Source organism: Clostridium ragsdalei P11, assembly GCF_001675165.1.
Taxonomy (GTDB): domain Bacteria; phylum Bacillota; class Clostridia; order Clostridiales; family Clostridiaceae; genus Clostridium_B; species Clostridium_B ragsdalei.
Window position 1 is genome coordinate 1 of record NZ_LROS01000024.1, and the last position, 46,304, is coordinate 46,304.

The following is a 46,304-nucleotide window of genomic DNA, read 5'->3' on the forward strand; positions in this document are numbered from 1 at the left end:
CAATTAAAATAGTCTAGCTATAGGTGCGAAAACTAATCCACAGCGTCTTATGATAATTATAGTAAAAAATCTTTAAGAAAGGAAAAGTATAATGAATTTTTTACTACATGTTCATTATACAAGGTGCAAATTATGGACAACACAACTACTGAATTAGAACTGCTTTATACTGATGCTAAAAAAGATCCTTCCCTAAGAAAGAAGCTGCTGGAAACTCGTCTTGCAGATGATCCTATGGATACATTTTGTAAAATAGCCTGTGATGCAGGACATCCTATAACTATTGGGGGGCTCCTTGCAGTTGGACAAGAATACAGTGATAACCAATGCAAAAGCACAAACGGCGGAAATCCAGATCCCTATGATTCATTTGAAGACGCATACGAAATGTTTTTATCTTCTTTATAATCTCACTTAATACATAATTAAGGGATTGCCTAATTTTAAGGCAATCCCATTTTTATGATCTATATCTTTAGTAAATTCGTACATTTGCCGGACACTTGGCAATTCAAACACGCTGCCTATATTTAACTTTTCTAATAGTTTCTATCCCACATACCCTACCATTTCTGTAACACACATTTTTCAATTTAGATTTTTATTTTGCAGAACTAAAATTAAAAGTTACAGATTATTAATAATAATTTCCAATTATTGATATTGAAACTAATATAATAATGTGTATAATAGTTAGTATGATTAACCATTAGTCATGCTAACTATTATTTATATTAACTATTATCTATACTAACTATTATTTATATGACTATCAGTATATTAGGTTAATAGTGTTAGCAGCATAATATGAAAAAGCATTTTAGGAGTGTTGTTTATGAATAAAAAAGATACCGATTTAATTAAGATTGATCCAATGGAGTTAACTTTTGAGGTAACTGACGAGATTATTAAAATATCAGATTTAATAAATAAAATTGGTGAAGAAGGATATAAAAAGTTTGAATTAACACAGGTACAATTCAAAGTTCTGTATTACCTATATTTATGTGGTGATGAAGGAAGTACTTCATCTACTCTTAGTAAGAAATTAGGAGTAAAGAAACCTAGTGTAACAACTTTAATTGATAGAATGACATTAAAAGGAATTGTTATACGACAGGAAGATAAAAATGATAGGAGATATACAAAGATTACTATAACAGAAGAGGGTAAGAAAATTTTAGCTGAGATATTACCAGATAAAGAAAATCTTATAGCGTCTTTATTAGGTGTTTTACCAGAAGAACAGATGCAAATTTTACATGAATCACTTGTAAAAATTAGACAACGTCTAACTAACAGATTCCTATAAGTAAACATATTAGTTAATTTAGGAGGCTTCCCATGAAAAGAAAAAAAATCGCATTATTATTAGCTCTAACAATTACAACAGGTTTGTTTTCAGGTTGTAGTAAGAATGTTGTTTTGACGGGAGATAAAATAGTAAAACAGCAAAGCGACCACTTAATTGTTCAAGGAGACATAGAAACTAAAGAAATAAATATAAATTCTAAAGCTGCTGGAAAAATAACGGCTATAAAAGTAGCTGAGGGTGACACCATAAAAAATGGACAAGTTTTAATAACTATAGACAATAGTTCGCTAGTTGCAAAAGAAGCTCAATCAAAAGCTCAAATCGATGCAGCTACTGAACAAATGAAAGCAGCCCAAGCAGCAAAATCATCAGCACAAGCACAACTTCAGAAGGCTCAAAATGGAGCAAGACCGGAGGAAATTGATGAAGCTAAGTCTCAATATGATTTAGCAAAATCTACATACGATAGGATAAATGCATTGTATAGTAAAGGTTATGCAGCTAAAGAAGATTTAGATAAGGCTCAAACATCTATGGATGTGGCTCAAAATCAATATAATGTTGTCAAAGATGGATCAAGATCTGAAGATATAGCAGCATTACAAGCACAAGTAAATCAAGCAGATGCAACAATACAGGGATATCAAGCTCAAATTAAACAAGCTGAAGGTGGACAAGATGAAGTACAAAGTTACATAGCTGATACAACAATAGCGGCACCAGCAGATGGAATTGTAAATCAGTTAAATGTAGAGGTTGGTGAACTTGTATCTACAGGAATGCCTCTTCTTGTAATGACAAATACAACTGCACCTTGGGTTGAATGTAATGTAAAAGAAACAGATCTTTCAAAAGTAAAGTTAAATGGAGAAGTCCCTGTGAAACTTTCTGCTTATCCTAATCAAAAATTTAAAGGTAAAATAGTTAGAATTAATAAGGATGCTGATTTTGCAGTTAAAAGGACAACAAATGATAATGGAGAATTTGATATATTATCCTATGGGGTTAAAGTTGAATTAACTGATATGAATAAACCACTTCATGCGGGAATGACAGCCTTTGTTGACTTTGGAAAGAAGTGATGATTATCATGAAAGAAAAAATATTAAGATTTAAGTATATGATAACTCCTATTTTAATGTTTCTAATACTTGGAATTGGTGGTTCTATTGTTTTAGCACTTGAATTTAGTGCCCATTCGCTTAGCAAAATTCCAACTATTATTGTAAATCATGATAACTCCTCATCAACTCAAACTTTCATTAGGGAAATAAGGACAAATTCAAAATTTAATGTAGTTGCATATAGTCAGACTGATAATGATGTTAAAGATTTAATAGACAAAGGAGACGTAGCTATAGGATTTATTATTCCTAAACACTTTTCAAAGGATCTAACTGATGGGAAGAATCCCAAAATTATGGTTGTTTATGACGGAGCACAAATGGCCATGACTTCTTCTAGTAGAACAAGAGTTGCACAAATTCTAGGTACCATTAAATCAGCATATTTAATAAATGTAGCAGAGGAAAAACTTGGATTAATGCCAGAAGTAGCTGCAAATTATATCAATCCAATACGTTATAATTCCAGAATTATAGGAAATCCTATTGAAAATATGTTTAATTTTTTTATTCCGGGATTTTCAATTAATATTATTCAGGTTGGGATGATTATAGTTGTAATTTTATTAATAAACAAAGGTAATAGCTATAAAAAGATGTGGATTAAAGGTATTATGGTTGGACTTTTGGCATCAATCTCAGTTTTTATTATTCTAGCAATTTATTGTAAATATTTTGGATTGCCTTATAGGGGTTTTGTTGAAGCAGGAATTATGCTAACTATTCTCTTTTGTATCGGAATGACATTTGTGGGAGTACTTTTAAGTATCTTGTTTAATGGAAACCAGATAGATGCACTAGGTTTAGCAGGTCCAATAGCTATAACTCTATTTTTGGTTGGATACACATTTCCAACTGTAGCTATGCCTGATATTATTCCTATAGTAGCTAAATATATTCCATTTTACTACTATGCTGTACCTCTAAGAGATTTATCACTTATAGGCGGAAGTTTTCAAGATAACTTATCTAATATACTCTGGCTTACTAAATTTATGATTTTTATGTGGGTGGTTACATTCCTTTTATATAAAATGAAAGAGGCTAAAAGACTTAGAAATATTAGAATAAATGAGAAAAATAGTATCATTAATAGTCAAGATGAAGAGGTGATAACATAATGAAGAGTCTTTTTAAAATATTAAAAGAAGAAAGAAGCTCCCTACTTAAGACTATTATACTTACTATTGTAGCAACACTTATTTTTGGCTATGCTATGTCGAATCCTTATATAGAGCATATTCCATTTGGAGTAGTTGATCAAGATAATTCACAATTGTCAAGAACTGTTGTACGACAACTTAAAATTAGTCCAGGTTTAAATGTTAATTATTACACAGATTCATATACTGAACTTGAAAAAGCAATAAAAGATCGTAGAGTAAATGGAGGTATAATAATACCTAAACATTTTGAAAAAGATGTGAGTTTGGCAAAATCACCTAGTGCCTTATTGCTAATAGATGGAACTAGTCTTCCTAGGGAAGCCAATATTTTAGGATATGCTAGTCAGGTTTTAGGTACGATCAATGCTGGTGCTCAAATAAACGTTTTGCAAGGAAATGGTATGGTTCCATACCTATCTAAGCAAACTGTTTTAAACTTTTCCTATGTTGAACGTGTACTATATGAGCCACAAAGTAGTTATCTTAGATATTTAATTTATACTTTAATACCTTTAGTTAATCAAGGTTTTTTTGTACCACTACTTTTAGTACCTGCTTTAATGAAGAAGAAAGAGCAATTTGCACATATTAAGATGTGTTCAAAAGAAGGTGTAAAAGCTGTAATTGGTCTTATAGGAAGAATACTACTATATTCTACTATATGTAGTACAGTAATTTTCACTTGCTTATGTATTGTTGATAAATTATTCTGTGTACCACTTCGTGGTGATATATTAATATATATTGTTTTAATGAGTTTATTTTTTATTAACCTTACAGCTATGGGATTAGTTTTTACATCAGTTATGGATAACCTTGGCCATTTTATACTATTTTTTAATCTGATAAATATACCTATATTTCTAACCTGCGGTGTTATATTCCCAGATTATCTGCTTCCAAATGGAATGGCAGATACTCTCAATATTATATGGCCATTCAGACATATGACTGTAGCATTAAAGATGTTAAACTTAAAAGGATTAAGCTGGGGTCTTATGCTTCCTTATCTGCAAAATGAGCTTAACTTTGGTGCATTTTGGTTACCAGTAGGACTTGCGATGTATGCAGCTAAAATTGCCTTTATGAAATATAAAAATAGTAAACTACTACAGAAAGCTTAGAACTTTACATTTTTCATCGAAAGTTATTTCATATTGGCATTAAAATTTGTTGTTTCTGTGTTTCTTATATAGATCATAAAGTTTAAAGTTAAATCTATCATTACCTAAAATTGCTTATATAAGTCTCGGTTGGATTTATAACTTTAGCATTTAAATCAAGTTAGCAATTTGGAGCAGCTTAATTGTAGAGTTAACTATCTACACGGGGTTTCTAATTGAAATTTAAACTTATACATAAAATATAATGACAAAATTGAAATCACATTTAAAAACTTTTCCATAAGTCTTAGAGAGGTATTTTAGAAAATCTTAGGAGCTTAGATATGTCTGAGGTACGAGTTTAGCTGAGCTTCTTAGATTTTCAAAATACCGAGCTTTAGACTTGTCAAAAGTTTTTATAGTGATGAAATTTGTCATTATATGATATTGTATATGTTAACTTTCAATTTAGAAACTCTATATTATTTTACAAATTTAATAACTCCATCTTTTCTTTCATGTGCTTTAGATATGCTTTCAGGATATCCAACAGATGCCATCCCCCAAACAATATGATTTTCAGGTATACCAAAGCTACTTAGTACTTCCCTTACTTCTTTTTCATCACAAATAGTTCTCAATTGATTGATCCAGCAGGAACCTATTTCCAGTGAATTTGCCATTAGAAATATATTTTCAAGAGCACAAGCACAATCAGCAAGCCCATTTACATTTTCCTTCTCATTGGACAGCATAATTAAAGTTGGAGGTGCATAAAAATTATATGCAGCATCTATACCTAATGCTTTTTTAACTACTTTTGCAAGCAGCTCCATCTTCTCTTTACTTTGAACAACTGTAAACTGCCAAGTTTGTTTGTTCATACCACTTGGTGCATACACTCCAGCTTTTAAAATCAATTCTAATTCTTCGTCTTTTATTTGTTCTTCTTTGAACTTTCTTACACTTCTTCTTGTTAAAATATTTTGTAAAACTTCGTTCATAATGATATCTTCCTTTCATATATATTATAAGTTAGTTACCTATAAGAAAATCTAAAATATTCCATCCAGATGAAGACTGCGCCTTGTACAATTCTGTGTACCCACACTTTTTACAGCTAATAGTAATAAATTTCTTATTCTGTACATCAAATATCTTTGAGAAATTTCCTCCTGTTGCCTGGAATTGATCTGATTCATATTCTGTGCTGCCACATTTTGGGCAAACGTATTGTTTCTTTTCCATTTTAAACCTCCTCTTAACTTATACATGATTGTAAAGTAATTATACTCTTTTTAATAAACAAATTTCCACTTGCTTGAAAAAACTTTTTTCATATATTATACTGGTTATAATTTTAAAAAGCATTATTAGAGCTTGGCCCTTCTTTTCCCTAAAGAAGAAAGGAGTTTAATATATATGAGGAGAAAATATATAAATTATCCTTTAGATATACCTGTTTCAATAAATTTAGCAAATATAATTAATTATCCTCTCCACTGGCATAGTTCAATAGAAATACTTTATGTTCTAAAGGGCACTCTTTACATCACCATAGAATCTGACAAATATGAACTCATAGAAAAAGACATAGAAATAGTAAACATAGATGAAACGCACAGTATTGTAAGCAGTGATGCAGATAATAGAGTTTTAGTGTTTCATATAGATCCTTATTTTTTTGAAAAATACTACAGCGATATTGAAAATATGTTTTTCTTTACCAATACCACAGATGACAGAGCTCAAGAAAGTGAAGAATATGATATTTTAAGAACCTTTTTAGCTAAAATAGCCTGTGAGTTAATTCAAAAGCAGGATAACTACGATGAAGAAATCGAAACCATTCTTATAGATCTTCTCTACCACCTCATAAACAATTTTCATTATTTAATGTATGAAAATGAAGATTTAAAGGAAAAAGAAGAACAGCTTGAAAGATACCATAGAATTTCTAAATATATATTTAATAATTATAACGATAATATAACACTGCAGGACATTGCAAAAAAAGAATTTTTAAGTACTGACTACTTGTCCCACGGCATAAAGGATGTAACAGGATACAGTTTTACAGATTTATTAAATTCAAATAGAGTTGAAGAGGCCCTAAAACTTCTTTTAGATACAGATAAAACTATATCTGAAATTTCAGAAGAAGTAGGATTTTCACATACCAGGTACTTTAACAAACATTTTAAAATTCAATATAACTACACTCCCCTTCAATATAGAAAAAAATTCAAAATGAATGATGAGACTTTTGAGAAGCAAAAAATCATTGAATTTTTTAATCTAGGGGAAAGCCTTCAATACATAACACATTATTTGGAGGACTATGACAGGTTCAATTATGAGGATAAAATAACAAAGATAAATATAAATATGGGAGATGACCTTGGAAATTTCAACAAAAATTTTAAAGATATATTAAATGTAGGAGATGCCTTTGAACTTCTCCTGGAAGATAACAAAGATATATTAGAAGTTCTTCAGGAAGAAATAGGCTTTACCTATGCCAGACTTTTAAATATTTTCAGCGAAGATATGTGTATATTTCCAGAGTCTAAGTTCTATAATTGGAATAGAGCTCGAGATGTACTTGAATTTTTAGATACACTTAATATAAAGCCTATTATAGTTTTAAATGATACGGGTTTCTCTACTTCAAGCTTTCTATTAGCTATAAAATCTTTCTTAAACTACTTTAATGACCTAGATAGTTTAAACTTAGATTCTTTTAAGTTTCAATTTGACTCTACTATAGAGCATGCTGTTATAAATAAAGTAACAGAACTTTTATCTACAGAATACAAACTAGAAATAATTAAAGATATATTTTATGCAAAAGATAATATAGATTTTATCTACGATACCACATATATGCTTCCCTATATTATACATAGTGTAATAAACAATACAAATTCTCTAAACTTTTTAAGAGCCTTTGATGTGTTAGATAAACAAATAAACTTAACTAATGAAGTGTTTTTTGGATACCCAGGACTTATAAATGACAAGGGAATAAAAAAACCTTCTTATTATGCCTATTACTTGCTAAATAAACTTGGAGACACTTTAGTTGCTAAAGACAAAGGATATATAGTTACAAAATCTAATAATGAGTATCAAATCTTGCTCTACAACCATCATGACAATATAAATAAACTGATTCCTTTTGAGAATTTTTCAAAACTTAGGGCTATTAAAAACGCTGCTGCACAAAAGCTTTCAATAAATATAGTAAACATACCTTCATCTATAAAAATAATCACTTATGAAATAAACGAAAAATCTGGTTCCTCATATAACTACTGGCTTGATATGGGGAAACCTAAAAGACTAAGCAAAGAAGAAAAACAGATTCTTCACAAAGCCTCTTTTCCAAGTATACATTTTAAAAGCTTTAAAAAAAGCACTGTATTTAATATACAAACTAAACTCAAGGGTTATGGTGCTCTATTAATTCTAATAAAAGAGGTTTAATAATACCTCAAAACAGGTGTTATTATGCTATTTCAATAATGTGACTATTTTCACGCTATAACGACATAGTACCTTTTTATGAACCTTTAAGTGAATGCAAATTTTGCCAAAAAGCATTATAATTTAACTATAGAAAAAGTTAAGCCTATTTTTTAACAGCTTAACTTATTGAGGTGAAATTTGTGGAAATTGAAAATAATACTCTTAAACAAGGTAAAATAAGAAAATTGCTTTTAAAATTTGCTATACCTTCTGTGTTCGCACTGTTGGTATCTGAGCTTTACAATATTGTAGACACGGTGTATGTGGGACACTACATAGGAGTTACTACACTAGCAGCTATTACTATAGCATTCCCAATTCAAAAATTATTAGTAGCCCTTGGGCTTTTGATAGCTGTAGGAGCTTCCACTTATGCCGCTAGAAGTTTAGGTGAAAAGAATTATTCAGAATTTAAAAAAATAGTATTTACTTCTTTTAGTTTGGTTCTAATATCACTTACAATAGTTTCATTAATTATTTTTATATTTAGAAGGCCAATTTTTTATGTATTAGGTGCAGACAATCTAACTTATCCTCTAGTTAACAAATATGTATCTATACTACTTTTAGGAGGCATTTTTCAGTCATTATCAGTAGTTGCCTGTTATATTATGATTTCTCTAAAAAAGACAAAAGCTCTTCTATATACTAATTTAATAGGTGTTACTTTAAATATTTTAATCAACTATATATTAATAGTTAAATTACACTTTGGAATAGAAGGCGCTGCTATAGCTACTGTATTATCTCAAATAACTGCCTTTACTTTTGCATTTTACAAGTTTAAAAACATCATAAAGGAATTTCATATAGAGTTTTCAATGCGTTCCATTCACAATTCAGTTACAAAAGAAATTATATGGGGCATAATGACTGTTGGATTCTCCACCTTTATAATAGAAATTGAGGATGCTTTAGTTACTGTAGTTCTAAACAACCTCCTTTATACTGGGGGCGGAGAATCTGCCATTGTCATGGTAGGAGTAATAACTAAAATTTCTATGTTTCTATTTGTAACCATAATAGGCATAAGTTCTGCAATGCAGCCTATAGTTGCTTATAATTTTGGTGCTGAAAACTATGATAAAGTTAAAAAGGTTTTAAATACTTCAATTAAAGTCGTTCTAATAACCTCTTTTGCACTTTGGTCAATCTTTATGTTATTTCCAAATTATATCATAGGCTTTTTCTTAAACGATGCTGCCCTTTTAAATAAAACAGTTAAAGCATTCAGATTATGCATATCTCTAATTCCCTTAACAGGAATATATTATGTAGTAATAAACTATTATCAGGCAATTGGTGAAGCTAAAAAAAGTTTCTTACTTTCAATATATAGAGAGATCATAGTGTTTATCCCTTTAGCCATACTACTTGTTCAGCTTTTTGGTATAAAAGGTGCCTGGGCTGCCTATCCTATAACTGATGCCTCCGCTGTTTTAACCTCTTTTTACTTTTTAAATAAAGCATTAAAGGAAGATTTTGATCAAGTTGGAGTGAGTGAAAAATTTTAATGGCTCACTTTACAGCCACATATATATCCACTTCGGAATTTTCACTCCCATCATATCTCTCATCATAAATCTCAAAATCTCCTGTATATGTTCTTTCAATATCAGCATTCCATATATATCCCCAGGCTTCTCCAATGCTTTCCGGCATTTTTCCCTTTACTGTTACCACATAATATTTAGATGTCGGAATTACTTTATATGTCATACCATCAGGTATGTTACCTATATCTTTTACTTGAAGTCCAACCATATAAGAATAATGTCCAAATTCTTTATTTTCATAATCACTATATAATCCTAAAACTTCACCGTTCTTCAACTTATTGGGTATTTTATCCTCAAGCTTTTGCTCACTGAATTCTTTCCAGAGTTTTTCAATTGCAGCCTTGCATTTGCCACCTTCATTAGTAGTCCCTATTTCTTTTCCCACCAATATAATTTGATCTTTTTTAACTGTTTTACAGGTTATTTTGCTCTTTCTCCACCTTTTCAAATTTGGAAGACAGTTTGCCATAAGACCCCTTGCTTCACTTTCCTTCATTCCCTTTTTAACCATAAAAGGTACAGAAGTCTCAATCATCTGTTCCATAGTTAAATCCGGCTGTTTAAAATCTCCATTTTCATAACAGTAAATACAATATTCCTGATTTTTTTTATTATTCTTTTCAGTACCATAAAGTTCCTCACTCATTGGCATTCCGCAGCTTTGACAATATTTTTGTTTCATATAATATTCTCCTCCCTATGGGTTAATTTATATTTTTATTATACAGGGAAGCTTTGACAGCATTATGTCAGGTTTAATTTTGTTTTTCGTAAATAGCATTCATTTTTTTACATCTATTTTTTATAATCTCTCTTACATGAAGAGGTTTTATTACTTCTACATATTCCCCATAGCCAAGTATCATGGAATAGATCCATTCATCCTCCAAAAATTTAGTACTCACTATGATACTTCCGTCTTCTTGAAAGGTCATTTCATCCTTATCAAAAGAATCTTCTACCCTATACCTAACTTTTTCTGAAAATTTAAGAGTAAGTTCTGTAGGCAGTTTTTCAACTTTATTCATGCTTAAATATTTTTCATAGGAAATTCTACCTTTATGAATATCTTCATTTAAAATACTCAAAGTATCCATTCTAGAAAGTTTAAATATCCTGTAGTCCTGTCTTAAATTGCAAAAAGAAAATAAATACCACCCAAAACCTTTAAAAACAAGGGTTATGGGTTCTACCTTCCTCGAAATATACTCACTTTTTGCATTTCTATAGTTAAAAGACATGCATTTCTCATTCTCTAAAGCCTCATTTATTATGTTATATTTTTCATTTTCTTCACTGGATTTTTTAAAGCCCCAGGGCAAAGTATCTATAAATATTTGTTTAAAATGCAAATTGAAATCACTCTTCTTTTCATCCGGCACTATGTTTTTTACTTTTTCAATAGCTAAATCCACGTTTTTATCATTTAAAACTTCATTTATGTTTCTCAAAGCTTCTACTATAGAAATCATGTCATCCAATGTTAAAAACTGATGGTTGATCTTATAATTATCAACAATGTAAAAGCCTCCATTATTTCCGGACTGAGATGCTATGGGAATCCCTGACATGTTAATTGCTTCAATATCCCTGTAGATGGTTCTTACAGATACCTCAAATTTTTCAGCCAATTCTGCTGCAGATATTTTCTTTCTATTTAAAAGCATGACAACAATTGCAATAAGCCTATTTATTTTCAAAACTAAAATCCTCCATATATTTTAATTACAGTTCTTCTCCCACATCAATATTCATAATTATCTTTTCTATGTCTCTTATTCTTTCTCCTTTTAGTTCTAGTAAAAAATCAATGTAATAGTTCTGCCATTCATATTCCAAAGTATCCTTATATAGAAGAAGCCTTTCTGTAGAGATACTAAAAGAATTACACCTCAAATCATCATAAAATACATTTTTACCAAGTACAGCAAGGGACATATCATCAAGTGATTGAAATACCTTTTTATATTCATCACCAAATAAACATTCCAAATTCAAAATGTCCATGTAATCTTCAAGAGAATGTACATTTTCACTTATAATTTCAAGCTTGTCTTTAACGTTTTCGCATTTTGTAACCTCATCCACAACACAACTAAATTCATAGTTATCCATTTTCCTGCCTTTTTTAAAGGCAACATAATTTTCTTCATTACCTTCTTTATCTATAACAACCATATTATAAAGATTGCCGCTGCTGCAGGCAATCAAAAACCTAGTTTTAAATGAATTCTCATACTTTTTTATATAACCTATAAGCTTCAAACTTTTAATATTAAACTTAGAAATAATTTTACTAAAAGCTCTGTTTACAATTAAAGATATCTCCTCCTTGCTTTTTCCTAAAAACCTTTCACTTATTCTCTTAAACTCATCCATTGATATTGTAAGTTTCTCTTCACTGCTTTCTGATAAAACTAGAAAAAGAGATTGGTCAATAAGTATCTCAAACACATTTATTGGAGCTTTTATAATATTTATTTTATACTTTTTACCATAATCTCTAAGTAATTTTCTTATAGCTGCCTGTGTAAAAAAGTTACAAAATTCAGTTTCAATCTTCAATTTCTCAAGGTATTGTTTTATATAATAAATGCCTTTTATATTCATATTATCAAATACAAGGGGATAATCCATAGTACATGTTACATCCTGTGCTGCAAAAACTATGTCATAGCTTTCAAAAAAGCAAGTCAGCGCGGTATCTATCGTATAGTTATATATTTCATTTGGAATATGAAGCTTGTTTTCTTTTACTTCTCCATAAAGTTCTTTGCACTCTAACACAGATTTTTTAAGGATTTCAATGCCACTTTCATACATTTTAACTATATCATCTTGAACCATCAAAGAAAATCCTTTACTGGAATTTGTGGAACCTTTAATGTAAGCATTTATTGCATAGTAAATTGAATTCAAAATACGAACTGCTGTATCCTCTTTTATGGAACTGCTTTTACCTTTTGTGTATCTTACTATTAGATTTTGAAGAACATATAATGCATCTGTGTTTCTATTTTTAATAAATTCTTTCACTATTCATTCTCCTCCTCTTTCTTTATGTTATCAATATTCTCAGCTTTCTCACATGTAAAATTTTAACTTAATTTAAAAATTACGACACAACTTTTTTAGTTAATAGTTAAGAGTGAAGAATTAATAGTTAATGTGGATTTTTTTCCGTTACACTATAAAAAATCTTTAATTAAATTTTTGAAAGTTCGTTTTGCTAAAGCAAAACATTACTAAGCACTGACTTATATAAATTAAAAGATTTTTTGCGATAGCTAAAAATCATCCTTTACTATTAATTTTTCATTATTAATTCTTAACTTGTGAAGCTTTGCTTCACAAAGTTTTTAAACTACGAAAGTTGAGTTAATATCTTTACCATTTCTAAAATTATCTACAATTTTAGAAATACCTTTGCCTTTTATAAGTTCCATCGAACCACCATAAACTGTATTGTAAAAAAACATTATAGTTTTTAATATTTCATCATCACATAAAAAATCTGACGTAGAATTTTTCACATAATGAAATACTTCATACATATCACTAATTGTTTCAACTAAATTGTCCTGATTTACATAAGAAGATTTTCCAAGCTCCTTTATAATAGATTTCATCACATCTAAATTTAGCTCAATCCTGCCTTGAGCTTTTAATGCACTGTTTCTGGTCTTTATTATATCTTTTGCATCTTTGACACTAAGAGCAAGATTATGGGTTCTAAGGTCATCATTTAATTTAGAAATTTCATTTATACTGTTTGATTCCTGTAACTTGCTGAGTGAATTAAATATTTCAGGTAAATTCATCGTTTTCCCTCCTAAAAATGAAAATAAAGCACTTGACACAAAATTCATTTTGTGATATAGTAATATTGGATATTTATATACATGTGCAATGGTTATTATAACACATCTCCTATTATAATTAAATAGATAATGTGTAATTTACTATTTTTTATAATGTCAAATCGATAAAATTCATTATAGTCTATATATTTCTACTTATTAAAATAAAATCCAGTTAAATATTTTGGATTTGGTTTAACAAAATACCTAGCTGGACTTTTACTTTTAACTCTATACAGTTGAAAATTTATTTGTACTAAATAATATAATGACAAGTTTCAAGTAGAATCACTATGTAGATATTCTAACTAAAAAATAAACTTATGCGTAGGAGTATTTTTACAATAAGCAAGCACATTTAAATATTTTGTATATAAGTCTTGGTGGAAAATTTGTAAAAAAGCTTAGGACTTTTGAATTGTCTGAGGTACGAGTTTTCAAAAGTCCTTAGATTTTTATAAATTTTTTGCCTAGACTTATCAAAATATTTAATCGTGCTTGTGGTTGTAAAAATATCCGGAGCATAAGTTTATTTTTCGTTTTGAAACCCTACAGAGATTATAATTGACTTTACGACAGTTCAAAGGCCCCTGTATACAACTGATAATATTTTCCTCTTTGCTCAATCAAATCATCGTGACTTCCTCTTTCAATGATTCTGCCTTCTTCCAGCACCATAATTACATCTGAGTTTTTAACCGTTGAAAGTCTGTGGGCAATTACAAATACTGTCCTTCCTTTCATAAGCTTATCCATTCCCTCTTGAACAATAGCTTCTGTTCTTGTATCAATGCTGGATGTAGCCTCATCAAGTATTAAAACCGGTGGATCTGCAATAGCAGCTCTAGCAATAGTTAAAAGCTGTCTTTGTCCTTGTGACAGGTTTCCACCATCTCCAGTAATAACCGTATCATATCCCTTTGGTAAATGTTTTATAAATCCATCTGCATTTGCAAGCTTTGCTGCTGCAATTACTTCTTCCTCTGATGCATCCAATTTTCCATACCTAATGTTATCTGCAACTGTTCCCGTAAACAGATGTGGATCCTGTAGTACAATTCCAAGAGATCTTCTTAAATCATCCTTCTTGATTTTGTTAACATTAATGCCATCATATCTAATTTTTCCATCCTGAATATCATAGAAACGGTTAATTAAATTAGTAATAGTAGTCTTTCCTGCACCTGTAGCTCCTACAAAGGCTACTTTTTGTCCTGGTTTTGCATAAAGCTTTATATTATGCAGTATAACTTTCTCATCAGTATATCCAAAATCTACATCATCAAATACTACCTCTCCGAGAAGTTTTGTATAAGTGAGCGTTCCGTCATGATGGGGATGTTTCCACGCCCAAATTCCCGTATGTTTTTCAGTTTCTACTAATTCCCCATTTTCATTTTCTTTTGCATTAACTAAGGATACATAGCCTGCATCTTCTTCTGGCTTTTCATCAAGAAGTCTGAATATACGTTCAGCTCCTGCCAGTGCCATTATAACAAAATTAAACTGCTGGGACATTTGATTAATTGTAGTACTAAACGTTCTTGTCAATTGCAAAAATGCTGCAATTCCTCCAAGAGTAAATCCGCCAAATCCGCTAATAGCTAAAATAGAACCAAAAATAGCAACAAATACATAATTGATATAACCAATATTGCCCATAATAGGCATTAAAATATTGGCGTACTTATTTGCATTATTTGCACTATGATAAAGCTCGTTGTTTAACTTATCAAAATTGATTTTTGCCTCTTCTTCATGACAAAATACTTTAACAACCTTCTGGCCATTTATCATTTCCTCTATATATCCATTTACCATACCTAAATCTTTTTGTTGAAGTCCGAAATACTTTCCACTTTTTCCCCCAATATTTTTGATAACATAAATCATTAAAATTACAATCAAAATTTCAAATATAGCCAGTGGGAAGCTCAAATATACCATTGAGATAAAAGTACTGACAACAGTAATAATCGCTGCTAATATTTGTGGAATACTTTGACTAATCATCTGCCTTAAGGTATCCGTATCATTTGTATAAAGACTCATCAAGTTTCCATGGGAATGCGTATCAAAGAAACTAATAGATAGACTTTCCATATGAGAAAATATGTCATCTCTTATTCTTTTAAGAGATCCTTGAGAAATTATAATCATCACACGGCTGTATACATATGTTGACACAACTCCAACATAATAAATTACCGCCATAGTAGTTATCATTTTTAAAAGCGGTCCAAAATTAGGATTTGATTTTTGCAAAAGAGGTGTTATATAATCGTCAATTAAGTTTTTTAAAAATAATGTACCAATAACATTAGCAAGAGAACTTATAATAATACCTACTAATACAATAAGAAATAAAAACTTATATTCCTTGATAACATAAGCTAATAATCTTTTTAATGTTTTTAAAGAATTTTTACTAGGCTTTACATATCCACGATGCCTGCCCATTTGCCTAGGTTTACTATTATTATTTTGACCCATTGTCATCATCGTCTCCTTTCACTTGAGATTCATAAACTTCATGGTATATCTCATTTGTCTTTAGTAACTCCTCATGGGTTCCAAAGCCATCTATTTTTCCATCGTTTAATACAATAATTCTATCTGCATCCTGAACTGAAGAGATACGCTGTGCAATAATAATTTTTGTAGTATCTGGTATTTCTTCTCCAAATGCTTTTCTAATAAGAGCATCAGTTTTAGTATCCACTGCACTAGTAGAATCATCTAAAATTAATATTTTGGGCTTTTTTAGCAAAGCCCTTGCAATACATAATCTTTGTTTTTGCCCGCCTGATACATTTGAACCACCCTCTTCAATAAAAGTATCATACTTATCAGGAAACTTTTCTATAAATTCATCAGCTTGAGCCTCTCTACATGCAGCAACTATTTCTTTATCAGAAGCATTTTTATTTCCCCATCTTAAATTTTGCTTTATTGTCCCAGAAAACAATACGTTCTTTTGCAGCACCATTGAAACTTCATCCCTAAGAGTCTCTATATCATATTTTCTAACATCAACTCCACCAACTTCAACAGTTCCACATGTAGTATCATATAGTCTTGGAATAAGTTGGACTAAAGTAGACTTTCCACTTCCTGTTCCTCCTATAATACCTATTGTTTCACCAGAATTAATTTTCAAGTTTACATTTTCTAAAACTAGATTGTCCATACTCTTGTTATAGCTAAAACCAACCTTATTAAAGGATATAGATCCATCTTTTACTTCACAAATTGCCTTCTCTTCTGGATCTGTTAAATCACTTTTTTCGTCCAAAACCTCCACAATTCTTTCAGCAGATGACTTGGCCATAATTACCATTACAAATACCATTGAAATAATCATAAGACTCATTAATATATTAACGGTATACGTAAATAAACTCATAAGTTCTCCCGTTGTCATTGATTTTGAAACAATCATTTTTGCCCCAAGCCACGACAAAAGTAAAATACATGTATACACTGCAAATTGCATTGCAGGAGCATTAATTATTATTAATTTTTCAGCTCTTATAAAGTATTTATATAAAGTTTCAGAAGCTTTATAAAACTTGCTTTTTTCATGCTCTTCTCTTACATAAGCTTTCACAGTCCTTATGGCAGTTAGATTTTCTTGTACACTAGCATTCAAATCATCATACTTTTTAAAAACTTCCATGAAATATGGATGTACTCTTGTCATAATAATATACAATATAATTCCCAAAAAAATTATGGCACCTAAGAATACAAGAGCTAACTTTGCATTTATATAAAAACTCATTGCCATAGCAAAGATTAGCATAAACGGTGCTCTAACAAGCATTCTTATTATCATTTGAAATGCATTTTGAACGTTTGTTATGTCTGTAGTCAGTCTAGTTATAAGACCAGCTGTAGAATATTTATCTATATTAGAAAAAGAAAAGTTTTGAATATTATAGTACATTGCTCTTCGCAGGTTTCTGGCAAAACCAGTAGATGCTTTAGCTGCATATTTTCCTGATAATGCGCCGCAGGTAAGGGATACAAATGACACCATAAGCATTATAGTTCCAACAATGCACACATATTTTATATTTCCTTTTCCCACGCCATTATCAATTATCAATGCCATCAACAGTGGAATAATCGTCTCCATTATGGCCTCTAAAGCAACAAATACAGGTGTTATAATAGAATCTCTTTTAAATTCGCCTATATAACTTGATATCTTTCTTATCATAACCTTGTTCCTCCCCTTGTTAGATTCCTAACTAATATTAGGAATCTATATTCCATCGCCAATTTTTTCAGACAATCTGTCAAGTAAATCGACTAATATGTCTGTCTCCTCATCACTTAATTCATCCTTTAAAGATTCTTCCATTCCAAGAATAAAATCATATACCTTTTTTTGAATTTGCAAACCTTTTTCTGTTATTATTATCTTCTTAAGTCTTGCATCTTCAGAAACACTTACTCTTTTTATATATCCGTTTTTTTCCATTAGCTGAAGTACGCTAGTTACTGAAGAACGTCTAATATCAAGTTCTTCTTCTATATCCCTTTGAAATATATCTTTTTTATTGGACTTACAATATATAAAACCAAGTATTCTAGCTTGAACAGCAGTTATACCATACTGTGATGCCTCTTTATCTATTCTTCTATGAATTCTCCTAGAAAGTATACTAATTTTTCTTCCAATGTACATTTCTGTTTTATTGTTCATTTTCATGCCTCCACCATTTGTTAGATTTCTAATTGTAAGGTTTCTAACTATTATAATTTTAATTATACATTATGTCAATAATTTTTCGCAAAATAAAAGAACTATGAAGTTTAGATTAAAAATCTTTCTTCATAGTCTTTATCCGATTGCTACCATTGCTAACACCCCCAATCTTCTTCAAAGTGGTGGGATAAGCACTGCTACGCACCTGGATAAGTTCTTCTAAGGTTCAGATGGAGATGAGTATTCCTTATAAGCAAACTCCACCTGAACCTTAGAATCACTTGATATTACTCTATAAGTTCTCTTATCCATTTTTTTATCCTATAAGGTTCATTAGACCAATATTCGGCAATCTGAGGTAAAATTTCATATTGAATAATATTTTTATACTCCTCTTTGCTTAATGTATGCTTTGGCATACAAAAATAGCTGTGCCCTATGCGAAAATCTCCTCCTAATGAAGGATCATTTTCAATATCTTCGTTAAGTTTTACAAACTTTTCAATAATACTCTCTGCCAAATCTTCGTTCTTATTTTTCATATATCTTTTAAAATTCAAATTATTAAATGCAGGTTCAATTTCAATAAAAGCAAAACGTCTTCTAAGAGTACAATCAAATACTCTGGTGCTACCTTTACGTGCACTCATAGTGCCTATAATATAAACATTTCTCGGTATATAAAATAAGTTTTCAATATAAGGTAGAGATATTGCATACTCTTCTCCGCGCTTATCAGCCTCAACAAGCATAATAGCTTCTCCAAAAATCTTACTCAGATTTCCCCTGTCTATTTCATCAATTATAAAGTAATAGGGCCTTCTGGAATCATTTTGAGCTTGCTTGCAAAAGCGATAAAATATGCCATATTTAAGACTAAACCCATTCTTTTCCGGTCTATAACCTATGATAAAATCTTCGTAAGAATAGCCCTCATGAAACTGAATCATCTTAATCCTTGCATCATCTCTTTGCTCCATTATAGAGTAAACAAACTTTCGGGCTATAAAAGTTTTACCAACACCAGATGGACCTTTTAGAATTATGTTCTTTTTATACCTTAAAAGATTATATATAACATCATACTGACCTTCTTCCATAAATATTTCATTTAAGAAATCCTCTTTAGAATACGTAGATTTTGAACAAGCAGGTATTTCTAAATCTTCTTCGTTAATAACATCCCTGTTTGGCATAATTTCATTATATTTGGACTTATCTATTTTCATTCTCTCTATGCTTAATAATTTCATATCCAATACCTTATAATTTCTAAACAGACATTCTTCATCCCTAAACTTTTTAATTTTTCTAGTATTTTCAACATAATTTATAAGCTCTTTTGGATCTGTAAAAATTACACCTTTTTCTTCAAACAAAACGTAATCTTCAATTGTATCCGTGTTAATTATAGGGAAAATATAAGGTTTCAAACAATGAAGAATAACTGAAGCTTCCATCGCTTGCATACCTTTTATGCTAGTTTTAAAAGTTTCCTCAGCCATATGAAGAATTTCATTTTCATCATGCGATTTATGTATTCTTATACACAAAGATATAAATCTTCGTGCACTATCTTCATCTGATTTTGAGGTAAATGTGTAAAATCCAATACTAAACATTCCTACAGACCATTCGCCTACAATATTTTCATATTCATGCTTTCTAGCTCTCTCCATTACAAAATTAAATATTTTTGTTAGTCTTTTCTTTTCTTCTATAGGCAAATGACTATTTTGTATTTTTTGGATCTTATATTTTACCTTAACTTTCCATGTCCCCACAGTCATAAAATATAGCATATCCAAATCACTTACATCTATAACATCTATTGGTGTTCTTGAAAAGGACTCTACTGTTTCTCGGACAAGTTCATAGGACCCATCATATTTATTCGGATCTACATCAGGCATATCCTTTATTTCCTGAACAAGTTTGTTTTCTTTAAACTCCTCATACAACTTCAAGGAATTAAAAAGATTTTTCACTTTTATATTTTCATCATCCTCTTTTTCAGTATAAGAAAGTTTAGGAAAAATAGACTCACACTTATCCCTTGCATAAGAATCATCTAGATCTCCATAAGATTCTTCTATTATAAGGCAATTTGAAATTTGAGCATTACAAGTCATATCATCTAACTTTTTAATTATTTTTAGCCATTTATAAAATACGCTTTTATTCATAGGAATTCCCCTTTTTAGTTTATAATAAAAAGCAGCTTCATAGTTTATCCTTCCATTTTAATCGATATTATATTACATTAAATTAAATTTATATAATTTAACCTTCTAATATCATGGAATATTTTGCATTATACTTTAATGTGAAATGTGTTATAATCTTATTTGTGACTTTAACCATACATAAGTAATAACTCGTATACATTCGGTAATATGGTCCGAAAGTTTCTACCTGCTAACCTTAAATAAGCAGACTACGAGGTAATATTTGAAACTTCATATACTTTTCAAATGTACCTCGTTTTTTATGGGGTATTTTTTATGTACTTAACTTTCGCAGTTTAAAACTATTGCGTCGCAATAGTTTTAATTAATAGTTAAGAATGAAGAATTAATAGTTAATGTGGATTTTTTTCCGTTACACTACAAAAAATCTTTGATTAAGCTTTTCATCACTCGTTTTGCTAAAGCGAAACATTGCTGATTTATATAAATTTAAAGATTTTTTGCGACAGCTAAAAATCATCCTTCACTATTAATTTTTCATTATTAATTCTTAACTTGCGAAGCTTTGCTTCGCATTATTTTTAATGTGTGAAAGTTGAGTTATGTACTTAAAATTTTATATTTCTAAAAAGGAGTCTATCATGGAAGCTAAAAGACAAGAAGAACAAACATCTGAAATGGAATTAATTTATGGAGTTTACGATAAGCCTAAATTATTATCTCAAATTTTATTAGGATTTCAGCATATTTTTGCTGCTTTTGGTGGAATTATTGTAGTCCCAATAATTATTTCATCTTCACTAAAGCTTGACTCCCATACATCTACAGCACTAATAAGTGCTGCAATTCTAGTAGCTGGAATAGCTACCTTCATACAATCTAGAGGCATTGGCCCAGTTGGAGCAAGAGTAGCTTGTATTATGGGAACGGACATCACTTTTGTAGCCCCGGCTGTAGCAGTTGGAAAAAGATTTGGACTTTCCGGCATATTCGGAGCCACTATATTAGGAGCACTTATTGTAATTATTTTAAGCTTTTCTATTAAATACATAATGAAGCTTTTTCCACCAATCGTAACTGGAATAGTCGTATGCCTAATAGGACTTACACTACTGCCAGTTTCAATAGATTGGGCAGCAGGAGGTTCTGGAGTACAAAATTATGGGAGTTTAAAAAATATAGGTATTGCGTTAACTGTAACCCTAATTACTTTACTTTTAAATCATTATGGCAAAGGTCTTTTAAGCAGTGCCTCAATTTTAATTGGAATGGCAGCAGGTTACATAATTTGTATTGCTCTTGGTATGGTAGATTTTTCATCTATTTCAAAAGCAAGTATAGTAACACTTCCAAAAATATTTGAACATGGTATCACCTTTAATTCAAGTGTTCTACTTCCGTTTATTCCAGCATATTTAGTTTCTGTCATAAGTACTGTAGGAAATTTAAGAGCAATAAACGAAATATCAGGTATTAAAGAGGATGATATTAGGATTTCACATGGTGTACTTTCTGATGGGCTTGGAAGTGTAATTGCTGGAATATTTGGGGCTATGCCAAACACTTCTTTTAGTCAAAACGTCGGATTGATCCCCCTTACTAAAGTTGCAAGTAAATTTGTCACAATGACCGCAGGAATAATACTTATTATACTAGGATTATTTCCTAAATTTGCTGCAATAATAAACGCGATGCCTCAAGTTGTACTCGGTGGCGTTGGAATAGTAATGTTTGGAACAGTTGCTGCTGCTGGAATTCAAACTTTAAGTAAGGTAAAATTAAATAATAGAAACATTCTCATAATAGCAACTTCTATAGGTTTAGGTCTTGGAGTTACTTTCAGACCTGAAATTTTATCAAATCTTCCAGAAAGCTTAAAGATGATTTTTTCATCTGGTATCTCTACAGGAACTATTGCAGCACTTATATTGAATCTTATTTTAAAAGAAGAAAAATAAAAAATCGCGAGGTGTTAATTTATGAAGGAATTACAAAAAAAAATCTTAGAAGAAGGACATGCCTTAAGTGAATCAATATTAAAAGTAGATTCATTTTTAAATCATAAAGTTGATCCAAGCCTTATGTATTCCATAGGAAAAAGTTTCGCAGAACATTTTAAAGATATGGGAATCACAAAGATATTTACTATTGAAAGTTCAGGAATAGCCCCAGCTGTTATGACTGCACTTCAGATGGATTTACCTATGGTAATATTAAAAAAGAAAGAATCCAAAATATTAAGTGAAGATGTATATCAAACTACAGTTCACTCATTTACCAAGGATTCTGATTATGAACTTACTTTATCAAAAAAATACATATGCCCTGAAGATAATATTCTCATAATTGATGATTTTTTAGCTAATGGAGAAGCTTCAAAAGGTACTATACGCCTGGTTGAACAATGTGGTGCAAAGGTAACAGGAATTGAAATTGTTATTGAAAAATCTTTTCAACCCGGACGTAAACTCCTTGACAAACAAGGATATCATGTATATTCTCTTGCAAGAATAAAAAGACTTGCAAAAGACACTATTGAATTTATGGATTAATTAAATTTGTTTGAGTTTCTATTGTGACCTGGATGGAAAATAGATGAAAACCTTCATTTATTTTTCATCTTTCTTTTATACCCAGATAAAAATCAACTTATTCCTAGATTCCTTCCAAATTTAATTTCCATAAATATAAAAAGAACATACAATTTCCATAACCAGTTTTATAAATATTTATATCAGCTAATGTACTATAAAATTTTGATATGCGTATTTTATCTGACAGGAATTAAAGTTATCTATAACTCAGAAAACATCTTAATGTATTCTTCAGAAAAAGGTGGTATGTTACTAAGTAAACTATCCACTATTTCATCAACATTGTCATCTGTAATTTTTATTCCTTCCATACCATCTTCATCTTTTTTAATAAAATTTTCATCTTTAAATTTTGTTATTTCTTCTTCATTATCTTTATCTTCTAATTGTTTTACAAGTTTATTATATTGGTTTTCATAAACAGCCCTATAAGTATCATGTTCTAATGCTTCTGAATTACTTATACATTTATTTGATAAATAAATATTATCTTCCGTAAACATAAGGTTTCCATATACATAAGCTCTCATACAAGGAGCTCCACCACTTGTAGGTAAATTTAACTTTTTGTTTTCTTTTTGATGTATATTAAACCTATAATCAGATTCATGCCTTTGTAAATAACACTTAGAGTCCAGTTTTTCCAACTCTTTCATAACAAATTCAGATACATCTGGTTTTAACTTTTTTATTGCATTTTTAACTGTAATGCCCATACTATCTCTCCTTATTCATATCTTTTTTGGTGGTTAGTCATTAAGTACTTTTAGAATATTTAATGTATTTTTAATACTCCTATCTTCTATTATACTATTTATATTGATAATCTCAAAATTTGTAGTTATTTACAAGAAAAATTTTACACTTCTATATTTCATTTTACTTCAAATTTGCATCATTATTCAGTTCATCGTAAACTTTCTTAGACAACTGGGCAATAAATTCATCGCTTTCTCCTTTAGTCATAATTGATATTATATAAGGATCCTTTGCATAAACAATTGCCACATCATGATTATAACTTCCATTTATTCCGATTTTATGTGCTGCTTTCACCGGTAGATATTTAGGTATTTTAATATTATCCCAGCTTGTATTTTTTAAATTATCTGTAGCTTGTCCGCCTTGGAAATATATCGACTTCATAAATAAAGCTATATCCTTAGCCGAGAAGTCCTTAGAAAAAGTAGTTATATTCTTAGATAATATACTGCTAATGTAATTCTTAAAAATACCATCATTTTTATCACAGACATAATACCCCAGCATATTGGAAGCTAGGTTATCAGAATAACTGCAGGCATATTTTAATAAAGTGCCAACACTAACCACTTGGCCATCATGTATATTGTTTTTTAACACACCCGTACCACCCCTAATCATGGCTCCAGGTATGTCATTTACATAATCATGATACTGAAATTGAGTATTTACACTTATATCTCCTTCATTAATTCTTTTTTGAGTATATAAAATCTCTGGTAATTTTCCTGTACTGGCAGCATAATAAATTTTATCCTGATTTACTCCAAAACTCTTTCCACTATTTAACTCAATACAATATACTCCAACATCTTTTGAACCTATATATGCTTCAGCGATTTGCCGTGCCTTTTCAGTTTCATCAACCTTCATTTCAGATGCAGCTGTTGAGGTCTTCTTGGACTTATTATCAACTTTTTGGGGACTTTTATAAGATTTTGTTTTCTTATCTACATTTGCAACAGATACTTTCTTCTGATTCATATTTGTCTTGTAAATATTAAATTCAATCACAAATAATGCTATCAAAAGTACAGATATAATACTTAACGCCAATAGTGACCTCTTTCTTTTTTTCATTAAGTTTCCTCTCTCCTGTTAATCAAAACAAAATAAAATTATTTTTCTACAGCACTTGTCCTTTCCGCCAATTGATATGATTGTGTAGTATCATTGTATTTAAACTTATATATATTCTCAAAAGTTCTCGTCTTTGTTTGAGAATCAACTCCATCATAGTTTTCATTAATATCATACACCTCTGTTGCGTCTACCGTACCTGACTTACCGCTTGCATCCATCTTATACGAATTAACAACAGCAGAATCATACTTTTCATAAAAACTGCCATTACCTTTATAATAAGAATTTATATTGTCCATCTGTTGCTTATCTAATTTACTTCCCGGATACATATAAGATTCAAGCCGTCCTGCATTTCCAGAAGTCAATGCATCAGCAAGAGAAGAGGCATATCCAACTATCATATCGTTGATATCATTTTTCCGCTGTTCAGGTGTTTCTCCTCCTTTAGAATAATCAAAACTAATTAGATTATCATCATCTGTAAGATTAGCAGAAGAACTTTTAATCTGTTCTCCATTGTAATTTATAACTGCATAAATACTTGCTCCTGCTGCAACAGGTCCAATGGTATCCCCAGAATTTATAGATTTTTTAGTATCTTTGCCATTAACATATATTTCATTATTATCATAATTAGAATTTACTTTCAAATAGAGCCCTTTTAATGCCTCTGCAGTTTCATCCTGCTTTTTATCACTTATAAAATCTACCTTAGTCTTATTATCCATCTCACAAAAATCGCCGTGAGCCTTTCCCTCCACATTATAGAATCCTGGTATATACGGTCCAAATTGTTTTGAAAAATTTTGACCGTCAACCTTAGCCACTTTCTCACCATTTACTAAAATATCTGCTCCTTTAACATTTGAAGTGAGTGTTAAGAAAACGGATTTAAATGTAATTTTATATTTTGGGAAAAAAATCAAAGTTCTACCCACTTTCGTAATATACAAACTAGAATTTTGATTTTCTACGCCACCATTTTTTAAGTTTACAGCCTGACTATTTAAATCATTAATAGTACTTGAAAGCTCTGAAGGAGTGTTCTTAAAAGATTTTAAAAGTGGATCTATAGTATCTGATTTTAAATTTAACCTTCCATCAGTTGTATACAATATCTTAGATAATGCCGTAGTATCACTTTTGTTTACAGCACTTTGAAATGAAGCAACAGTTCTTTGAGGACTGCTAATTGTCTTTCCAATAAAAATAAATAATATTGTAAATGCACAGGCTGTAATTATACCAATTAACATTTTACTATTCAAAACCGATTTAATATTCTCTATTTTATTCTCAAACTGTTCCGTTTTTTCCTCTGAATTGTCTTCTAAATCTTCTTCTAGATTATCTTCTAAATCTTCAGATTTATCTTCTTCCTTAACATTATTTGACTTCGTTTTAAGGTTATAACCGCAATTGCGGCAAAACCCCGAATCTTCCTTAACACTGGCACCACACTTTGGACAGAAATTCATTTTTCACCCTCCAATCAAACTTTAAATTCCTAAATTTTTTATATCATTCATAGTTGATGAAACTATACTAGATAAAACAGATGGCATAAACCACCCAAAACACAATATAAGAGCAATAATAGTGACTAAACTTGCAAATGAGACAACAAATACAGTATTATTTTTAGAAATCACTAGTGATTCGTTTATAACCATTGCAAAACATATTAGTGAAAATATATACCCAAACAAAGCTGTGGCTAATCCAAGATCAATTGATAAATATGAAAATATAATAGAAAAAAATTCAAAATACAAAGCTGGAGCTGTAACTATAAGTGCTGTTTTATAATATTTAAATTTTTCAGGTGCCTTTTTAGATAATAAAGTATTTGCTACACAAATTATTACAAAAATAATTAGCACTGAAATTAAAACCAATGCACAATTTTGCAAGAATATTTCTCCGTAAGGTATTTTTATAAATGACTTTATTTTGCTTATTTCACCTGTTATTTCATTCATTTCACTAGAATTTATTATATTGGAAGAACCCTGCGGTTGTATCAAATTTACAATTTCTGCTGTTTTTCTAATAACATCCTGTACGACGTTACTTATACTTGAAACAATCTGATTTGCTCTCCAAATTCCTAAAAATCCTTGAAATGCTATAAAAAGTAAGGTTAATACAACTACTATATTCTTTTCTGTTTCATTTATAAATTTTTTTGCCGTTGTAATTGGTTTCAAGAACATGCCCACTATAATATTTATAATAATTTTATAGTCAATATTCCTGTTCGGTACAGTTTGTGATCTAATTTTTACATTGTCTTTTAGTTCTATATTTTTAGTTCCACAATCAGGACAATATATGTCACCTTTTTCAAGTTTTTTACCGCATTTAGAACAATATGCCATAATATTTTCCCCCAGTTCTATCTTTCTTCTTATTTACATATAGTTTACTTTAAGTTATTCTATAAAATCTTTTAAATTCCTCCTATGATTTTAAAAAAATTAGTTTTTAGACCATATTTTACATTATGCACCACAATTATTTTAATGCACTTAGTTTGTAACAAATAAATAGTACTTAAATATCATATATACTGGGGAACATATTAGACTCTTGCAGTAGTCTAATATAAACAATGGTTAGGAGGAAAAAATGATGTCTCATCATCATAAAAATAAAGTCAATATTCATGAATTAGAAGATACTTCTTTACAAACAGAAGATGTTTTAATAGGATCATCAGCTTATAATAGCTCATGCAATTTATCTGATAATGACAAAGGAGTTGGCGTACTGTATCAGCAGCAGGGTGCTGTAAAGATACACAACGGAAGAATAATCGGTTGTGATGGTCAGGGCTATATAGTACGACATTGTTCAGATGCAAGTAAGGGAAGTCCTTTTAAGTATGATAAATTCTATTTTTACAATGAAAAGTATTTTCATACTCATAATATTCAACACGCTCATGCACATGCCTTTATTAATATTGGTATAAGAGACAATAAGCATGTGTTTTGTTACTATGGGAAAGAAAAAAATGCTAAAAATCTTCACACTCATAATGGTGTATTTCATTCTTTTTCCTATAAAGATCCTATAACTAAAAAGTCTGTAGCCAGCAGTGATTTTACTACTTTTTTAAGTTTTCGTATGACACCCCATTTAGTAAACAGTATAGTTTACTATCATTATATTCAAGAGTATGACAATAAAAAACATCAAACTGTTTTTAAATATGTAACAACTTCAGCTGATCATATAAAGCATTATGGAGAAGTACCACACAAATAGATTATCTAATTATGTTTTAAATAAAGCGGATAGCTTTACCACTATCCGCTTTTCTAAAGAATTTAATTTTCTTCTTAGCAAACTCTATCTACATCATATCCTTCATCATTTAATGCCTTAACTATAGATTCTATATGCTCATACCCATTTGTTTCTACCGTAACTTCTAAAACCACATGTTTCAATCTATCAACAGCCTTAAACTGATTGTGATCCAGCTTTATTACATTAGCTCCTTTTTCAGCTAATATCTGAGATATTTTAAGAAGTTGTCCTAGAGTGTCTTTAAGTTTAACTGAAAAACAGAATATTCTTCCTCTTGAAAATAATCCATTATTCAAAAGAGATGCTATTGTTACTACATCTATATTTCCTCCACTTATTAAGGAAACTACTTTTTTTCCTTTAAAGTTTAATCTCTTCAGTGCTGCTAAAGACATTACTCCCGTTGCTTCTGCTACAAGCTTATGTTTTTCCAAAACAACAAACACAGCTTCCATAAGTTCTTTATCACTTACTGTAACAATTTCATCTACATATTCTTTTATTACTTCAAAAGTAAGATCTCCAGGCTGCTTTACTGCTGCGCCATCAGCGATAGTATCAACTTTATCTGCATAGGTGAGTTTACCTGTATCAAAAGAAACTTTCATAGGATTTGCACCTTCAGCTTGAACTCCTATTACTTTTATATTAGGATTAATAGATTTAGCAGCTACTGCTATTCCGCTTATTAATCCACCTCCACCTATTGGTACTAATATAGCATCTACATCCTTTAGTTCTTCTATTATCTCAAGTGCTATAGTTCCCTGACCTGCCATTACATCTACATCATTAAAAGGATGAACAAAAGTATACCCATTTTCTTTCTCTAATCTTTTAGCTTCTTCATAAGCCTCATCATAAACTTTTCCTTTAAGTACTACATCAGCTCCATAGTTTCTAGTAGCTTGAACCTTTATAAGTGGAGTAGTTTCAGGCATAACAATTGTTGCCTTAATTCCAAGCTTTTGTGCAGAGTATGCTACACCTTGAGCATGATTTCCTGCAGAAGAAGCTATAAGTCCCTTTGCTTTTTGCTCATCACTTAGTTTTACGATTTTGTTTGATGCACCTCTTAACTTAAATGCTCCAGTAATTTGAAGGTTTTCTGGTTTTATATATACCTCATTACCACTTTCTCTGCTAAATTCTGAACTATATATTAATTTAGTTTTTACACATATTCCTTCTATTCTTTTACTAGCCTCTAATACATCCTTTAATGTTAAATTCACTTTCATAATCTTCAAATCTCCTCTCTTATCCTAGATATAATAATATTATTACGTATTGCACTTTGCCCCAATTCTAAAAATTTTCTAATATAAAGTAAAAGCCCCCTATTCACTCACCTCTCAAATTTTCATTTTATAATAAAAAAATCTTTCGTTCTTATAAACATACTTTTAAATATGCTTATAAGGACGAAAGATTAACTTTCCGCGGTACCACCTCAATTGCAATTAGATACACTAATTGCCACTCCACTCAGGTCAACGTAAATAAAACATCTATTCATCGTGAACCCTAACCATATATCGCTGGTACACGTCCTCATTTACTTGGCAAAAACCTTTCTACTTGGAAGCTCCGGAGTGATAGTTACATATTTATGTTAACACCAACTTACACCAACGCTGGCTCTCTGCAGTTAAACATTAAATATTTCTTTCTCCATCAAAGCTTGTATTTATTACTAACTTGTTGTTAAGTATATTATTTTTTTTCCACATTGTCAATCTATTTTTCTAATTTTTTTCTAAAAATATTTGAATCTTTAAAACTTACAGTTTACAATTTTCTCTTATTATTGCATAATGATTTGAGAAACAAGTTAATTTGAAACAAAAAAAGAAAGGTAGGAAACACATTGATTAAAGTTCAATCATTAACTAAAATATTTAAAAAGATTTCAGCTGTAGATAATATTAGTTTTGAAGTTAACAATGGAGAAATAGTAGGACTTCTTGGTGAAAACGGAGCAGGTAAAACAACTACACTTAGGATGCTTGCAACTATGCTAAAGCCTACATCAGGAACAGCTTTAATAAACAATTATGATGTGAATAAATATCCAGAAAAAGTAAGAGGAGAAATAGGAATACTTTTTGGCGGCGAAGTTGGTCTTTATGATAGATTAACTGGAAGAGAAAATATAAGATACTTTGCAGAACTCAATGGAATGTCAAAGGAAAAAACCGAAAAGAGCATAAAATATTTAGCAAAAAACCTTGAAATGGAAGACTATTTGGATAGAAGAGTAGGTAAATTCTCAAGAGGAATGAAGCAAAAAATTTCTATAGCTAGATCTATCGTACATAATCCATCAGTAGTATTATTTGATGAACCAACATCAGGTCTTGATGTCAGTTCATCTAGAATAGTACATGATTTTATAAAAAAGTGTAAAGTTGACAATAAAGCTGTCATATTTTCAAGTCACAGTATGGCTGAAGTAGAAAAGCTTTGTGATAGAATTATAATAATTCACAAAGGAAAAATTATAGAAACAGGAACAATAGAGAATTTAAAGTCTAAGTATAATAATGATGACATGGAAGAAATATTTATGCAGTTGGTAGGTGATGTAATTGAAAACTAAAGTTGTATTAATAGTATTAAAAAAAGAACTTTTAGATATGTTTAGAGATAGAAAAACAATCCTCATGAGTATATTAATTCCCATGCTGCTTCTTCCTATACTTTCGTTTGTTATAGGAAAAGCTACAAGTACAAGTCATAAAAATGTAGAAAACAATTTAAAAATAGCTGTGGTTGATAAAGGCAGCAGCAATTTAGGATCATTTTTTAAATTACAAAAGAATGTAAAAATAATTAAATCCAACAACATAAAACAAGATGTAAAAGATGGTAAAATTTTAGCAGGTATAACTATACCAGAAAATTTTGATGAAAATATAAGTAAAGATATGAATGAAAAAATCACATTAACTTATGACAACTCCAGCAGTGACAGTATGGAAGCCTTTGACATATTAAATTCTTACATAGATAAATATTCAAAGAATATAGTTTCAAAAAGATTGGAAAAAAGAAATATAGATTCTAAAATATTAACTCCAATAAATGTTGCTCAGGATACTATAGAAAAAAAGGAAAGTGGTATTGGAAAATTAATGCTTAATATAATGGTACCACTTTTATTGATCCTTGGTAGTGTTGGTAATACAGTAGCACCCTCTTTGGACTTAGGCGTTGGTGAAAAGGAAAGAGGTACTCTAGAACCACTTCTAACTACAAAAGCAAGTAGAATGTCCTTGCTTTGGGGGAAATTTCTCGCAATTACCATAGTGGGAATTATAGTATCACTGGCAAACCTTGCAGGATTATTTATTTCAATGAATCAGACAAATGGAATGTTTCAAGGTGCAAATGACATCAATATAGGATTGGAAACTATTATTTTGATAATGATTTTGCCTATACTTTTAACTATGGTTTTTGGGGCTTTAGGGCTGTCCATAAGTATTTATGCAAAATCATCAAAAGAGGCCCAAACATATTTAAGTCCTTTTACAATAATAGCTGTCATATTGGTTTATGCCACAATGATGAAGGATGGTAAAAGTATAGAAACTTATTTTTTTAGTATACCTATAGCTAATGCTTCCTGCCTCACAAAAGAGTTCTTAGTTGGAATACACAATACAGCACATATAGCTATAACCTTTGGCTGGATGATAGTGTATATAGTTGGTGCAATCTCATTTGCAAGATATATGTTCAATAAAGAAAGTGTTATTTTCAGATCATAATTTTCTAAGCAAAATTGACTCTTACTATATTGTAATCATAAAATAACTATAGAGACTAAACTATATTTTACACTTGGGGGATTAAAATTATGGATTATGATAAAAATACTATTTTAAATATTCTAAAAACTATTCTTTCTATACCAAGTCCTACAGGATATACTAAGTTAGTAATGCAATATCTCAAGGATGAACTTAACAAAATAAATATACCTTATAAAACCACAAATAAAGGTGCTCTTATTGTATCTTTTACTGGAATAAATGACGATTATCAAAGAACTTTTACATCCCATATTGATACATTAGGTGCAATGGTTAAAGGCATAAAAGAAAATGGCACTCTTTCCATGGTTCCTATTGGTGGATATATGATGTCAACACTTGAAGGTGAAAATTGTACTATAAAAACTTTAGATGATATAAGCTATTCTGGTACTATTCAAACTATAAAACCTTCTGTCCATATAAGCGGTGATGAAGCCAACAGTCTTAAGAGGATTCCTGAAAACATGGAGGTAATACTAGATGAAAAAGTGTTCTCTAAAAATGATGTGGTAGCTCTTGGTATTGATGTAGGAGACTATATATGCATAGATACAAGGACAACTATCACTGAAAAACAATTTATTAAAAGTAGATATCTAGATGATAAAGCTAGCGCTTCTATTCTTATGTATGTAATTAAATACCTTCATGAAAACAATATAAAACTTCCTTACACAACTAATTTCTATATAAGCAATTATGAAGAAGTCGGTCATGGTTCTAGTGCTGCTTTACCTGAAAAAACTAAAGAGTTCATAGCTGTTGATATGGGAGCCCCCGGCTGCGATCAAAATTCATCAGAATATAGCGTATGTATTTGTGCTAAAGACTCCTCTGGTCCTTATGATTATGATCTTAGGAAAAAATTAGTTTATACCTGCAAGAAAAATAATATTTCATATAAGCTAGACATATATCCTCACTATGGTTCAGACGCTTCTGCAGCACTACGTGCTGGTTGGGATGTTAGAACAGCCCTTATAGGTCCTGGTGTTTTTGCATCTCACGCCTATGAAAGAACGCATGTAGATGCATTGTTAGCTACAGTTGACCTTATCATAAAGTATATTACTGAAGCATAACCAAGCTTTATCCGATAACTACCTGCTCTAATACTCCCACGCACACAGTGAAAGCGACTATCACCAAATTAAAGATTTGGGATATCTGCTTTTCTCCAAGTGAGAGTAAAGAGCAGGTACGTTCCTGGATAACGATTTCTAAGCCGAGATCTTAAATTTTCGCCTTATAACCTATTTTAATTCATAATACACAATAAAGTTTATACAGTGCAAAATTTCATTCCTTATGATATTGATTTTTTATTTCTTTTTGAATCTTTTTTAAAGCCTTTTTAGATCCTCTTGCAATGTCTCTTTCTAACTTTCTATCTTTGTAACTTACAAATAGAGTATTTAGATCATAGTCCTTAGGATACAGATCTTCTGCTTTTAATTCTAGTCTAATTCTCTTTTCATTAACTTCTATAAAATTTTCTTTATACAATACAGTAACATTGTTAAACCTATCCTTTTCTTTATAAACAATAGCAAAATCTTCATAGTCCATAAGAAATACCCTATCTCCTATTTTAAAGTAGTAATAGTTTTTGTGTTCATCAAATTCTTCCTCAACTTTTCTATTTTTAATTTTGCTCTCTTTAACTAATTTAAAATTATAATCTCTATTTTTTATATAACTTTCTGCTTTCTCAAGTACAGAGTTTTTTATACCCATTTTTTTAGATATCCAAAGTGCATTGCTCTCTCCAGATTTACCTATAACTAATTTATACAATGGTTCTAATGTTTCACTTTCAAACTGCATAGCCGCATTTTGAAAATCTTCGTGAATTTCTGAAAAATTCTTTATTTCACCATAATGGGTAGTAGCTACTGTAATACATCCTTTATGATAAAATTCCTCTAATATGGCTATAGCAAGTCCTGCTCCTTCATTAGGTTCTGTTCCACTTCCTATTTCATCGCACAATATAAGTGTAGATTTATTGCTATTGCTAATTATATCTGCTAAATTTTTTATATGGGAAGAAAAAGTACTTAGTGCATTTTCTATACTTTGATCGTCTCCAATATCAACAAATATCTTTTCAAATACAGATATTTCCGTTCCTTCTTCAGCTGAAATATGAAATCCTGATTGAACTGCTAAAGTTAAAATTCCAACTGTTTTTAATACTACTGTTTTTCCACCTGCATTAGGTCCTGTTATTATTAAAGTTCTATAATCATCTCCCACCTTAAAATCTAAAGGTACTACATTACCTTTTAACAAAGGATGTTTTCCATTTATTATATTTATATATCCATAATCATTAATTTTAGGCTTCATTCCATTAATAGCCTTACTGTATTTCGCCTTAGCAAAAATCATATCATATTCTTCAATAACTTCCATATTAATTTTAATTTCTCTTAAATTATCAAATACTAATGCTGTTAAAGTAGATAGTATTTTATATTCTTCTATTGACTCTTCAGCTTTTAGTGCTGTTAATTCTTCTGTACTTTTACTTATATTATTTGGCTCTATAAATATAGTTGAACCTTTAGAAGAAGTTTCTACTATATTGCCTGGAACTTGATTCTTATATGCAGCTTTTATAGGTATAGTATATCTTCCATTTCTTTTGCTTATAAAAAATTCCTGTATATAGTTTTTATTACTACTATTTTTTAGAAACTTTTCTAATTTATCTTGTATCTTGCTTTCTGTATTTTCTATAAGTCTTCTTATTTTCCTTAATTCTTTGCTAGCGTTAGAATCCACCAAGCTGCCCCTTATAGAAAGTTCAATTTCTTCTTCTATAAATGTAAATTCTGTAATTGAATTACCATATGAACTTAATGTTGGAGCATAACATTCCTTATCTTTCATAAAATTCTTAATTTTTCTGCATCCTCTTAAAAAATTACAAAGAGTAGTCAAATTTTCTGGCTCCAGTACTATACCTTTTTCAACATTATCTATAATATTATCTATATTGAATATTCCCTCTAAAGGTATATAACTACAAGTATCTAATAAGGCTCTTCCTTCACTAGTTTCATTAAGCCTTTTATCTATAACATTTAAATTTGTACTTGGCTTAAGCTTATCTATTAACTTTTTTCCTAATCCACTTACACAATAAGATTTTACTATTTCCTTTAAGTCATTATATTGCAATTTATCAAAAGTGTTTGTATTCATTTTCTTTTCTCCTTACATAGAATTTAATATTCTATGAAGATACAAATTTTTAAGATAGATTTCACTTTTGACACATTGTACTTATTAAATATTATTTTTACAAAAAAAAGCTGTGGACATTTCCACAGCTTAAAATACATACCTTTAAGATAGCTCTAAAGAACTATCCTGTAAATATAATAACGGTATTTTTTATAGCTTTGTATCTCCATAGATTGCTTTAAATAAATCTATGACAAACAAAGGTATAAAACTACCTCTTTTTCAAAGATTTATTTAAATATAAAATTTAATCTATTTAGATACTACCACGCTCATAAAATACCTCTCTATTTTTATTTTAATGAAATCTATCTTTTTTAATTGTATTATATATATGTGTATATTGTCAACTAACTTATTCTTTACATATTTCTTTTCCATCCTGAATTATATCTAAATAATTTTGAAGGCCTATGCCCAGCATCCTTTGTAAACTGATTTGTTTCAACAACCATATTTGCAATTTTTCTTCTAAATGCAGCTGCTAAAAGTTCTTTTCCTTGTATAACTTCATAAACCTGCTGAAGTTCTGTTAACGTAAATAATTCTGGCATAAGATTAAAAGCTAAACTTGTATATTCAATTTTATTCCTTAGCCTATTAATAGCATATTCAATAAACTTACCATGATCAAAAGCAATACCTGTAGATTCCATAATTTCTCTACTTACTTTACCGTCTGGATTTTCTATAATTTTTATCTTGGCAGACAATTCCTCATTTTCATTCCAAAGTTTTATTTGTACTATCTGTTTGTAAATATACCCTTTCTCCACTGCTTCCTTTTTCTCCTGAAGCAAATTGTAACTGACATTAAACCATGCCGCATCTTCTTCATCACTTCCAGCTTTAATGCTTAATGAAGTGCTGTCCACAAGTGCCATATAGGATGAACTTATTACTCTAGTCCTAGGATCTCTATCAACTTCTCCCCAAGTATATAACTGTTCCATATAAATATCATCAATATTGGTTTCTGCTCTTAATACACGTAAAGCTGCTTCGTCCAAGCTTTCATTAATACCTACAAATCCACCAGGAAGTGCCCATTTCCCAATGCATGGATGATCTCCTCTCTTTACTAAAAGAATCTTTAAAGATTTTTCTGGAAGCTTCCTGTAATTTTCTTTTTTTTCGTTTATTACTGTAAAAATCAACATATCTACAGTAAGAGATGGTGTTTCATATATACTATCATCATATTGCTTTAAAAACTCTTCTTCAGTTAATCCTTGTTTATTTTTAATATCTACATACTTCATATTATCACTCCGAGTTTACTTTTAATTTTTGTGATATTATCATATTATCATTAACACAATTAGTTTTCAATTCCTATTTGTTTTACTAATTTTAAAACCTTTTCTGATAATTGTACTTCAAATAGCAGTTCACTATTATTAAAGTCAATGTTCGTTAACTCTATAATACGTTTAATTCGATATTTTAAAGTATTATAATGAATGTGGAGAGCTTTTGAAGTTAAAGTAACATCCTGATTATGTTTTAAATAAGCACACAACGTTTTAAAAAAATCACTATTCTTCTCTTCATCAATATGAATTAAAAGTTTTACAATTGGGTGGACAAGGATTTTAAGATGTGCTTTGTCTCCAAAACTTAAAATCATATGTGTCACTATAAAATCATTATAATTTAAAATTCGCTCAGAACTATGTATTTGATTTCCAATTGATAAACTAGTAATAGTTTGCTTATAATATTCTGATAAATCATATAAATTGTGAAAAACCTTACTGATACCAGCCCTACAATTGTGTTTCTCTAGTAATTTGCCAAATAAGTTCAATTCACTTTCATTAAATATATTTTCTCCTTTAACATCCAGTAAAACCACAATATATTTATCATAAATAATTACTGTATCTCTGTTAAAATAATTTTGCATTTTTCTTTTCAAGTAATAGATTTTATCTTCATTTCTATTTATATCATTTAATTCAATGGTAATAACATATAAATTATCATAAAGTTTTAAATTAAATGCTCTTGCACGTTCGCTAATGGCATCATGGTCATATAATTTCTGATTGAGCAATGCCGTAATAAATGAATCCACTAAAGGATTAGTGGATGAAAAACTTTCATTAGATCCCTTAATCGTCAAAGAAAGAAATCTGCAGAGAGTGATTAACATTTGTTCATCATATTTTGTAATTGGCTTATTGTATTCTAACATCTTCAAATATGCTAAAGGCTGCTTATTTTTTAAGACTCTTCCTACTAATTGTCTATGATTTAGTAATCCGGATTCCCATAAAATTAGACCTGAATTTTCATTATGCTCACTTTCTATATTTCTATCAATTTTATTTTCCATGATTGAATTAACATACGCTTCAGTTACATAGCCTTTCGAAAGTGTCCATTCCCACAGTGGTTCATTTTTTATAGTATTTCCTCCAGCATGCGCCATAAAGCAAAGAGAAATATCCACTAATAATAAAGGGTTGCCTAGGGTTTCATACCCAACATCCAAAAGCTGCTGAATAGTTGTACCCTCTTGACAAAGTTCTAACAATTTATTTGTTAAATTAACCATTTTAATCTCCATATCAAATAAGTCCTGCAAGATGTCTATGATAGAGGTAATGTCACTCTTGTTAGAAACTAAAATAATATTGGACGTACTTTCTTGCTTGTATAAAGGAGATAATGGAATATCTTCATATAACATATAGTTTGCTCTGCTAGAAGAAGGCATTTTTGCCAAGTTGGACACTTTCCCTATATACAAATAATCAGAAAGATATACTGAAACATCTTTATTTAAATATCGAAATCCTATCAATTCACAATCTTCTTTAAGATGGACTTTTATGCTGAATTTATCAAGTAATCCAGTAATTGTAGAAAATTGTACAGACATAAATTATCCCTTCTTTGTTGAAATATTAACTATCTTGCTAATCTAATCATAGCAGAAATTAACATAGTAAACAATTGCATAAGCAATAATATCCAATTAATACTTGTAAAAAATCACAAATCATATCATTCAAATTTTCAAACCTTGACGAAGATATTGAAAATATGCAGTGTTATAATTTTCTTAAGGTTGATAAAAAAATAACAATAATTGCTTGGAGGGATAAACATGATAAGAAGATATGGGCAGCTATGTACAGTAGCTTACGGCGCTGGTGCAATTAATTCAACGGGAGAAATTGCAAAAAAATTAGGGTTTACAAAAGTAATGATTGTAACAGATAAACAAGTTGAAGCTTTAGGGCACTCTCAAAAATCAATAGATAGCTTAAAAAAAGCAAATATAGAAACTGTCATATTTAATGGTGTAGAAATAGATGCACCTGATTACACAGTAGAAGCTGGTGGTAATATGGCAAAAAAGGAACACGTAGACGGTATTATCGGTGTAGGTGGAGGAAGTGTGCTGGACACAGCAAAAGGAATAGCTTGTTTTGCTGCAAACGAAATCACAGTTAGTGATATGATACATCATGCGCCTATGAAAAATCCACCAGTAAAATTTATTTTAATACCAACCACATCAGGTACTGGCTCAGAAAGTACCTTTGTAGCTGTCATTACAGATACTAAAAATCACGAAAAAGTAGGATGCTTTTCTGTACCATCTTTTTCAATTTTAGATCCAGAACTTACTCTCAGTTTGCCAAAGGACATTACAGTTTATACAGGTATGGATGCTTTTTCACATTGTACTGAATCCTTAACAAGCATGCAGCCAAATCCACATTCTGATTTACTTGCTTATGATGCAATTAAAAGAATTGTAAATTGGCTTCCTGTTGCATATAAAGAACCAGGTAATTATGAAGCTAGAGATAATTTGGCTTTAGCAAGTAATTTTGCAGGTAAATCCTTCAATGATTCTACAGTTCATGTTGGACATGCTATTGCACATTCCTTTGGAGCTAATTTTCACATTCCACATGGCATAGGTTGTGCATTAGTAACACCTACTATAATAGAATTAACAGCTCCAAAATTTCCTGAAAAAATTAAAAAAGTAGGTAAAATCATGGGAATTATAATTGATAGTGAAGATGGTGTTGTAATTGGAAAAACAGTTGCAGATGGTGTTCGTAAATTTATGAAATCCTTAAAGGTTCCTTCTTGTAAAAAGCTTGGACTTAAAAAAGAAGATGTTTTAAATTGTGCAGATTATGTACTCAGTGAGCCTTTGCGCAATTTTGCCGGTGTTCCTGTAACAGATGAAATGGTTCCAAAGTTGCTTGAAAAAATCTATGACACATATCAATAAAAGAATATAGGAGGATTTACTTATGAGTTATGAAAATTTATTATCTCCAATAAATATTGGAAGCTTAAAAATACGAAACCGTGTTGTAATGGGAGCCATGGGATCAGCAACGGCAAATGAAAATGCAACAATTTCTGAATGTGAATGTGCATACTATGCTGAACGAGCTAAAGGTGGAGTAGGACTTATTATCAATGAAGTTACTCGAGTAAACAACGATACTGGAATTATGATGCCCCGCCAATCTTCTGCAGCTACTGATGAATGTATTCCAGGTCTTAGAAAGCTTGCAAATGCAGTACATTATTATGATGGTGCTATCTTCATTCAATTGCATCATCCAGGACGTCAAACTGTATGTGAAGTAATTGGTGGAAAGCCAACAATTTCTCCAAGCGGCATTAAAAGTATGCTAACTCAAGCACCATGTCGTGAAATGACAAACGCAGAAATAAAGAGTCTTGTACAAGATTTTATAAATGCAGCAGAAAGATGCTACAAAGCTGGTATTGATGGTGTTGAACTTCATGCAGCACATGGATATATGCTAAATCAATTTCTTTCCCCATTTACAAACAAACGAACTGATGAATACGGTGGAAGTACCGAAAATAGAGCCCGTATTATTAAAGAAATTATCCAAGGAATTCGCCAGCGAATTGGCCGTGAATATCCAGTAATTATGAGGATCTCTGCAGATGAATTTTTAAGAGATTCTGTATTTCCAATTAAGGAAGATGGATTATTGTTAGATGAAGCTGTTGAAATTTGTAAATACCTTGTACCTTTTGGACTGGATGCCATAAACGTATCTGCTGGAATTTATGAAACAATGAATAAAGCTTGGGAACCTACTTCTTATCCAGAAGGATGGAAAATATATTTAGCAGAAGCTGTTAAAAAAGCAGTTGATGTGCCTGTATTTGGAGTAGGTACCATCCGCAATCCTGATTTCGCTGAAAAAGTTATCTCAGAAGGAAAAGTAGATTGCGTAACAATTGCCAGAGGCTTACTTGCTGATCCCGATTGGGTAAAGAAAACTGCTGAGGGCAGAGTAGATGAAATTCGAAGATGTATTTCATGTTTAAATTGCATGGATTCCATGGCAGTTAATGGTATGAAAGGTGAACCATTTTCTTGTGCAATTAATGCAAGAGCTGCTCGTGAATGGTTTTATAATAGTTCCAGACAAGATGGAAATGGACGTATGGTAGTTGTTGTAGGTGGAGGTCCATCTGGAATGGAAGCAGCACGTGTTCTAGCAGAACGTAAATTCAAAGTAATATTGTTTGAAAAAAATTCAGAACTCGGCGGACAATTATGTTTAGCAAACAAGCCACCTTACAAAGAAAAAATTAATTGGCTTATTAAATATTTTGAAGTTCAATTAAAAAAATTAGGTGTTGAAGTTCATTTAAATACACCAGCAACAATAGAATCTATTAAAAAATTGAATCCATATGCAGTGTTTATAGGCACAGGTTCCACGTCTATAGTGCCTAAATCTATTCCTGGTGTACAAGGTAAAAATGTTTGTACAAGTTCTGATATTTTATCAGGGAAAGTTAAAATTTCAAATAAAAAAGTAGCAGTTATAGGTTCTGGTATGACTGGACTTGAAACAGCTGAATTATTAGGTACAATGAACAATAAAGTATACGTTGTAGAAATGATGGATAAAATTGGTCCTGATGCTAGCTGGCAAAACTTAACTGATGTACAAGGTAGATTAGAAAAAATGAACACCTCTTTCATGCCATCTCACAAATTAGTAGATATTACAGACGAGTCAGTTATATTAGAAGAAAAAGATGGAGAAAAAAAGAAGCTTCCAGTTGAATATGTAGTACTTTCTTTAGGAGTACATGCTGATCAAACTTTAGCAGGAAAATTAAATGCAAATTTCCACAATGTAATTAAAATTGGTGACACTGCACAAGTTGGCAGGATTGCAAATGCAGTATCTACAGCGTTTGCAGAAGCTTATAAATTAAACTAAGAAATGTATTAAAATTGCTACTGAATAAATACTATGGGACTGCTGCACTAAGTAATTTACTCTTAGTGCAGCACTCTCTTTTTAAAGTTTTAGCCTAAATACTGTTTTGTATTTCTTACATTTTTCAAGAGTCAAAGTTCCTCCATGCTTTTGTACTATTTTATTTGCAATAGAAAGTCCAAGTCCCGTACCACCTTTTGTATACCTTGACTTGTCTCCTCTTACAAAGGGTTCAAATATATTTTCTTTTAGACTTTCATCAATGCCAACTCCATCGTCTGCAATTATAAGTTGTATTTTTGAATTGTCATAAGTTAACTCTATTTTTGCCTTTGTCCCGGCTTCATTGTACTTCAATATATTAGATATAATATTTGAGATAGCCCTTTCCATCTCTATTTTATCAAATTCATATATAATTTCATCCTCTGGTAAGTTTATTTCAAGTTCAAAATTCTTTTCTTCAAATTCATTATAGTATTCAGATACTATTTCTCGTACAAACTCACAAAAGTCGCATTTTTCCTTGCTTATTAAAAACTTGCTATTATCAAGTTTTGTAAACTCATGAAGATTTTCAATTAGAGAAACTGTTCTCTTTGATTTATTGTATATTATGTTTAAATATTGTTTAATTTTTTTATCATTTTCTACCACACCGTCATTAAGTGCCTTGGAATATCCCATAATAGAAGTTAATGGCGTTTTCAAATCATGAGATATATCTGATAAAAGCTGTTGTTTCAAATTTTCCATCCTGTTTCTTTCAAATATCGAAGTTTCAATCTTTTCAGCCATAAAATTAAAAGCATCTCTTATTTCTCCAAATTCATTTTCTGCATTAAAATTAATCCTTGTTGAATAATCTTCTTCAGTCATTCTCTTTATACCCTGCAGTATTTTTTTTAATGGCATAACTACTTTTTTAGTAGTTACATAAGCATATAAAAATACGGATACTGTTAGAAACACTATAATTATAAATATACCTACCAATATATAAATTGCAGCTTTTTTAATATACTTTTCCGGGGAAGGTGCTATGTCCACATTTAATGTCACTATTCCAGGAGGCACTTTCACAATGCAATAAAGATCTTGGCCATTACTATTAAAAGCTGTAACAGAATAAAAGTAAGAAGTGCCACTTTTTAAGTTATTATAGGATAAATCCATAAAATTCAAAAGTTCATTTTCAGTATAACTTGTTACCTTATCTTTTTTAGTTCCTATAACATAGATAACCTTTTTATTTGAATTAAGTATCTCAACCCAACCTTTTGAAGCAACAATTTTTGATGCATCAATTTTTTTATAATCACTTTTTACTATTTTCGATGCCATAAAAAATTTCTGAGTATCTTTTACGTAGTCTTCTGATGAAACCATCTTTCCTATGCTAAAAATCATAAAACCTATAGTGCCTGATAAAACAAGCAGCATTAAAAATACAAATATAATATAATTTTTAAACATAGTAATATATAATCTCTTAAACTTTTTTCTTAGGTTTTTTAATGTTTCAAAAAACATATATGATACACTCCATACCTTGATTACTTTTTACTTTCAAATTTATATCCAAGTCCCCTTATGGTTTTTAAATACACTGGTTTTTTGGAATCTTCTTCAATTTTATCTCGCAATTTGCTAATGTGAACCATTATTGTATTGTCATCACCATAAAAGGGTTCATTCCAAACAGACTCAAAAATCTGCTTTTTAGTAAAAACTTTTTTAGGGTTGCCCATTAGAAGTAACAAGAGCTTGTACTCTGTGGATGTAATTGATATAGGTTTATCCCCTTTATAAATGACACAGGAATTAGTATCGAGTTTTAACTCTCCAACTACTATAGTTTCCGTATCCTTTTCTTCATTACAATTAAATTCAGAGCATCTTCTAAGCTGTGCCTTTACCCTTGCCATTACTTCCAGTGGATCACAAGGTTTAGTTATATAATCATCTGCCCCAAGTTCAAGGCCCAATATCTTATCGCTTATTTCACTTTTAGCTGACATAACAATTACAGGGATTTTATATTTTTCTCTTATTTTTTTTATAAGCTGATATCCGTCCATATTTGGCATCATTATATCAATTATTGCAATATCAATTGCTTTATCTTTTAAAATATCCAACGCTGAAAATCCATCATAAGCTCCAAACACTTCGTAATTTTCCCTTTCAAGATATAATGTCAGCAGCTCTATTATTTCTTGCTCATCATCAGCAATTAAAATTTTTTTCATAAATACAAGCTTTCCTTCCTTTAAAATGCTTTTTTGCATTTTCTATAATTTCTATAAGAATATAAAACATATATAATAAATAATATAATACCTGCAATCATAAAGCTAGAATTAACATTTAACAAATTGTTTCCGCCGCCGCTGCTTTTCAAGCCATTTATAAAAGTAATAAAATTGTTGCACATATGCAGTATAATTGAAGGAACCAGTGACTTATACTTATATACAAGAAGAGCACAGCTTATTCCCAAAAGTAAAAGCATAGGGTTGATATTTAAATGCATAATGAAAAAAATAACTGAAGAAAACAATATTGATTTACCCATTCCATATTTATTGTACAGCCTACCCATAAGTACTCCTCTAAAAATAAATTCTTCTACTATAGGTACTATAATAACTGTTGACATGAAACTAATTCCTATAATAAAATTTGTATTTATTTTAGGAGATTTATTTACCAAATTTGACTGAACACTGCTTAACATAGTTGGGTTTATATAACTTACTAAAACTAGCATTATCAAAATAAATCCCATGCCTCCCATATAAGTTATTATTAAATTCACTGGAAGCTCTAATGCAAATCCTTTTTTAGAAGGTTTCTTTACAAAATCATAGACATTTATATTATTATTTTTCATAAACTTTAAAGTAATCAGAAACCATAGTACTGTTATTATAAGTGCACAAATTTCTATATAACTATCTGTCAAATGTACTTTAAAAATTTTCCCAAGTACTACAAGTATTCCTATACCTAACGCAAGTATGCAAAGCATTTTTAAAAATAAATATCTTGTCCTAGTCCCTTTAAGTAATTCAAAATCCATAAACATTCTCCTTTTATGCTGTAATTTCTTTATTCCAATTTGTTTTAACAAAATAAATACTCAAAGCTGTTCCTATAACAAAGCAAGCAATTCCAAGCACAAGCCACAATGAATTAAAACTATTTAAAGTAATGTTCTGTTTAGCTGTATTATTATCGATAAAAAATGATACAATTTGCAGAACAAAAACTATGAAATTATTTATAACATGGATTGATATAGTAACAAATATATTTTTAGTTTTCAAATATATAAGTGACATACATATACCAAAAACAACTGCAGATATCATTCCCACTTCATAATGAATAGCTCCAAATAAAATGGAAGACAGTACTACTGCTTTCATAACTCCAATTTTTGCTTTTAACCTGTTAAGTACAACTCCTCTAAAAATTAGCTCTTCTACTACAGGTGCTATAAATGAAGCTGCAATACCATTAATAATGATGCTATATAAGGAACTTGTATCAGTTTTATTTAGTTCTCCAAGAATTTCTTTCGTCAGTGAAGGTGATAAACTAATGAAAGCATAAATTATAATTATAAAAAGTCCAATAGTTATAGTAATATTTATTATAATACTAAGTGTTATGTCTTTGATAGTTAAATCTCTTTTCAAATTAAATATTTTATTTCTTATATCGCAGCCCACTTTTCTCAATTCTAACACAAACCATACTAAAACCCCTAAATTGCATAATAGTAAAAATAAATTTTCGTCTAATATTCCTGTTGATTTTACAAAACTTAGTTCAGAAATTATGCAGAAAAAAATTACTACAGCAGCATAAACCAGTATCACTTTTCTTATTTTCATAGTTTTAAAAAAATTATCCATATACATCCTACCTTTAAATTTAATTTTTACATATTTAAGTTTAAAGGTGTATACTTTCATGCCTCTTAACGAAACCTTAAAGTTCCCTTAATTTTTAAAATAAAAAAGATGAAGCGTTAAATAACACTTCATCTTTTCATCACCTTCATAATATCCTCAACTTTTCCTTATTAAAAAAATTTACTTTTAAGCATATACTTAAATACCCATTGCATAGAATGTTCTATACAATGGGTATTTTTACTTACCTGGCAGCGACCTATTCTCCCACAGGGCCTCCCCTGCAGTACCATCGGCACTGTGAAGCTTAACCTTCCTGTTCGGTATGGAAAGGGGTGTTACCTTCACGTCATTACCACCAGATTATTATCGAAAATTGCTATTAACTTCGCCCAGCTTCGTCAAATACCTCTCTACGGTGCTCAATTACCTCAGTAAGTTCCGCTCCTCGTTCAGCATTTTCCTCGCTGTACTCGTTACTATCAATTTTCTTATATATTACTTTTTAGAAATTCAAATCAAATTGAAATTAATGTCTTTAACTGTCAACTCTCCATTGTCAATTATCAACTTCATTTTATTTGTCCTCTCAAAATTGCACAGTAAATTTTTTTCTTTCGTTTTTTATTTGGTCAAGCCCTCGACCTATTAGTATCAGTCAGCTTAACAAGTTACCCTGCTTACACCTCTGACCTATCTCCTCGTGTTC

General features: G+C 30.2%; 37 protein-coding genes, 1 rRNA gene, 1 riboswitch and 1 other annotated feature. Of the genes, 15 read left to right on the forward strand and 23 right to left on the reverse strand.

Annotated features, from left to right (window positions below):
• Positions 1-132 precede the first annotated feature (132 nt).
• The 5 genes from CLRAG_RS11860 to CLRAG_RS11880 all read left to right on the forward strand — a co-directional run bounded on the left by CLRAG_RS11860 (position 133) and on the right by CLRAG_RS11880 (position 4,729).
• On the forward strand, positions 133-408 hold the full coding sequence (locus tag CLRAG_RS11860; RefSeq protein ID WP_065078622.1) for a Nif11-like leader peptide family natural product precursor: 276 nt from the start codon (positions 133-135) through the stop codon (positions 406-408).
• A gap of 427 nt (positions 409-835) precedes the next feature.
• Complete coding sequence (locus tag CLRAG_RS11865) at positions 836-1,312, forward strand: MarR family winged helix-turn-helix transcriptional regulator (RefSeq protein WP_065078623.1); 477 nt, start codon at positions 836-838, stop codon at positions 1,310-1,312.
• Positions 1,313-1,344: 32 nt separating this feature from the next.
• Entirely contained in the window at positions 1,345-2,397 is a 1,053-nt protein-coding gene (locus CLRAG_RS11870) for an HlyD family secretion protein (protein WP_065078624.1), read from the forward strand.
• Between the two features lie 8 nt (positions 2,398-2,405).
• Positions 2,406-3,560 (forward strand): ABC transporter permease, encoded by a 1,155-nt coding sequence (locus CLRAG_RS11875; protein WP_242872139.1) that lies wholly within the window; start codon positions 2,406-2,408, stop codon positions 3,558-3,560.
• Complete coding sequence (locus CLRAG_RS11880) at positions 3,560-4,729, forward strand: ABC transporter permease (protein ID WP_065078626.1); 1,170 nt, start codon at positions 3,560-3,562, stop codon at positions 4,727-4,729. The genes CLRAG_RS11875 and CLRAG_RS11880 overlap by 1 nt, the downstream gene beginning before the upstream one ends.
• Before the next feature lie 461 nt (positions 4,730-5,190).
• On the opposite strand, the gene CLRAG_RS11885 is transcribed toward CLRAG_RS11880, so the two are convergent.
• Both CLRAG_RS11885 and CLRAG_RS11890 read right to left on the reverse strand, forming a co-directional pair.
• A complete protein-coding gene (locus CLRAG_RS11885; protein ID WP_065078627.1) occupies positions 5,191-5,712 on the reverse strand; it encodes a nitroreductase family protein in 522 nt (173 codons plus the stop codon).
• A gap of 31 nt (positions 5,713-5,743) precedes the next feature.
• Positions 5,744-5,956, reverse strand: coding sequence for a zinc ribbon domain-containing protein (locus tag CLRAG_RS11890; protein WP_063554707.1), 213 nt, complete (start codon positions 5,954-5,956; stop codon positions 5,744-5,746).
• 174 nt (positions 5,957-6,130) lie between these two features.
• On the opposite strand from CLRAG_RS11890, the gene CLRAG_RS11895 reads away from it, so the two are divergent.
• Positions 6,131-8,197, forward strand: a complete 2,067-nt coding sequence (locus tag CLRAG_RS11895) for a helix-turn-helix domain-containing protein (RefSeq protein ID WP_065078628.1) — start codon at positions 6,131-6,133, stop codon at positions 8,195-8,197.
• Between the two features lie 182 nt (positions 8,198-8,379).
• A complete protein-coding gene (locus tag CLRAG_RS11900; protein WP_065078629.1) occupies positions 8,380-9,753 on the forward strand; it encodes an MATE family efflux transporter in 1,374 nt (457 codons plus the stop codon).
• 4 nt (positions 9,754-9,757) lie between these two features.
• Here the strand turns inward: CLRAG_RS11900 and CLRAG_RS11905 are convergent, their stop codons facing one another.
• The 8 genes from CLRAG_RS11905 to CLRAG_RS11940 all read right to left on the reverse strand — a co-directional run bounded on the left by CLRAG_RS11905 (position 9,758) and on the right by CLRAG_RS11940 (position 20,561).
• Positions 9,758-10,480, reverse strand: a complete 723-nt coding sequence (locus CLRAG_RS11905) for an effector binding domain-containing protein (protein WP_065078630.1) — start codon at positions 10,478-10,480, stop codon at positions 9,758-9,760.
• A gap of 73 nt (positions 10,481-10,553) precedes the next feature.
• Positions 10,554-11,498: a helix-turn-helix transcriptional regulator gene (locus CLRAG_RS11910; protein ID WP_065078631.1), complete on the reverse strand. Its 945-nt coding sequence runs from the start codon at positions 11,496-11,498 to the stop codon at positions 10,554-10,556.
• 25 nt (positions 11,499-11,523) lie between these two features.
• Positions 11,524-12,834: a DUF6179 domain-containing protein gene (locus CLRAG_RS11915; RefSeq protein ID WP_065078632.1), complete on the reverse strand. Its 1,311-nt coding sequence runs from the start codon at positions 12,832-12,834 to the stop codon at positions 11,524-11,526.
• A 323-nt stretch (positions 12,835-13,157) separates the two neighbouring features.
• Positions 13,158-13,619, reverse strand: a complete 462-nt coding sequence (locus CLRAG_RS11920) for a DUF6323 family protein (RefSeq protein ID WP_065078633.1) — start codon at positions 13,617-13,619, stop codon at positions 13,158-13,160.
• A gap of 609 nt (positions 13,620-14,228) precedes the next feature.
• Positions 14,229-16,151: an ABC transporter ATP-binding protein gene (locus tag CLRAG_RS11925; protein WP_065078654.1), complete on the reverse strand. Its 1,923-nt coding sequence runs from the start codon at positions 16,149-16,151 to the stop codon at positions 14,229-14,231.
• Complete coding sequence (locus tag CLRAG_RS11930) at positions 16,138-17,883, reverse strand: ABC transporter ATP-binding protein (RefSeq protein ID WP_065078634.1); 1,746 nt, start codon at positions 17,881-17,883, stop codon at positions 16,138-16,140. Before CLRAG_RS11930 ends, CLRAG_RS11925 begins: the two co-directional genes overlap by 14 nt.
• Before the next feature lie 45 nt (positions 17,884-17,928).
• Complete coding sequence (locus tag CLRAG_RS11935) at positions 17,929-18,372, reverse strand: MarR family winged helix-turn-helix transcriptional regulator (protein ID WP_065078635.1); 444 nt, start codon at positions 18,370-18,372, stop codon at positions 17,929-17,931.
• A gap of 290 nt (positions 18,373-18,662) precedes the next feature.
• Entirely contained in the window at positions 18,663-20,561 is a 1,899-nt protein-coding gene (locus tag CLRAG_RS11940; protein WP_065078636.1) for an AAA family ATPase, read from the reverse strand.
• 172 nt (positions 20,562-20,733) lie between these two features.
• Positions 20,734-20,835, forward strand: a riboswitch (purine riboswitch).
• A gap of 370 nt (positions 20,836-21,205) precedes the next feature.
• Between CLRAG_RS11940 and CLRAG_RS11945 the strand changes: the two genes are divergently transcribed.
• Together CLRAG_RS11945 and CLRAG_RS11950 are read left to right on the forward strand one after the other, a co-directional pair.
• Positions 21,206-22,522: a nucleobase:cation symporter-2 family protein gene (locus CLRAG_RS11945; protein WP_065078637.1), complete on the forward strand. Its 1,317-nt coding sequence runs from the start codon at positions 21,206-21,208 to the stop codon at positions 22,520-22,522.
• 21 nt (positions 22,523-22,543) lie between these two features.
• Positions 22,544-23,116: a xanthine phosphoribosyltransferase gene (locus CLRAG_RS11950; RefSeq protein WP_065078638.1), complete on the forward strand. Its 573-nt coding sequence runs from the start codon at positions 22,544-22,546 to the stop codon at positions 23,114-23,116.
• A gap of 242 nt (positions 23,117-23,358) precedes the next feature.
• On the opposite strand, the gene CLRAG_RS11955 is transcribed toward CLRAG_RS11950, so the two are convergent.
• The 4 genes from CLRAG_RS11955 to CLRAG_RS11970 form a co-directional block, all read right to left on the reverse strand.
• Complete coding sequence (locus CLRAG_RS11955; RefSeq protein ID WP_065078639.1) at positions 23,359-23,874, reverse strand: hypothetical protein; 516 nt, start codon at positions 23,872-23,874, stop codon at positions 23,359-23,361.
• Positions 23,875-24,037: 163 nt separating this feature from the next.
• Positions 24,038-25,000: a serine hydrolase gene (locus CLRAG_RS11960; RefSeq protein WP_065078640.1), complete on the reverse strand. Its 963-nt coding sequence runs from the start codon at positions 24,998-25,000 to the stop codon at positions 24,038-24,040.
• 38 nt (positions 25,001-25,038) lie between these two features.
• Entirely contained in the window at positions 25,039-26,484 is a 1,446-nt protein-coding gene (locus tag CLRAG_RS11965; protein WP_065078641.1) for a zinc ribbon domain-containing protein, read from the reverse strand.
• A 21-nt stretch (positions 26,485-26,505) separates the two neighbouring features.
• A complete protein-coding gene (locus tag CLRAG_RS11970; protein ID WP_065078642.1) occupies positions 26,506-27,387 on the reverse strand; it encodes a zinc ribbon domain-containing protein in 882 nt (293 codons plus the stop codon).
• 253 nt (positions 27,388-27,640) lie between these two features.
• Here CLRAG_RS11970 and CLRAG_RS11975 point away from each other — a divergent pair, with 253 nt between their 5' ends.
• Entirely contained in the window at positions 27,641-28,279 is a 639-nt protein-coding gene (locus tag CLRAG_RS11975; protein ID WP_242872140.1) for a hypothetical protein, read from the forward strand.
• 74 nt (positions 28,280-28,353) lie between these two features.
• On the opposite strand, the gene ilvA is transcribed toward CLRAG_RS11975, so the two are convergent.
• Positions 28,354-29,565: a threonine ammonia-lyase gene (gene ilvA, locus CLRAG_RS11980; protein WP_065078644.1), complete on the reverse strand. Its 1,212-nt coding sequence runs from the start codon at positions 29,563-29,565 to the stop codon at positions 28,354-28,356.
• Between the two features lie 176 nt (positions 29,566-29,741).
• Positions 29,742-30,014: a binding site (T-box leader), on the reverse strand.
• A gap of 180 nt (positions 30,015-30,194) precedes the next feature.
• Between ilvA and CLRAG_RS11985 the strand changes: the two genes are divergently transcribed.
• The 3 genes from CLRAG_RS11985 to CLRAG_RS11995 all read left to right on the forward strand — a co-directional run bounded on the left by CLRAG_RS11985 (position 30,195) and on the right by CLRAG_RS11995 (position 33,230).
• On the forward strand, positions 30,195-30,926 hold the full coding sequence (locus CLRAG_RS11985) for an ABC transporter ATP-binding protein (RefSeq protein WP_065078645.1): 732 nt from the start codon (positions 30,195-30,197) through the stop codon (positions 30,924-30,926).
• Positions 30,916-32,100, forward strand: coding sequence for an ABC transporter permease (locus CLRAG_RS11990; RefSeq protein WP_083985698.1), 1,185 nt, complete (start codon positions 30,916-30,918; stop codon positions 32,098-32,100). The genes CLRAG_RS11985 and CLRAG_RS11990 overlap by 11 nt, the downstream gene beginning before the upstream one ends.
• An 89-nt stretch (positions 32,101-32,189) precedes the next feature.
• On the forward strand, positions 32,190-33,230 hold the full coding sequence (locus CLRAG_RS11995; protein WP_065078646.1) for a M42 family metallopeptidase: 1,041 nt from the start codon (positions 32,190-32,192) through the stop codon (positions 33,228-33,230).
• A gap of 217 nt (positions 33,231-33,447) precedes the next feature.
• Here CLRAG_RS11995 and CLRAG_RS12000 read toward each other — a convergent pair whose 3' ends face one another.
• The 3 genes from CLRAG_RS12000 to CLRAG_RS12010 all read right to left on the reverse strand — a co-directional run bounded on the left by CLRAG_RS12000 (position 33,448) and on the right by CLRAG_RS12010 (position 38,293).
• Positions 33,448-35,361: an endonuclease MutS2 gene (locus CLRAG_RS12000; RefSeq protein ID WP_065078647.1), complete on the reverse strand. Its 1,914-nt coding sequence runs from the start codon at positions 35,359-35,361 to the stop codon at positions 33,448-33,450.
• 404 nt (positions 35,362-35,765) lie between these two features.
• Positions 35,766-36,665, reverse strand: a complete 900-nt coding sequence (locus CLRAG_RS12005; protein ID WP_065078648.1) for an NUDIX hydrolase — start codon at positions 36,663-36,665, stop codon at positions 35,766-35,768.
• Positions 36,666-36,724: 59 nt separating this feature from the next.
• Positions 36,725-38,293, reverse strand: a complete 1,569-nt coding sequence (locus tag CLRAG_RS12010) for a PucR family transcriptional regulator (RefSeq protein ID WP_065078649.1) — start codon at positions 38,291-38,293, stop codon at positions 36,725-36,727.
• A gap of 228 nt (positions 38,294-38,521) precedes the next feature.
• Here CLRAG_RS12010 and CLRAG_RS12015 point away from each other — a divergent pair, with 228 nt between their 5' ends.
• Both CLRAG_RS12015 and CLRAG_RS12020 read left to right on the forward strand, forming a co-directional pair.
• The gene (locus CLRAG_RS12015) at positions 38,522-39,670 is read left to right on the forward strand and encodes an iron-containing alcohol dehydrogenase (RefSeq protein WP_065078650.1); all 1,149 of its coding nucleotides are present in this window, start codon (positions 38,522-38,524) and stop codon (positions 39,668-39,670) included.
• A gap of 22 nt (positions 39,671-39,692) precedes the next feature.
• The gene (locus CLRAG_RS12020) at positions 39,693-41,669 is read left to right on the forward strand and encodes an oxidoreductase (RefSeq protein ID WP_065078651.1); all 1,977 of its coding nucleotides are present in this window, start codon (positions 39,693-39,695) and stop codon (positions 41,667-41,669) included.
• Positions 41,670-41,750: 81 nt separating this feature from the next.
• On the opposite strand, the gene CLRAG_RS12025 is transcribed toward CLRAG_RS12020, so the two are convergent.
• From CLRAG_RS12025 to rrf, 5 genes are all read right to left on the reverse strand, one after another.
• Positions 41,751-43,202, reverse strand: coding sequence for a sensor histidine kinase (locus CLRAG_RS12025; protein ID WP_065078652.1), 1,452 nt, complete (start codon positions 43,200-43,202; stop codon positions 41,751-41,753).
• A 23-nt stretch (positions 43,203-43,225) separates the two neighbouring features.
• Positions 43,226-43,921, reverse strand: coding sequence for a response regulator transcription factor (locus CLRAG_RS12030; protein ID WP_065078656.1), 696 nt, complete (start codon positions 43,919-43,921; stop codon positions 43,226-43,228).
• A gap of 20 nt (positions 43,922-43,941) precedes the next feature.
• Positions 43,942-44,754, reverse strand: coding sequence for a CPBP family intramembrane glutamic endopeptidase (locus CLRAG_RS12035; RefSeq protein ID WP_065078653.1), 813 nt, complete (start codon positions 44,752-44,754; stop codon positions 43,942-43,944).
• A gap of 13 nt (positions 44,755-44,767) precedes the next feature.
• Complete coding sequence (locus CLRAG_RS12040; RefSeq protein ID WP_065078657.1) at positions 44,768-45,595, reverse strand: CPBP family intramembrane glutamic endopeptidase; 828 nt, start codon at positions 45,593-45,595, stop codon at positions 44,768-44,770.
• Between the two features lie 246 nt (positions 45,596-45,841).
• Positions 45,842-45,958: ribosomal RNA gene (rrf, locus tag CLRAG_RS12045) — 5S ribosomal RNA — on the reverse strand.
• Positions 45,959-46,304: the final 346 nt, after the last annotated feature.

What these genes read in the sequence shown, in the direction of transcription:
- CLRAG_RS11945 (WP_065078637.1), top strand. Translation starts at nt 21,206, where the DNA reads ATGGAAGCTAAAAGACAAGAAGAACAAACATCTGAAATGGAATTAATT.
- CLRAG_RS11965 (WP_065078641.1), bottom strand. Translation starts at nt 26,484, where the DNA reads ATGAATTTCTGTCCAAAGTGTGGTGCCAGTGTTAAGGAAGATTCGGGG.
- CLRAG_RS11865 (WP_065078623.1), top strand. Translation starts at nt 836, where the DNA reads ATGAATAAAAAAGATACCGATTTAATTAAGATTGATCCAATGGAGTTA.
- CLRAG_RS11920 (WP_065078633.1), bottom strand. Translation starts at nt 13,619, where the DNA reads ATGAATTTACCTGAAATATTTAATTCACTCAGCAAGTTACAGGAATCA.
- CLRAG_RS11995 (WP_065078646.1), top strand. Translation starts at nt 32,190, where the DNA reads ATGGATTATGATAAAAATACTATTTTAAATATTCTAAAAACTATTCTT.
- CLRAG_RS12010 (WP_065078649.1), bottom strand. Translation starts at nt 38,293, where the DNA reads ATGTCTGTACAATTTTCTACAATTACTGGATTACTTGATAAATTCAGC.
- CLRAG_RS12040 (WP_065078657.1), bottom strand. Translation starts at nt 45,595, where the DNA reads ATGGATAATTTTTTTAAAACTATGAAAATAAGAAAAGTGATACTGGTT.
- CLRAG_RS12035 (WP_065078653.1), bottom strand. Translation starts at nt 44,754, where the DNA reads ATGGATTTTGAATTACTTAAAGGGACTAGGACAAGATATTTATTTTTA.
- CLRAG_RS11895 (WP_065078628.1), top strand. Translation starts at nt 6,131, where the DNA reads ATGAGGAGAAAATATATAAATTATCCTTTAGATATACCTGTTTCAATA.
- CLRAG_RS12005 (WP_065078648.1), bottom strand. Translation starts at nt 36,665, where the DNA reads ATGAAGTATGTAGATATTAAAAATAAACAAGGATTAACTGAAGAAGAG.
- CLRAG_RS12015 (WP_065078650.1), top strand. Translation starts at nt 38,522, where the DNA reads ATGATAAGAAGATATGGGCAGCTATGTACAGTAGCTTACGGCGCTGGT.
- CLRAG_RS12025 (WP_065078652.1), bottom strand. Translation starts at nt 43,202, where the DNA reads ATGTTTTTTGAAACATTAAAAAACCTAAGAAAAAAGTTTAAGAGATTA.
- CLRAG_RS11885 (WP_065078627.1), bottom strand. Translation starts at nt 5,712, where the DNA reads ATGAACGAAGTTTTACAAAATATTTTAACAAGAAGAAGTGTAAGAAAG.
- CLRAG_RS11905 (WP_065078630.1), bottom strand. Translation starts at nt 10,480, where the DNA reads ATGAAACAAAAATATTGTCAAAGCTGCGGAATGCCAATGAGTGAGGAA.
- CLRAG_RS11940 (WP_065078636.1), bottom strand. Translation starts at nt 20,561, where the DNA reads ATGAATAAAAGCGTATTTTATAAATGGCTAAAAATAATTAAAAAGTTA.
- CLRAG_RS12020 (WP_065078651.1), top strand. Translation starts at nt 39,693, where the DNA reads ATGAGTTATGAAAATTTATTATCTCCAATAAATATTGGAAGCTTAAAA.
- CLRAG_RS11930 (WP_065078634.1), bottom strand. Translation starts at nt 17,883, where the DNA reads ATGATAAGAAAGATATCAAGTTATATAGGCGAATTTAAAAGAGATTCT.
- CLRAG_RS12000 (WP_065078647.1), bottom strand. Translation starts at nt 35,361, where the DNA reads ATGAATACAAACACTTTTGATAAATTGCAATATAATGACTTAAAGGAA.
- CLRAG_RS11880 (WP_065078626.1), top strand. Translation starts at nt 3,560, where the DNA reads ATGAAGAGTCTTTTTAAAATATTAAAAGAAGAAAGAAGCTCCCTACTT.
- CLRAG_RS11955 (WP_065078639.1), bottom strand. Translation starts at nt 23,874, where the DNA reads ATGGGCATTACAGTTAAAAATGCAATAAAAAAGTTAAAACCAGATGTA.
- CLRAG_RS11925 (WP_065078654.1), bottom strand. Translation starts at nt 16,151, where the DNA reads ATGGGTCAAAATAATAATAGTAAACCTAGGCAAATGGGCAGGCATCGT.
- CLRAG_RS11970 (WP_065078642.1), bottom strand. Translation starts at nt 27,387, where the DNA reads ATGGCATATTGTTCTAAATGCGGTAAAAAACTTGAAAAAGGTGACATA.
- CLRAG_RS11950 (WP_065078638.1), top strand. Translation starts at nt 22,544, where the DNA reads ATGAAGGAATTACAAAAAAAAATCTTAGAAGAAGGACATGCCTTAAGT.
- ilvA (WP_065078644.1), bottom strand. Translation starts at nt 29,565, where the DNA reads ATGAAAGTGAATTTAACATTAAAGGATGTATTAGAGGCTAGTAAAAGA.
- CLRAG_RS11975 (WP_242872140.1), top strand. Translation starts at nt 27,641, where the DNA reads ATGTCTCATCATCATAAAAATAAAGTCAATATTCATGAATTAGAAGAT.
- CLRAG_RS11870 (WP_065078624.1), top strand. Translation starts at nt 1,345, where the DNA reads ATGAAAAGAAAAAAAATCGCATTATTATTAGCTCTAACAATTACAACA.
- CLRAG_RS11875 (WP_242872139.1), top strand. Translation starts at nt 2,406, where the DNA reads ATGAAAGAAAAAATATTAAGATTTAAGTATATGATAACTCCTATTTTA.
- CLRAG_RS11890 (WP_063554707.1), bottom strand. Translation starts at nt 5,956, where the DNA reads ATGGAAAAGAAACAATACGTTTGCCCAAAATGTGGCAGCACAGAATAT.
- CLRAG_RS12030 (WP_065078656.1), bottom strand. Translation starts at nt 43,921, where the DNA reads ATGAAAAAAATTTTAATTGCTGATGATGAGCAAGAAATAATAGAGCTG.
- CLRAG_RS11860 (WP_065078622.1), top strand. Translation starts at nt 133, where the DNA reads ATGGACAACACAACTACTGAATTAGAACTGCTTTATACTGATGCTAAA.
- CLRAG_RS11935 (WP_065078635.1), bottom strand. Translation starts at nt 18,372, where the DNA reads ATGAACAATAAAACAGAAATGTACATTGGAAGAAAAATTAGTATACTT.
- CLRAG_RS11960 (WP_065078640.1), bottom strand. Translation starts at nt 25,000, where the DNA reads ATGAAAAAAAGAAAGAGGTCACTATTGGCGTTAAGTATTATATCTGTA.